The 56,519-nt window shown below is 50.7% G+C and carries 57 protein-coding genes (1 of these 57 running past the window's edge); 29 read left to right on the top strand and 28 right to left on the bottom strand.

The window, feature by feature from the left end:
• The 4 genes in view from wecB to PY990_RS03780 are tightly spaced (at most 14 nt apart) and all read left to right on the top strand, a layout consistent with a single transcriptional unit that may run on beyond the window.
• A protein-coding gene (wecB, locus tag PY990_RS03795) for a non-hydrolyzing UDP-N-acetylglucosamine 2-epimerase (protein WP_275270470.1) crosses the window boundary here: on the top strand, window positions 1–993 show its 3' portion. 132 nt of this gene lie to the left of the window's left edge; the window shows 993 of its 1,125 coding nt (coding positions 133–1,125); its start codon lies beyond the left edge, outside the window; its stop codon occupies window positions 991–993.
• The gene (locus PY990_RS03790) at window positions 990–1,943 is read left to right on the top strand and encodes a UDP-glucose 4-epimerase family protein (protein ID WP_275270469.1); all 954 of its coding nucleotides are present in this window, start codon (window positions 990–992) and stop codon (window positions 1,941–1,943) included. Before wecB ends, PY990_RS03790 begins: the two co-directional genes overlap by 4 nt.
• Window positions 1,943–2,503 (top strand): sugar transferase, encoded by a 561-nt coding sequence (locus tag PY990_RS03785; protein WP_275270499.1) that lies wholly within the window; start codon window positions 1,943–1,945, stop codon window positions 2,501–2,503. Before PY990_RS03790 ends, PY990_RS03785 begins: the two co-directional genes overlap by 1 nt.
• A 14-nt stretch (window positions 2,504–2,517) precedes the next feature.
• Window positions 2,518–4,437, top strand: a complete 1,920-nt coding sequence (locus tag PY990_RS03780) for a nucleoside-diphosphate sugar epimerase/dehydratase (RefSeq protein WP_343075064.1) — start codon at window positions 2,518–2,520, stop codon at window positions 4,435–4,437.
• An 18-nt stretch (window positions 4,438–4,455) separates the two neighbouring features.
• On the opposite strand, the gene PY990_RS03775 is transcribed toward PY990_RS03780, so the two are convergent.
• Both PY990_RS03775 and PY990_RS03770 read right to left on the bottom strand, forming a co-directional pair.
• Window positions 4,456–5,559, bottom strand: a complete 1,104-nt coding sequence (locus tag PY990_RS03775) for a glycosyltransferase (RefSeq protein ID WP_275270468.1) — start codon at window positions 5,557–5,559, stop codon at window positions 4,456–4,458.
• On the bottom strand, window positions 5,552–6,343 hold the full coding sequence (locus tag PY990_RS03770; protein ID WP_105027477.1) for a hypothetical protein: 792 nt from the start codon (window positions 6,341–6,343) through the stop codon (window positions 5,552–5,554). The genes PY990_RS03775 and PY990_RS03770 overlap by 8 nt, the downstream gene beginning before the upstream one ends.
• Window positions 6,344–6,450: 107 nt before the next feature.
• Here PY990_RS03770 and PY990_RS03765 point away from each other — a divergent pair, with 107 nt between their 5' ends.
• From PY990_RS03765 to rfbC (PY990_RS03750), 4 genes are all read left to right on the top strand, one after another.
• Window positions 6,451–7,938: a flippase gene (locus PY990_RS03765; protein WP_275270467.1), complete on the top strand. Its 1,488-nt coding sequence runs from the start codon at window positions 6,451–6,453 to the stop codon at window positions 7,936–7,938.
• Window positions 7,939–8,201: 263 nt separating this feature from the next.
• A complete protein-coding gene (locus PY990_RS03760) occupies window positions 8,202–9,047 on the top strand; it encodes a class I SAM-dependent methyltransferase (protein ID WP_275270466.1) in 846 nt (281 codons plus the stop codon).
• A gap of 86 nt (window positions 9,048–9,133) precedes the next feature.
• On the top strand, window positions 9,134–10,003 hold the full coding sequence (rfbA, locus tag PY990_RS03755; RefSeq protein ID WP_105029713.1) for a glucose-1-phosphate thymidylyltransferase RfbA: 870 nt from the start codon (window positions 9,134–9,136) through the stop codon (window positions 10,001–10,003).
• Between the two features lie 3 nt (window positions 10,004–10,006).
• The gene (gene rfbC / locus PY990_RS03750) at window positions 10,007–10,561 is read left to right on the top strand and encodes a dTDP-4-dehydrorhamnose 3,5-epimerase (RefSeq protein WP_105027474.1); all 555 of its coding nucleotides are present in this window, start codon (window positions 10,007–10,009) and stop codon (window positions 10,559–10,561) included.
• Between the two features lie 44 nt (window positions 10,562–10,605).
• Here rfbC (PY990_RS03750) and PY990_RS03745 read toward each other — a convergent pair whose 3' ends face one another.
• From PY990_RS03745 to PY990_RS03725, 5 genes are all read right to left on the bottom strand, one after another.
• Complete coding sequence (locus tag PY990_RS03745) at window positions 10,606–10,758, bottom strand: hypothetical protein (protein ID WP_168426824.1); 153 nt, start codon at window positions 10,756–10,758, stop codon at window positions 10,606–10,608.
• A 19-nt stretch (window positions 10,759–10,777) separates the two neighbouring features.
• Entirely contained in the window at window positions 10,778–11,188 is a 411-nt protein-coding gene (locus tag PY990_RS03740; RefSeq protein ID WP_105027473.1) for a type II toxin-antitoxin system VapC family toxin, read from the bottom strand.
• Window positions 11,185–11,454: an antitoxin gene (locus PY990_RS03735; protein ID WP_275270465.1), complete on the bottom strand. Its 270-nt coding sequence runs from the start codon at window positions 11,452–11,454 to the stop codon at window positions 11,185–11,187. Before PY990_RS03735 ends, PY990_RS03740 begins: the two co-directional genes overlap by 4 nt.
• Before the next feature lie 185 nt (window positions 11,455–11,639).
• The gene (locus tag PY990_RS03730; protein ID WP_275270464.1) at window positions 11,640–12,044 is read right to left on the bottom strand and encodes a type II toxin-antitoxin system VapC family toxin; all 405 of its coding nucleotides are present in this window, start codon (window positions 12,042–12,044) and stop codon (window positions 11,640–11,642) included.
• A 3-nt stretch (window positions 12,045–12,047) separates the two neighbouring features.
• The gene (locus tag PY990_RS03725) at window positions 12,048–12,308 is read right to left on the bottom strand and encodes a type II toxin-antitoxin system Phd/YefM family antitoxin (RefSeq protein ID WP_275270463.1); all 261 of its coding nucleotides are present in this window, start codon (window positions 12,306–12,308) and stop codon (window positions 12,048–12,050) included.
• A gap of 169 nt (window positions 12,309–12,477) precedes the next feature.
• On the opposite strand from PY990_RS03725, the gene PY990_RS03720 reads away from it, so the two are divergent.
• From PY990_RS03720 to PY990_RS03665, 12 genes are all read left to right on the top strand, one after another.
• Window positions 12,478–12,963 carry a DUF6795 domain-containing protein gene (locus tag PY990_RS03720; protein WP_275270462.1) on the top strand — a complete coding sequence of 162 codons (486 nt, stop codon included), beginning with the start codon at window positions 12,478–12,480 and terminating at the stop codon, window positions 12,961–12,963.
• Between the two features lie 178 nt (window positions 12,964–13,141).
• Window positions 13,142–14,140, top strand: a complete 999-nt coding sequence (locus tag PY990_RS03715; RefSeq protein ID WP_275270461.1) for a lipase family protein — start codon at window positions 13,142–13,144, stop codon at window positions 14,138–14,140.
• 5 nt (window positions 14,141–14,145) lie between these two features.
• Window positions 14,146–14,406, top strand: a complete 261-nt coding sequence (locus PY990_RS03710; protein ID WP_275270460.1) for a type II toxin-antitoxin system PemK/MazF family toxin — start codon at window positions 14,146–14,148, stop codon at window positions 14,404–14,406.
• 202 nt (window positions 14,407–14,608) lie between these two features.
• Window positions 14,609–14,902: a transcriptional regulator gene (locus PY990_RS03705; RefSeq protein WP_036401438.1), complete on the top strand. Its 294-nt coding sequence runs from the start codon at window positions 14,609–14,611 to the stop codon at window positions 14,900–14,902.
• Window positions 14,892–16,190: a type II toxin-antitoxin system HipA family toxin gene (locus PY990_RS03700; protein ID WP_275270459.1), complete on the top strand. Its 1,299-nt coding sequence runs from the start codon at window positions 14,892–14,894 to the stop codon at window positions 16,188–16,190. The genes PY990_RS03705 and PY990_RS03700 overlap by 11 nt, the downstream gene beginning before the upstream one ends.
• Before the next feature lie 251 nt (window positions 16,191–16,441).
• On the top strand, window positions 16,442–17,962 hold the full coding sequence (locus PY990_RS03695) for a hypothetical protein (protein ID WP_275270458.1): 1,521 nt from the start codon (window positions 16,442–16,444) through the stop codon (window positions 17,960–17,962).
• A gap of 287 nt (window positions 17,963–18,249) precedes the next feature.
• Window positions 18,250–19,383: an MraY family glycosyltransferase gene (locus PY990_RS03690; RefSeq protein ID WP_275270457.1), complete on the top strand. Its 1,134-nt coding sequence runs from the start codon at window positions 18,250–18,252 to the stop codon at window positions 19,381–19,383.
• Between the two features lie 59 nt (window positions 19,384–19,442).
• Window positions 19,443–21,806: an SLBB domain-containing protein gene (locus tag PY990_RS03685; RefSeq protein ID WP_275270456.1), complete on the top strand. Its 2,364-nt coding sequence runs from the start codon at window positions 19,443–19,445 to the stop codon at window positions 21,804–21,806.
• Window positions 21,807–21,823: 17 nt separating this feature from the next.
• On the top strand, window positions 21,824–23,035 hold the full coding sequence (locus PY990_RS03680) for a GumC family protein (protein ID WP_275270455.1): 1,212 nt from the start codon (window positions 21,824–21,826) through the stop codon (window positions 23,033–23,035).
• 146 nt (window positions 23,036–23,181) lie between these two features.
• Window positions 23,182–23,487: a hypothetical protein gene (locus PY990_RS03675; protein ID WP_275270454.1), complete on the top strand. Its 306-nt coding sequence runs from the start codon at window positions 23,182–23,184 to the stop codon at window positions 23,485–23,487.
• Window positions 23,488–23,550: 63 nt separating this feature from the next.
• Complete coding sequence (locus tag PY990_RS03670) at window positions 23,551–24,240, top strand: hypothetical protein (protein WP_275270453.1); 690 nt, start codon at window positions 23,551–23,553, stop codon at window positions 24,238–24,240.
• 98 nt (window positions 24,241–24,338) lie between these two features.
• Window positions 24,339–27,083, top strand: coding sequence for a YjbH domain-containing protein (locus PY990_RS03665; protein WP_275270451.1), 2,745 nt, complete (start codon window positions 24,339–24,341; stop codon window positions 27,081–27,083).
• 9 nt (window positions 27,084–27,092) lie between these two features.
• On the opposite strand, the gene rfbC (PY990_RS03660) is transcribed toward PY990_RS03665, so the two are convergent.
• From rfbC (PY990_RS03660) to PY990_RS03590, 15 genes are all read right to left on the bottom strand, one after another.
• On the bottom strand, window positions 27,093–27,644 hold the full coding sequence (gene rfbC, locus PY990_RS03660) for a dTDP-4-dehydrorhamnose 3,5-epimerase (protein WP_275270450.1): 552 nt from the start codon (window positions 27,642–27,644) through the stop codon (window positions 27,093–27,095).
• Between the two features lie 8 nt (window positions 27,645–27,652).
• A complete protein-coding gene (gene rfbA / locus PY990_RS03655) occupies window positions 27,653–28,528 on the bottom strand; it encodes a glucose-1-phosphate thymidylyltransferase RfbA (RefSeq protein WP_275270449.1) in 876 nt (291 codons plus the stop codon).
• Window positions 28,529–28,536: 8 nt separating this feature from the next.
• Entirely contained in the window at window positions 28,537–29,523 is a 987-nt protein-coding gene (locus PY990_RS03650; protein WP_275270448.1) for a glycosyltransferase family 4 protein, read from the bottom strand.
• Window positions 29,524–29,684: 161 nt separating this feature from the next.
• A complete protein-coding gene (locus PY990_RS03645; protein ID WP_275270447.1) occupies window positions 29,685–30,803 on the bottom strand; it encodes an EpsG family protein in 1,119 nt (372 codons plus the stop codon).
• A complete protein-coding gene (asnB, locus tag PY990_RS03640) occupies window positions 30,755–32,764 on the bottom strand; it encodes an asparagine synthase (glutamine-hydrolyzing) (protein WP_275270446.1) in 2,010 nt (669 codons plus the stop codon). Before asnB ends, PY990_RS03645 begins: the two co-directional genes overlap by 49 nt.
• A gap of 31 nt (window positions 32,765–32,795) precedes the next feature.
• Window positions 32,796–33,866, bottom strand: coding sequence for a glycosyltransferase family 4 protein (locus PY990_RS03635; protein WP_275270445.1), 1,071 nt, complete (start codon window positions 33,864–33,866; stop codon window positions 32,796–32,798).
• On the bottom strand, window positions 33,863–35,062 hold the full coding sequence (locus tag PY990_RS03630; protein ID WP_275270444.1) for a glycosyltransferase: 1,200 nt from the start codon (window positions 35,060–35,062) through the stop codon (window positions 33,863–33,865). Before PY990_RS03630 ends, PY990_RS03635 begins: the two co-directional genes overlap by 4 nt.
• Window positions 35,059–36,183 (bottom strand): glycosyltransferase, encoded by a 1,125-nt coding sequence (locus PY990_RS03625; RefSeq protein ID WP_275270443.1) that lies wholly within the window; start codon window positions 36,181–36,183, stop codon window positions 35,059–35,061. Before PY990_RS03625 ends, PY990_RS03630 begins: the two co-directional genes overlap by 4 nt.
• A gap of 73 nt (window positions 36,184–36,256) precedes the next feature.
• Entirely contained in the window at window positions 36,257–37,549 is a 1,293-nt protein-coding gene (locus PY990_RS03620) for a lipopolysaccharide biosynthesis protein (protein ID WP_275270442.1), read from the bottom strand.
• Entirely contained in the window at window positions 37,546–38,403 is an 858-nt protein-coding gene (locus tag PY990_RS03615) for an FkbM family methyltransferase (RefSeq protein ID WP_275270441.1), read from the bottom strand. The genes PY990_RS03620 and PY990_RS03615 overlap by 4 nt, the downstream gene beginning before the upstream one ends.
• Window positions 38,404–38,494: 91 nt before the next feature.
• Window positions 38,495–39,523, bottom strand: a complete 1,029-nt coding sequence (locus PY990_RS03610; RefSeq protein WP_275270440.1) for an NAD-dependent epimerase/dehydratase family protein — start codon at window positions 39,521–39,523, stop codon at window positions 38,495–38,497.
• Entirely contained in the window at window positions 39,523–40,797 is a 1,275-nt protein-coding gene (gene tviB, locus PY990_RS03605; protein WP_275270439.1) for a Vi polysaccharide biosynthesis UDP-N-acetylglucosamine C-6 dehydrogenase TviB, read from the bottom strand. Before tviB ends, PY990_RS03610 begins: the two co-directional genes overlap by 1 nt.
• Before the next feature lie 61 nt (window positions 40,798–40,858).
• Complete coding sequence (locus PY990_RS03600; protein ID WP_275270438.1) at window positions 40,859–41,203, bottom strand: MarR family EPS-associated transcriptional regulator; 345 nt, start codon at window positions 41,201–41,203, stop codon at window positions 40,859–40,861.
• A 222-nt stretch (window positions 41,204–41,425) separates the two neighbouring features.
• Window positions 41,426–42,292, bottom strand: coding sequence for a hypothetical protein (locus PY990_RS03595; RefSeq protein WP_275270437.1), 867 nt, complete (start codon window positions 42,290–42,292; stop codon window positions 41,426–41,428).
• On the bottom strand, window positions 42,289–42,588 hold the full coding sequence (locus tag PY990_RS03590; RefSeq protein ID WP_275270436.1) for a helix-turn-helix domain-containing protein: 300 nt from the start codon (window positions 42,586–42,588) through the stop codon (window positions 42,289–42,291). Before PY990_RS03590 ends, PY990_RS03595 begins: the two co-directional genes overlap by 4 nt.
• Window positions 42,589–42,711: 123 nt before the next feature.
• Here PY990_RS03590 and gmd point away from each other — a divergent pair, with 123 nt between their 5' ends.
• From gmd to PY990_RS03575, 3 genes are read left to right on the top strand one after another with little or no spacing between them, the layout of a single operon-like run.
• Window positions 42,712–43,830 carry a GDP-mannose 4,6-dehydratase gene (gene gmd / locus PY990_RS03585; protein WP_275270435.1) on the top strand — a complete coding sequence of 373 codons (1,119 nt, stop codon included), beginning with the start codon at window positions 42,712–42,714 and terminating at the stop codon, window positions 43,828–43,830.
• A 12-nt stretch (window positions 43,831–43,842) separates the two neighbouring features.
• On the top strand, window positions 43,843–44,817 hold the full coding sequence (gene fcl / locus PY990_RS03580) for a GDP-L-fucose synthase (RefSeq protein ID WP_275270434.1): 975 nt from the start codon (window positions 43,843–43,845) through the stop codon (window positions 44,815–44,817).
• On the top strand, window positions 44,814–46,292 hold the full coding sequence (locus tag PY990_RS03575; protein WP_275270433.1) for a mannose-1-phosphate guanylyltransferase/mannose-6-phosphate isomerase: 1,479 nt from the start codon (window positions 44,814–44,816) through the stop codon (window positions 46,290–46,292). The genes fcl and PY990_RS03575 overlap by 4 nt, the downstream gene beginning before the upstream one ends.
• 10 nt (window positions 46,293–46,302) lie before the next feature.
• Here the strand turns inward: PY990_RS03575 and PY990_RS03570 are convergent, their stop codons facing one another.
• A complete protein-coding gene (locus tag PY990_RS03570; protein ID WP_275270432.1) occupies window positions 46,303–48,048 on the bottom strand; it encodes an ATP-binding response regulator in 1,746 nt (581 codons plus the stop codon).
• A 107-nt stretch (window positions 48,049–48,155) separates the two neighbouring features.
• On the opposite strand from PY990_RS03570, the gene PY990_RS03565 reads away from it, so the two are divergent.
• The 3 genes from PY990_RS03565 to rfbA (PY990_RS03555) all read left to right on the top strand — a co-directional run bounded on the left by PY990_RS03565 (window position 48,156) and on the right by rfbA (PY990_RS03555) (window position 50,130).
• Window positions 48,156–48,872: a hypothetical protein gene (locus tag PY990_RS03565; RefSeq protein WP_275270431.1), complete on the top strand. Its 717-nt coding sequence runs from the start codon at window positions 48,156–48,158 to the stop codon at window positions 48,870–48,872.
• Window positions 48,844–49,182, top strand: coding sequence for a hypothetical protein (locus tag PY990_RS03560; RefSeq protein WP_275270430.1), 339 nt, complete (start codon window positions 48,844–48,846; stop codon window positions 49,180–49,182). Before PY990_RS03565 ends, PY990_RS03560 begins: the two co-directional genes overlap by 29 nt.
• A 69-nt stretch (window positions 49,183–49,251) precedes the next feature.
• Entirely contained in the window at window positions 49,252–50,130 is an 879-nt protein-coding gene (gene rfbA / locus PY990_RS03555) for a glucose-1-phosphate thymidylyltransferase RfbA (protein ID WP_275270429.1), read from the top strand.
• Here the strand turns inward: rfbA (PY990_RS03555) and PY990_RS03550 are convergent.
• Window positions 50,097–50,414 carry a nucleotidyltransferase family protein gene (locus PY990_RS03550; protein ID WP_275270428.1) on the bottom strand — a complete coding sequence of 106 codons (318 nt, stop codon included), beginning with the start codon at window positions 50,412–50,414 and terminating at the stop codon, window positions 50,097–50,099. The two genes, rfbA (PY990_RS03555) and PY990_RS03550, sit on opposite strands and share 34 nt — an antisense overlap.
• Entirely contained in the window at window positions 50,411–50,815 is a 405-nt protein-coding gene (locus PY990_RS03545) for a nucleotidyltransferase substrate binding protein (protein ID WP_275270427.1), read from the bottom strand. Before PY990_RS03545 ends, PY990_RS03550 begins: the two co-directional genes overlap by 4 nt.
• 26 nt (window positions 50,816–50,841) lie before the next feature.
• Here PY990_RS03545 and rfbC (PY990_RS03540) point away from each other — a divergent pair, with 26 nt between their 5' ends.
• Entirely contained in the window at window positions 50,842–51,393 is a 552-nt protein-coding gene (gene rfbC / locus PY990_RS03540) for a dTDP-4-dehydrorhamnose 3,5-epimerase (protein ID WP_275270426.1), read from the top strand.
• On the opposite strand, the gene PY990_RS03535 is transcribed toward rfbC (PY990_RS03540), so the two are convergent.
• Complete coding sequence (locus PY990_RS03535; protein ID WP_275270425.1) at window positions 51,394–53,529, bottom strand: TonB-dependent siderophore receptor; 2,136 nt, start codon at window positions 53,527–53,529, stop codon at window positions 51,394–51,396.
• 128 nt (window positions 53,530–53,657) lie between these two features.
• On the opposite strand from PY990_RS03535, the gene PY990_RS03530 reads away from it, so the two are divergent.
• Window positions 53,658–54,188, top strand: a complete 531-nt coding sequence (locus tag PY990_RS03530) for a transcriptional activator RfaH (RefSeq protein WP_275270424.1) — start codon at window positions 53,658–53,660, stop codon at window positions 54,186–54,188.
• On the opposite strand, the gene PY990_RS03525 is transcribed toward PY990_RS03530, so the two are convergent.
• Together PY990_RS03525 and PY990_RS03520 are read right to left on the bottom strand one after the other, a co-directional pair.
• Window positions 54,170–54,550, bottom strand: a complete 381-nt coding sequence (locus tag PY990_RS03525) for a response regulator transcription factor (RefSeq protein ID WP_275270423.1) — start codon at window positions 54,548–54,550, stop codon at window positions 54,170–54,172. The two genes, PY990_RS03530 and PY990_RS03525, sit on opposite strands and share 19 nt — an antisense overlap.
• Window positions 54,551–54,652: 102 nt before the next feature.
• Entirely contained in the window at window positions 54,653–55,051 is a 399-nt protein-coding gene (locus PY990_RS03520) for a hypothetical protein (protein ID WP_275270422.1), read from the bottom strand.
• Between the two features lie 138 nt (window positions 55,052–55,189).
• Here PY990_RS03520 and rfbB point away from each other — a divergent pair, with 138 nt between their 5' ends.
• The gene (gene rfbB / locus PY990_RS03515) at window positions 55,190–56,218 is read left to right on the top strand and encodes a dTDP-glucose 4,6-dehydratase (RefSeq protein WP_275270421.1); all 1,029 of its coding nucleotides are present in this window, start codon (window positions 55,190–55,192) and stop codon (window positions 56,216–56,218) included.
• Window positions 56,219–56,519 lie beyond the last annotated feature (301 nt).

The following is a 56,519-nucleotide window of genomic DNA, read 5'->3' as shown; positions in this document are numbered from 1 at the left end:
CAGGTTTTTTTTGATGATCTGGGTATTCGAAAACCTGATTTTTTTCTTGAAGCTGTGGGCGAAAATGCAGCACAAACGATTGCTCGCGTAATTGAAAAATCGGATGCGGTTCTTGAACAGATCAAGCCCGATGCGCTGATGCTGTACGGCGATACCAACTCGTGTTTGGCTGTAATTTCTGCCAAACGCCGCAAGGTGCCCGTGTTTCACATGGAGGCGGGCAATCGTTGTTTTGATCAGCGTGTACCCGAAGAATTGAACCGCAAAGTGCTGGACCACCTCAGCGACATCAATATGGTATTAACCGAGCACGCCCGTCGTTATTTGATCGCTGAAGGTATTCGCCCTGAAACAATCATCAAGACCGGCTCGCACATGCGTGAAGTGCTGAATTATTACATGCCGAAAATTCAGCAAAGCAAAGTGCTTCAAACCATGAAGCTGGAAGAGGGCAAGTTTTTCATCGTGAGCGCACACCGCGAGGAAAACGTAGACAGCCCAGAGAATGTGGCTGATTTGCTTGAAACCTTGAATGCCATGGCTGAGCAATACAAGTACCCCGTAATCGTTTCCACCCACCCGCGCACTCAAAAACGCTTGGCAGAACTTGACCTAAGCAGCATGAATCCGCTGATTCAGTTCCTGAAGCCATTTGGGTTCACCGATTATATTCGCTTGCAAATGGCCGCCTCCTGCGTGATTTCTGACAGCGGCACTATCACTGAAGAAACCTCATTGCTTGGATTGAAGGCTATTACCATTCGCAATGCACATGAGCGGCCCGAGGGTATGGACGAAGGCATTCTCATCATGTCAGGGCTGAAAAAAGCCCGTGTACTGGATGCTGTTCGAGTTGTGATTGAACAGAAAGCTGTGCAACCGAGTGTGGCTCCCGTGGTAAAAGACTACGAGAACCCCCATGTGGCCCGTCAGGTACTGCGAGTAGTGCTTAGTTACACCGACTACATCAATCGCACTGTGTGGTCCAAGTGAATGGTCAGCGTATCCTGGTAACCGGCGCTACTGGCTTTGTAGGCCAGCGGGTATGCCAACTGTTGGAAAACCTTGGGGCGGTGGTTGTTAAAACCAGCAGGGCGCCTTCCAGCCAGCCCAATACATTTCAGGTTGCACCATTGGGCCCAAACACCAATTGGCTTGAAGCGCTTCTTGGTTGCACAGCTGTTGTGCACCTTGCAGCCCGCGTGCATGTGATGAACGACCAGGCCGCCGACCCTTTGTTTGAATTCAGGCAGGCCAACACGCTCGGCACTTTGCAACTTGCCATGCAGGCGGTGCAATGTGGTGTGAAGCGATTGGTATTCATTAGCTCTATTAAAGTGAATGGCGAAGCGGGCGATTTCACTGCCAACGCCATACCGAACCCGATTGACCCCTATGGAATCTCAAAGTTTGAGGCTGAGCAACAGTTACTCGAACTGAGCCGTCAAAGTGGTTTGGAGGTGGTTATACTGCGTCCACCATTGGTGTATGGGCCCGGTGTAGGGGCCAACTTCCTGAAACTGCTTGGCGTTGTGGCTCGGGGAATACCATTGCCATTTGGGGCCGTGAACAACCAACGCAGCTTGGTGTATGTGGGTAATTTGGCCGATGCTATTGCTATCTGCCTGAATCATTCGAACGCGGTTGGAAAAACCTATTTGGTTTCTGACAATTCAGATGTTTCTACTCCACAGCTGGTTCGAGAAATGGCAATGGCCTTGGGGCGAAAAGCCAACCTTATTAATATCTCGCCTTGGCTAATTGAGTCCCTGGCCGCTTTGCTGGGTAAGCGTGCAGCTGCCCAGCGCCTATTGGGTAACCTTACGGTGAGCCCTCAGGCGCTGCATGAAGATTTGGATTGGGAGCCACCGTACAGCATGCAGATAGGCATGAAAGAAACGGCTGACTGGTACATGCAGCAAGGCCAATTGAAACTACGATGATGAAACGTTTGTTCGACTTGTTATTGGGTGTGGTTGTGTTGGCAATTCTTGCTTTGCCAATTCTCGTTGTTGCATTTGCGGTACGCGTAACTTCCAAAGGTCCGGTTTTGTACTGGAGTGATCGAGTTGGCATTCACAACCAAATTTTTAAAATGCCGAAGTTTCGCAGCATGCGCGTGGGCACGCCAGCGGTTGCGACACATCTGCTCAGTGATCCTCATTCGCATCTAACACCCATTGGCTCTTTTATTCGTAGAACCAGTCTGGATGAATTACCGCAATTGTGGAGCATTTTAAAAGGTGATATGAGTTTCGTGGGCCCGCGCCCAGCGTTGTTTAATCAGCACGACTTAATTGAATTGCGCACAGAAAAAGGTGTACACCATATTCCTCCTGGTTTGACGGGTTGGGCTCAAGTGAATGGTCGTGATGACATACCTATTCCCCGCAAAGTACAGTTGGATTATGAATACTTGCAAAAGCAAAGTTTGTTGTTCGACATTCAAATACTTTGGCTTACATTCCTGAAAGTGATTAAACGCGACGGTGTTTCGCACTAAGGCACACGTTCAACATGTTTCTTTCAAAATTCGCCAGTCCTGTTCTTAATTTGCCCCGCGTCGCCAAGCGACTAATCGTGTTGGCAGTGGATGCAAGCCTCTGTGTTCTCACGGTTTGGCTTGCCTATTATTTGCGTCTTGATTACTGGATCTCATTGACCAATCCTGATTTTGGCTGGAATCCAATGGCAGCTGTGGGGATGAGCCTTCTAATCGCGATTCCACTGTTCATCGTCAATGGTTTCTATCGGGCAATATTCAGGTATTCAGGTTTGTCTGCCATATTCACTGTCTCCAAAGTGATTGCGGTTTATGGCGTTATTTATGCGGCTATTTTCACCGCCATGGGTGTATCGGGTGTGCCGCGCACAGTGGGTATTATTCAGCCAATATTGCTTATGGTGTTTGTGGGCCTTACTCGCCTGTTTGCCCGGTTTTGGTTGGGTGGCTTGTACCGTAATCAATTGCAGTTGGCGAATTTGCCACGCGTACTTATCTACGGTGCCGGCGCCACAGGCAGGCAACTGGCAGGTGCTTTAGCCAACAGCCATGAAATGCGGGTTGTCGGTTTTATCGATGACAACAAAGCCCTGCACAAGCAAACCATCAACGATCTAAAAATTTTTAATCCTCAAGATTTACCAGGCCTTGTTGAAACACTGGGTGTGAATACTGTATTGCTCGCATTCAATGCTGCAAGTCGCAAACGTAGAAATGAAATTCTCGACAGTATTTCAAAAAGCAAAGTAGCGGTTCGAACTTTGCCGCGGGTTACTGAAATAGCAGCAGGAAAAATCAGTGTTTCTGATCTGCGCGAACTTGATATCGATGATCTTCTGGGGCGTGACCCGGTAAGCCCTGACCCCAAATTACTTTCAAAAAATATTCTCGGCAAAGTGGTTTTGGTGACTGGCGCAGGCGGCTCTATCGGCAGTGAACTGTGTCGGCAAATTTTGAAAGTAGGTCCAGCGCAGCTTTTACTCGTTGAGCAAAGTGAATTCGCTTTGTATCAAATTCACCAAGAACTTGAGCAGAAACCAGTAGCGAATAATCACGGGCAGGTTATCTTAATTCCCTTTCTGGCTTCAGTTCGGGATGAAGTCCGTATGGACAGTATTCTTGCCAAATTTAAACCGCAAACAATCTTCCATGCTGCTGCTTACAAGCATGTGCCGTTGGTTGAACACAACTTGAGTGAAGGCATTCATAACAACGTATTCGGCACTTTCACAATGGCCAAGCTGGCCTTGAAGCATAGTACGGAAAATTTCGTGTTGATTAGTACCGACAAAGCGGTTCGCCCGACCAATGTCATGGGTGCCACCAAGCGCCTTGCAGAAATGTCGTTGCAGGCTCTAGCTGAAACATCAAGCACAACCGTTTTTTCTATGGTGCGTTTTGGAAACGTACTTGGCTCATCGGGTTCTGTTGTTCCGCTGTTCCGTCAGCAAATCCGCGACGGTGGGCCAATCACCCTCACTCACCAGGACATTACCCGTTACTTCATGACGATACCCGAAGCAGCGCAGCTGGTGATTCAAGCCAGCGCTTTGGCAAAGGGCGGGGATGTGTTTTTGCTCGATATGGGGGAGCCAATCAAAATTTACGATCTCGCTGTTCGAATGATTGAGCTATCCGGCCTCACCTTGAAGGATGAATCGAATCCCGAGGGCGATATTGAAATTCAGATTACAGGGCTACGGCCAGGTGAAAAGTTGTATGAAGAGTTGTTGATTGGGAATGAACCAAAACAAACAGTTCATTCGAGGATCCTGATGGGAACAGAATCATATCTACCTATACGGGAATTTGAACTCGAACTTCTTGAATTGTCTCGTTTCTTGAATCAGGGAAAACTTCGAGAGGCATCCGAAACTCTATGTCGGTGTGTTGAGGGTTATTCAGCAGGCGGAGTGGTGGACTGGGTCTTCTGAAGAAATCAAATTATTTTTTTATTCTATGCGACTGATTGCTTGTTCAATTCTTTGCTGAATTGCATAGGGTGAAAATAACCTCAGGTAGTATTCTCTTGCTTTTGAATCGGTGTTTGAGTCGCAGTTCTGTATGGTGTTTAAAAAGGTCTCGTCATCGTCAGTCCTTATTAAGACACTATTGGGTACATCTTCATAGCCAACTGCTGCGAAATTTGACGCAAGCACCATTTTGTTGAACATTAGGGCCTCAGCAATTTTTACTTTCATCCCTCCTCCCGAAAATATCGGGGCTACAACGATTTGGGCTTGTGTGTAGAAGTCAGCGATATCGTCCACCCTTCCTCGAACATCAAGATTCTTGAATTGATGTGCATACTTATCAATCCCGTTGCCGATCGCAATAATTCTCTTATTGTTAAGCCTAGGGGCAATTTTGAAATTCAAGTATGCAAGTGCTTCAACATTTGGTGGAAAGTCAGATCCAACAAAGAGTGCATAAGGAATATCTACATGTCTAGGAGCTAGTTGCACTTGAATGTTTCTAAAGCCGTCCTTGATTGAGACGGGGATGCAACTGGTTAAGGCGGACGAGTTTCTTCTCTTCAATATTGCTTCATCTGTTTGCTGTATCGCAATTAGTAAATCGGACCCTTTGATTGAGAGGTATTCATTGGCTGCAGTTGCCAAATATGAAATCCAGTAAGAGGGTTGTCTCTTTGCGTAATATTTTATGATTGGTGTCTCAATATTGTGGAAATAGCAAATAATTTTGCTTCGCCGGCTTAGAAATCTTATTAGCGGGATCAGGATGCCGAACAAAGACGAATCGAGCCAAATTAGTTCTGGCTGTTCTTTTCTGATCCGGCTAATCAAAAAATAGGCCCCCTTAGGGCTTAATGTCGCGCAAAGTAGGCATAGGTTTGCCAATGCCGTACCAACTTTATTGTGGGTAGTTGGCACTTTCACGCAGTCTGAAGATGCGTTTCTATTTACAGATAAAGCTGTGGTCGAATAGCTTTGCAACACCCTAGACAATGCCTCAAGGTTTGATTTGGCCACCACGGAGCCGCCGTAGTTCTTGTCTTCAAGACTAGGGGAAATGTAAAAAAGACTTTTAGCCATTTTTCTTTGTGTGGAGTTTTTCTAAAAAATTGTCTAACCTGACAAAAAGTCGCGGTGCTTGATTCATGGCGCTGTGTATCTCAATTCCTTTGTTTAACAAACGTAGTGACAACATTTTTTCATTAACAATGGCGCGGGCTTTAAATTTCGCCACATCGCTGTAGTTTTCGACACATTGCTTACTTTTATACCATCCCCCGCCGAAAAGCCATTCCTCTAGACGCTTCTTTAAATTGTTGGACATTGACGATGGAAAAATCGAGTCATCAACTGTCTCCCCCCGTTGTTGGTGAACCAGCTCACTGTTCACTTTGAAATCAATCTTCTCGATGGCTTCATTGCCCAAGTAGAAACAGTACGTACTCATCCATCGATCCCCTGACAGTCCGTAAATCGAAAAAGTCTCTCTTTCGTGTAATTCGTCAGTAAAACCAACTGCGTGCTTGGTATTTTGCTTGATACAACTTTTTAAAAAATGAAATCGAATGCGAGTGAACTTCCTGTGCGAATTCACTGTATCGTTGACAAAAATGTATCCGTGCTTCGGTTTTTGCGAATGCTCTAGGCTCCAGTCGAGGCCCTCTTGCCATGCTGAAAATTCACCTGCGTGGTTTGAGCCCCGCAGCGCTGTCCAAGAATTATCAAAGTCAGAGAGCCGTACATCAGAGGAGTTGTAAACAACAATCTTCTTGCAGTTGAGGAATTGTTGGCAGAAGGCCTTGGTGCGTTCAGTATTTTTCGGGTAGTAACTAGCCAAAATCAAGGTGTAGTCGCCGCTTCGCATACAATATTATTTTCCTAGCCCAAGTGATTTATGAGAACTAGCACTGTACCTGTAAATCTCCTTAGATTACATCCGTCTGGATGCCCACTGCTTCACGCGGTACATGAATGAGCCGGCCCTCATATAAGCCTGCCTCCTCGCGATTATTGGCAAAAAACGCAGTCTGGAACTTCACTGGACTAATTGCGCCACTAATAGTTGCGTTGTACGCGATTCCGATTCTAATCGAAGGAATGGGTAGTGAGCGATTTGGTTTGTTGGCTGTTATTTGGGTAGGAGTTGGCTATTTTAGCCTGTTCGATTTTGGTCTTGGCCGAGCCCTAACAAAACTGGTCTCCGAGAGACTTGGAAGTGGCCAAATTTCCGACCTTGGCTCGCTAATCTGGACCGCTTTGGTGGTTTTATTTGCGGTCAGCTTAGTCGGATCGTTCTTGATTGCAACTTGCAATGCAATCCTGGTCGAGAGGTTGTTGGATGTGAATCATACGCTCAATGATGAAGCCAGGATTGCATTTTATTTGTTGGCCGTTGGAATACCCGTGGTGGTTTTAACCACTGGTTTTATTGGTGTTCTGGAAGCGCATCAACAGTTCAAAGTCATCGCCAAGATTCGCATGCCATTGGGGATTTTTACCTATCTAGGGCCACTGCTCACCCTGCAGCTCACGCCGGACGTTGCATGGGCCACTGGCATTCTGCTGTTCGGTCGTATGGTGGCCGCCATTTTTTACTATCGCGCTGCTTGTAAGGCCGAACATTCACTTGCAAAATTCATTCGACCCCAAAGGCTTTTTATTAAGCCACTTACAAGTTTTGGTGGATGGATTACAGTAACTAACATCATTGGACCACTGATGACCTACATGGATCGGTTTTTCATTGGTGCGATTACTGGCTTGTCGGCTGTGACGTATTACGTGACTCCCTACGAAATCTTAGTGCGCCTGCAAATGGTTTCACAGGCAATTGTTGGTGTTATTTTTCCTGCGGTATCCTCAGCATACGTTTCCAACATGGAGCGGTTTAATGCGCTTTACGTTCAAGGTAGTAAAGTCCTTTATTGGTTGATGTTGCCTCTATTATCGGGCGTAGTATTGTTTGGTCCTGAGGCTTTGGAATTTTGGCTTGGCGGTGAATTTCATGAAATTTCTGTCCCCATCCTCTACTGGTTGTCCATCGGATGGATGGTGAATATCATCGCGCAGCCGGCTTCTGTGATACTGCAGGCTGCGGGTAGGCCTGACTTAACCGCAAAGGCGCACATGGTCGAGTTCGTTTTCTATTCAATTGGCTTGGTGTTGTTGCTTAAAAATTTTGGCATAGTCGGTGCAGCTATGGCATGGGTTATTAGAGTCGTTATGGACACGTTGACGCTTAATTGCTTGGTAATGAGGGTCCTCCCGGTGGCAAAGGCGCATGCTATGCGGACGATATTTGTCACGATTTGTACCATAGTATTCATGGTCGCTCTTGTCTGGATTGAAAGCCATTATTTCAGGGCGTTGGTATTGGTTGCCGTAATTTGTAGTTCGCTAGCTTTTGCTGTACCTTTTGCTCGCACTTTTATCAGAAAGTCTCATGCTAATAGTATTTAACTTCAAGCACGAAGGATTAAGGTTTTAAGAAAATGCAAACATTCCCTGAATCGCATTCGGTGCAAGGCTCTAGCACTTGGCCTCAAGATGGTTTGGAGAGGGTTAAAATTTGCCCAGTTTGCTCCAGTGAGCGCCGTCATTTGCTGCACAAGGATTTGTCTGACAAAATTTTTAAGTGCGCCCCGGGCTCGTGGGACATGTTTCAATGTCAGGCCTGTCGCAGTGCATATCTTGATCCCAGGCCAACGGTCTCCACCATAGGAATGGCTTACACCACTTATTTTACGCACTCCCAGTCCGTGCAGAATGACTACCGAGATTTAGGCTTTTTGCGGCGTTTGAAACGAGCACTGGCCAATGGCTATCGCAATAAAAGATTCGGAACCAATCTGCATCCTTCGACTAAACTTGGTGTGGTGTTTGCTTATTTCTCACCTGGATTTCGAAATCTTTTGGATGCTGAGCGGCGTTGCATTCCGTTCGGAGGACGAGGGCACAGATTACTCGATGTCGGTTGCGGTAATGGCGACTTTTTGTTGCTTGCCTCTCAGGCCGGGTGGGAGGTGGTTGGTCTTGAGCCAGACCCAAAGGCAGCACAGGCTGCGCGCAATCATGGAATTGATGTGAGGCAAGATTCGATCGAATCGTTAGATCCAGCGATTGAGAGTTTTGACGGTATAACATTGAGCCATGTAATTGAACATATGCACGATCCGGCTGCCGCTCTGCGTCATTGTTATGCTTTGTTAAAACCAAACGGTTGGATTTGGATTGAAACCCCCAACGTTGATGCTCAGGGGCATGAAAGTTTTGGGCCTTCGTGGCGGGGCTTGGAGCCACCCCGGCATTTGGTTCTTTTCAATCGACCATCTTTGTTCGATTTGCTCGGGAAGATTGGATTTGCTGAGCTTGAAGATCTTCCTTATCGCCCATTGTGTGATTACCTTTTTAAAGAAAGTAATAAGATCGCGGGGGAACTAAATGATCAATCTAGCTGCGATACGCCGAGCAATTTGGCGCGAAAGATTGCAATAGCAGAGCGACGTGCCAAACGAAATGCAGGGTTGAGAGAATTTGTGACGGTTCGTGCAATTAAACCAGCCGATTAGGTTGTGGTTGAGGATCAAATATCGTCTACTCTCGAAACTGTAGTGAAAATAGTTGCTTAATTTAGAAAGGCGTAACCGTGATGAGCATTGATCGGAAAGGATTAGTTCTTGCCGGTGGGTCGGGTACTCGCTTGTATCCCATTACTCAGGCCATCAGCAAACAACTGATGCCAGTGTACGACAAACCCATGATTTATTACCCGCTGAGCACCTTGATGCTTGCAGGAATCCGTGATGTATTGGTTATCAGTACTCCGCAAGACACCCCCCGGTTTGCTGAATTGTTGGGGGATGGGGAACAGTGGGGTATGAATATTCAATACGCGGTTCAACCCTCACCAGATGGCCTGGCACAGGCTTTTGTTATTGGAAAATCTTTCATCGATAACAATCCAAGTGCGCTAGTTTTAGGAGACAACATCTTTTATGGTCACGACCTTGTTAAGCGACTTCGCAGTGCAAACTCGAAAGTCAATGGCGCGAGTGTATTTGCTTATCACGTAAATGATCCCCAGCGTTATGGAGTAGTGGAGTTTGATCTACAAAAGAGAGCGGTCAGTATCGAAGAAAAACCAGCCAAACCCAAAAGCAATTTTGCGGTAACCGGGCTTTATTTTTATGATCAGCAGGTATGCGATATTGCTGCTGAAATCAAACCCTCGGCTCGTGGTGAACTGGAGATTACCGACATCAATCAGCGATACCTTAAATCGGGCGAACTTGACGTTGAAATTATGGGCCGAGGATTTGCCTGGCTGGACACCGGTACACACGATAGCCTTCTAGAAGCTGCCAGTTTCATCGCGACACTTCAAAAGCGGCAGGGTTTGCAAGTCGCATGTCCTGAGGAGATTGCCTATCAACAAGGGTGGATCAACTCTGAAGCCCTACACAAACTTGCGCTTCCGCTAGCCAAAGGCGTTTACGGCCAATATTTATTGAATTTATTAAGATGAACTATGCCATACCTTGTTTCTAAAACCAGCTTGCCCGAAGTGTTGATGTTAGAGCCGAAAGTGTTCGGTGATGAACGCGGTTTCTTTTTTGAAAGCTTCAATCAACGTGATTTCATCGACGCGACAGGCTTTGATGTTGATTTCGTGCAAGATAACCATAGCCGCTCTGAAAAAGGTGTTTTACGGGGTCTTCATTATCAAATTAAGCACCCTCAGGGCAAGTTGGTACGGGTTGTTAGCGGTGCCGTATTCGACGTCGCTGTCGACATGCGTAAAACGTCAGCGAATTTCGGCAAATGGGCTGGTGTTGAATTGACAGCCGAGAATAAACGAATGCTCTGGATCCCTAAGGGGTTTGCACATGGTTTTTTGGTTTTGAGCGACTTTGCCGATTTTTTATATAAGACGACCGACTACTGGTATCCGGAGCACGAGCGAAGTATTTGCTGGAATGATCCCGATATTGGAATTCAGTGGCCTTTAGAAGATGTGCCGAAACTTTCTGTAAAAGATGCGGCTGCCGGAAGTTTTAATCTATGTGAGGTATTTCGAAATTAATGGTAGTCTGAAGCTTGAGGTTGGCAAAATCAACTACAGTGGCTTCAGATCAACCGCTTCCGTAACTTTGGAATGTGACCCAAATGCACCGCCGCATTGACCAGCAGTTGCTTTTTCCACTCAACGATTTGGGTGGGGTGTAGTTCAAACTGCTGGCAAAGCTCAGCCAGCGTTGTGTCTTCTCGCAATGCGGCCAAGTCCACTTCTATATCAAATCTATTCAGCCACCCAATCCTCAACCGCCAGCCCTTTCACTCTTAAAAATTCTTTGGTGTTGTGGGTTACCAGCGTTGCATTCTCGGCCAGTGCATGGCACGCAATCCACAAGTCATTTGCTCCTATGGGAGTTCCCGCATCTTTCAATTGCATAAATTGTTCTGCATAGTGCTTGCATATCGCCGGGCCGCCCGGGTACATCACATGGATCTGCTGGGCCAGTTGATCAAGCCTGCGCAAGGTTTCTGGCTTGCGGTTGCTGCGCTCTGCACCCTTCAACAGTTCAGCCCAGGTAATAAAACTCATGGCCAGTTTTGCATCTGTTGGTAGCGAATTTACTTTCTGCGCAATGGTCGGTGGTTGATTTTTGATCAGGTAAATCAGAATGTTGGTGTCAAGCAAGTAAATCACAGCGTCTCGCGATCTTGCATGGGTTGGCTGTTCTCCTGCTCGGCTTCCAGTGCAGCGATAAATTGCTCGTCAACTTCACCCAAAGCTTGCAGTGCCTGCAACAAAGCCTGCCCGCGCTCGGCAGGTATCGGGTGAATAACAAGGTCGCCGTGCTCATTGCGGCTAATTTGAACCTGGTCAGTATTCAAGCGAAACTCGGCGGGAATGCGCACCGCTTGGCTGTTGCCGTTGTTGAAAACCCGAGTAGTAGAGACAGGTGAAGCCATTGGCACCTCTGAGTGTGTACATATTAGTGTGTACATTATCAGGCTTTAGGGCGCACCGCAAGCATTTGGCTTTTTGTTGGTTTACACTTTCACGCGCATAAAAATGTAATCATCCGCACTAATTGGCGCATAAAAGTGTTGCCGCTTTACTTCGCTGCTCACAGTGTTGCATTCACGCTCAGCCTTTAACTCGAAAATGGGTTCAGCAGCGGCACATCAAACCGGGTAAAGTCTTTCGTGTTGCGGGTTACCACCGTTAACCGGTTAGCAAGGGCCGTGGCTGCAATCATTGCATCTTCAAGTGCTGTGTCTGTTTCCCGATGCATTAATTTTGCCCATACTCGAAAGCATTTGGCATCCATGGGTAGTACCTTAAACGTTGCTTCCAATTTGTTCAGCCACAGTTCTATTTCCTTGGCTTTGTTCTCATCTTGTTCTCGAGTCCTGTCGATTCCGCTTTGAATTTCAGCCAGCGTATATGCGCTAAGGTAAAGCAAATGCTCGGGAATGTTCTTGATCCACGCCAACACGGCTCCGTGGGGTTTTGCTTTTCGTAGTTCTGAAATAACGTTGGTGTCCAGAAGGTACATGGTTCAGCCTTCCTGTCCGGTGGCTTTTCGGCGCTTAAGCTGCCCTCTCGGGGGTACAAGGTATTCCGTACGGGCCTCCTTGGCCAGTAGCAAATCTTTCACGCCTGGCTGGTTTTTTTGGGTAAGCCGCAACCATTCCACCATGGGTACCAACACTGCTTGTTCCTGGCCGCGTCTGCTTACCGCTTGTGGGCCATCACGCAGGCAGGTGTCCAGTAGCTCGCTGAATCTGGCTTTTGCATCCTGTACGGGCCATGTTTGCATAAATTTATCCTAAATGACTAGTTATCTGACTAGTTTATCTAACTTGATATTTTCAAACAACAACCAGCAGCAATGCCCCCCGTCCTGATTACGTAGCCAGCCCTGTTTTTGCCTCCAGCCCAACCCGGTGCTAGCGTGCTCGTTTATTCAATACGTGCAGGCTTCAACCATGTACCGCATCTTGTTCGCCCTGGTCTTGCTGCTGCCCCTTACTCCCGTTTCCTCGGAGGCCTTTGTGTTCAGAAAAATTGTGTATTGCTCGCCTATCGAAGGTTTTATTCATTGGCAGGGAAAGCCGTTGGTCAACGTAGTTATAACGCGAGAACTCTACAGCGGCGGGTTTGAGGGGGGGAAATACAGCGACACGGCGACTACTGGCAGCGATGGACGGTTCAAATTTGAAGTTGTTCAAGAGCGCAGGTTTTTGAGGCCCGATTTGTTGTCGGCTAATCCGCATGTAAATCAGCTTCTAACCGTCAATTTCGATGGCAAAGATTACCTAATTTGGACACTCATGAAGCTCGATTTCCAGCTAGGTACTGAATCTGAAGGTGGGAATTTACGCCTCGACTGCGATCTTTCTAAATTTGAAGAAGGAGCATCAGCACGAATCGTTCGATGCCAAAACAATGGAGTTACCAGAAACTATGAATGAACTTAACCCATCAAAAATCTTCGGCCTATCTCAGTTTGCTTATTTGGCAAAGTCACTACCAATTGGCCTGTTACAGGATCAGTTAGGTCGCGAGTTACCGTTCGTCAATAAGAACAGCGTCAAAATCATCACCGCCACCTCTGGCCTTATCACTCCCGTCTCCAGTGGCTTTGGCTTCATGGCGCAGCTCAATGGTGGTCACTCCCGTGAAATCATCATTGCCACCCGTGGCACAGCCACTTGGGCTGATGCAGGCACCGACATCAACTCCATTCCAACTCCCGGCCCCACCGGGCACGCCATTCACAAAGGCTTTGGCACCACCTTCAAAAGCTATGTTCAGCAGCTTAATGAATTCATCCAGCAACAAAACCTGGGTTTCAAACCCACCGCAGTGCACTGCATGGGCCACAGTCTGGGCGGTGCGTTGGCCAATCTCAATGCAGCGGCTTGCGCTGAACTGGGCCTGAATTCATACCTGTACACGGTGGCCGCTCCTCGCGTGGGCATGGTGCCGTACGCCGAGCACCTCAGTAAAAAAATGAAAGCCGCCCATGTGTACCGCGTGGCCAATGAAGCAGACATTGTCACCATGGTGCCTTGCTACCCCTTCGTACACTCGCCCTATGTGCACGGCACTTACTTGCTCGAAGGCGGTATGCTGAAAATCAACCCCATGCAACACATGTTGGCCAACGGTTACGGCGGCATGGTCAATGCCAACTGGAAGCAAATGCAAAGCCTTACTCAGGGCAAACAACAGCAGCTGGAAAACTCCCTATACCCCGCCAACAACAAAGAAGCAGGGCAGTTTGAACAACTCGCCAAAATGCCCGGTGCCATGTTCAGTGGGCGCTTGCTCAAGATGATCAACAAAGCCATTCACGACATGCTGACCCGCTTGGGTGCTCAAAGCCTGCTCAGTGTGGGCCACTACCGCACGGGCGCATTCACGGTGCTCGATCAAATGGCCGAAATACTCGCCCGCTACGCCCAAGCCAGCCACAAACAAGCCAAAGAGGTAGGGGGCATGCTCAACGCAATCATGGCTTACCTGGGCCGCTCAACCCATGCATTGGCCGATGCCTCAGTGGCCACCATTCGCTGGGTATTTAACCTGTTGCACCTGTCGGTAAACACCATGGCCAAGCAGGCCATTCAACTGGTGGGAAGGTGACCGGCTTGTCTAGGTTGCAGGTGGTGTTCGCAACGCAGGGCGATTTTGGTAAGTCTCGCCCGGCGTTGGTTATTCAATCCGACCTGTTTCATGAGCGCTCTACACTCACCGTGTTACCGGTAACTGGCACTCTCGTTTCCGCGCCTTGGCGGTATTCTACGGTATTGCGAAATAAAACCCTCATTACTTTCGCCCTGCCAACCAATTCCCCACTCGCACAAACCTGGCTTGAAGCAGGTGCAATAATTACGAAATATTACCTGTAGCAATTTGCCGTTCCGGCCATGTTACTGGTATGTGGTTACCCCGTAATTGAAACACTGTTCAGCGTGTATAGCCGCATGTTGGTGCTGGGTATTTTCTTTCGCAGACGTGCCCACTAAAACGCACTTATACCAACCTAGAAAATAGATACAATAATATCCAGAAATGTTATAATTGGCATTAATGGATATTATTGTATCTAAAATGAATATCAGTTTGTCTACTGAAACCAACCTGCAAAATCAGCTGGCCCAGCACCTTCAGCGGCTGCGCAAGCAGCAAAAGCTGTCTCGTCAGGCATTGGAAAAAATCAGCACTGTGCCAGCGCCCACCATCAAAAAGTTTGAAACCACCGGTCAAATATCGCTACGCCAGTTTTTGCTGCTTTGGGAGTGCCTGGACAACATAGACCGCCTGACCATGTTGCTAAATCAGCGGCACAACAACACCTTAGCCCACCCAACAACCATCGAACAGGTGCTGGCCGATGAGTTTTAAACCCATCCAAAAACTGAATGTAAGCCGCACCCTGTCAACTGGCCAGCAAGTAGAAGTGGGCACGCTGGCGCAAAACAGGCAAGGCGTTTACTTTCAGTACCATGACCATTACCTGGGCCGTTTCGGCAATTTGTCGCCTTACGCGCTGAATAACACATTGGCCCTTCAGCAAGCCCCAGCAGGCCCCCACCAAGGCCTGCATGGTGTGTTTGCAGATAGCCTGCCCGATGGCTGGGGGCTGCTGCTTCAAGACCGCGTATTTCGCCAGCACGGCATACTGCCCAACCTGCTCACGCAAATGGACCGCCTGGCCTTTGTGGGGCAGGGTGCAGTGGGTGCCTTGGCGTACGCCCCCAATTCACAATATGCAGCTATAACGCAGGGCAATGTTGACCTTTGCGAATTGGGCCAACAAGCCCAAGCCGTGTTCGAGGGGCAAACCGGTGAGGTGCTGCAAGCCTTGGTGGTCAGCGGAAATTCGGGTGGTGCAAGGCCCAAGGCCTTGATATATGCGCAACCCGGCAACTGGGCCAACTGCAGCACGGCACCCAGGGCGGGCGATGAAGCCTGGTTGGTTAAATTTACTTCCGCAAGTTTGCCCTTGGGCCACGAGGAAGGTGTTTGCGAAGCGGTGTACTTGCAGCTTGCCGAGCAACTTCAGCTTGAACCGCCGCAACACACTTTGGTTCAACCTGGCCATGCCAATCGTGAGTACCCTTGGCTGGCTTTAAAGCGTTTTGACTATGTTGCCAACCCGGCAGGCCCCGCAGGTCGTATGCACATGCACAGCGCATGCGGCTTGCTCGGTGCAGACTTCCGCTTGCCCAGCCTGGATTATCAAGTGCTAATTGCGGCTACCCGGCGCTTGTGTAAATCGCCTGCCGCAGCTCAGCTTCAATTTCGGCGCGCTGTGTTCAATTTGCTGGCGAGCAATCAAGACGACCACAGCAAAAACTGGGCGTTTCTGCAAAATGACAAAGGCCACTGGCAGCCAGCACCTTTTTATGACGTCACCTTTAGCCCCCACCCCCACGGCGAGCACAGCACCGCATTTGCAGGTTTTGGCAAAGCGCCGCCGTTAAAGGCCGTGCAGGGCCTGGCAGCTGCAGCAGGTTTTGCGAATTGGGGCGAAGCCAGGCAAATAGTTGAGCACACTGTTCATGCCCTTGCTCAGTTTGAAAGCTTGGCCAAGGCGGTAGGTTTAAGCGAGCAAACAGGCGCTTTGATACAGAAAGAGCTTGAAGCCACACGCAAAGCGAACAAAGGGTTGTTGGGTGGAGCCCTTTAATTTTGGGCAGCGCTCGCCTGCTTGGTACCACCCCCACCAAAATGCGGGGTGTATTAATCATTATCGCTACAAGAAAAAATTTTAGAAAAAACTCATATCGTCGCCAACCAACACTTCCAACGTAACTCGCAAGTAACACGCAAAAGCTGATCTCAGCCCGGTAAGCAATTCCTCACTATCTGAATTTTGTTTCCTGCTCTACAACTCCATTGCGGTAAATCAACTTCTACATTCGAGTGGAGCGAGCTTAAATGAAATCAATTAAATTTTTTACTGTTGTACTGGCGCTTGCCGGGCTCTCCGCTTGCGGCGGTGGTGATGGTGGCTCCGCCGCACCCGCTTCCGGCGGCGGCACTACCACGCCAACCATGGCCACAGGTGTTCTTACCGACGACCCCATGGTCGGCGTACCTTACTCAACACCCAGCAATCCAAATGGCGTTACTGGTGCAGATGGATCGTTCCAATTTCAAACTGGCGAAATGGTTACCTTCAATGTTGCGGGTGTCGAAATTTCTGTTGAAGCTGCAAACCGCATCACCCCAGCGGTCATTGCTGAAAGCCTGTTTCCAAACGATGAAGCTTCTCGCACCAATGCAGTAGCCAACATCGCGGTTTTGTTCCAAACCGTGGATGCAGACGGCGACCCCAACAATGGTGTTATTACATTGCGGCAAAATGCGGCAATTGAAGGCGTAAGCACAGAAAACCTGATCACTGTGTGTGCCCAAGCGCCAGCTGATTTTCAGCAAGACCTGCAAACCGCCAACGCAGGAAACAATACTATTCGCGATGACAATACCCCACCCACAGTCGCCAATCCCGATGACGCGCTTGAGCGTTTTTATCGCAATGAATTGGCAGGAACCTGGTTGCTGGCCCGCTTTGAACCCACCAGTGGTCCGGTTGAACCCGCAAGTCTGGACTCCTTCACCAGTGTGCTTAGCTTTGATCGCGGTTGTACCTCCGATTGCACCACACCATCAGACGGTCGTACTTTGATCAACCGGTTCGTGGGTGGCGATTACGATTCAGTGGGCAACGTATCGGCTGATGCGAGAATTGGACGGGTGGTGTACGTTCGCTCAGATTCACCTGTGACCAGCGACCCCAATATTGGCAAGTTCCTGGTACGCAACCCCAATGACAATCGTTTGCTGCGTGCAAATGCCACGGGTTCCGCAGCAGGTTCTACCGATCCCAATGAGGATATCTACAACCGCCCCTTGTTACTCAATGGCGATGAACTTGTGGTTCAATTTGCAGACGGTAACCTGGTCTATACCCGCTTCAATAATCAGAAAAATACACTGGTCGGTACGTGGATCGAAGACCTTAGCTCTGAAAACTCGCTGGCCACCGGGGCCCCCAACCCCACCAACGGCAGGCACAGCTTTTTGCGTGCAACCCGCACCATTGCCTATCACTTTTTGAGCAGCAGCCGCTTGATGATTATCGTGACCGATCTTGATGCAAGCGCCAACAATGGTGATGAGCAAAATGGTGTTGTCTATGCAAATTACACTTTCAGTGGCAGTAGTCTGCAATTGGGTACTATTTTGGCCAACACCACAGCCGCAACTGCGGGCGGTGGAATTGTTGTCGAGGGTGAAAGCCTAAATGTGTCGGGCAGCGACTTGAACGATACTCGACGTATTCTAAGTGAAACAGACGCAAGTATCTCCATTTATCGCTTGTTGTCATTGACTGAATCGCTCGATGAAAGCAGCGCAGGTTTTAAGCAAGCCGAATCGGCAACTGCGGCACCGTAACTTGTTGGTCAATATATTCCCCCTCATTTGAAGGGGGTAATGTTTGCATCCAGTAACACAAAGCCCGAGTAGTAAAGGCTCTGAGGCGTTTTTACCAGTGTTCAGAAGCAAAGTTGAGGTGATATACTTTCAGCTCCGTGACAGTAATAAAACTGCCATGCTGCGGGGGCACAATGTGCCACCCAGCAGGTCACAACAAGTTCACGGGCTGCTGTGGTTATTTACTGTATTAATCATTTACTCGCACGCTCTTTCTAAAGCGGCACAGCAACACATTCGGGAGCATCATGCAAACCATCGAGGTGAACCCAATCTATTGGTTGGCTATCCTGTCCAGCCTTGCGGCGGCGTTTTCAACAGCCATCTTTCTGGTGTGTACCAAACAATGGCACGGTGCATTCAGTATGGACCAAGCCAAAGGCATTCAAAAATTTCACACCATGCCCACCCCTCGCGTCGGCGGCGTGGCTTTGCTGGCTGGTGCAGTAGCCTCTTGGTTTGCTCTTCCAGGCCACACCCTACAGGGCCAGGAAACGCATGAATTACTAGGCCTTGTTTTGTTGGGTGGTATGCCTGCCTTTGTTGCGGGCCTGCTGGAGGACATCACCAAAAAAGTATCAGTCAAGGCACGCCTGCTTGCCACAGCCCTAAGCGGCCTGGCCTTCGCCCTGCTCAGCGGTTATTGGATCAGCGGCGTAAACCTGCCCGGCGTTGATTATCTCTTGGCATGGGCACCAATTGGTTTGCTGTTCACCGCTTTCGCAATTTCCGGCATTGCCAACAGCGTCAATATCATTGACGGTTTCAATGGCTTGGCCAGTGGCGTGGTGGTGCTCATGTTGCTTACCCTGGCGGCCATCGCTTGGCGAGTTGACGATTTCGTGGTACTCAACATCGCATTGTGCGGCGTGGCCGTGGTGTTGGGCTTCATGTTGTTAAACTTCCCCAAAGGCCTCATTTTTCTTGGCGACGCAGGTGCCTACTGCCTGGGTTACCTGGTGGCAGCGCTGGCCGTGGCACTTACCGTTCGCAACCCCGGCGCTGTAAGCCCCTGGGCCATGTTGCTGGTGTGTGGCTATCCCATTATCGAAACCTTGTTTAGTGTGTACCGCAGGCTTAGCCGCAAGTGCAGGCGCAACCCCGGTACGCCCGATGCCTCTCATCTGCACAGCCTGGTGTACCGCCGCGTGGTGTCTCGCAAACTAATTCCCTATGCACCAGCATGGCAGCGCAACGCGCTTACATCGCCATTCATGTGGTTGTATGCAGCGGTGCCCATGCTGGGGGCCATTTTCTGGCCCCAAAGCTTGGGCATGGTGGTGGCCTGGCTGGCACTCAGTTTTTTTGTTTATCAGCGCGCCTACCGCCGCATGGTTCGCATGGGTGTATTCTTTAGAAAGCCCGTGCGTTTGGCTCCGTAGTTTTGCCACGCCATCACCCGTTTTTACATCTTGCTGTTTGTTCCTTGGAATTTTTTTGCATGAATCGTGCTTTTCTGGTTTTCGGTACCCTGTTGATTGCAGGCAGTGTGTTTGCGCAACAGCCCTCTGGTTTTGGTGGTAACGGCGGCTTTTCCGAAGGTGCAGCCCAACAGGCCCCAAGCGGTTTGAACAGCTTAGGTGCCAACAGCCTGCGCGGCTTGAATGGCACTCTAGGCACTGCAGCCAACCTTGAAGGTAAGCCTGATTCTGAAATTGCCGCCGAGAAACCGAAATCATTGCCCGATCGTGGTTTAAGCTCGTTTCAACGCTTTGTTTTTGAAAACACGGGCAGGCTGTTGTATCCCTTTGGTAGCAGTTCACTGCAAAAAGAATTCAGTGTGGGTGGCGAAACCAATATACCGGTCTCGGCCGACTATGAAATTAGCGCAGGCGATCAAATCCTGGTGCGGGTGTGGGGTGCAATCGATGTGAACCACAGCGCCACTGTTGATCGCGACGGCCAACTGACCATTCCCACCGTGGGCACCTTTCCCGTGGCAGGCGTGCGTGCCCGCAACCTCGACCAGTTTTTAATCGCTGAAATTGGCAAGTACTACAAAAACTTCAACCTCAGTGCCACGTTGGGCAAGCTAAGTGGCGTCAGTATTTATGTGGGTGGCCAGGCATTGGCCCCCGGGCTGCACACAGTAAGCAGCACCAGCACACTGGCCTCCGTAGTTTTTTCCGTAGCGCAGCCCGGTATTAACGGCAGCTTTCGCAATGTGCAGTTAAAGCGGGGTGGCGAAACCGTGGCCACCTTCGACCTCTACGATTTGTTGCGCAAAGGCGAACTCAATGGCGACCGCAAATTGCGCGCTGGCGATGTTGTTTTTGTAAGCCAGGTTGGCGCACGCGTGGCCTTGAATATTGACAGCCCGGCAGCCGCTATTTTTGAGCTGAAGCCGGGTGAAAATTTAAACGACATACTAGAAATTGCTGGAGTGGACCGTACCCTGCTTCGGCAAGACACGGTACTTATCGAAGGCTTCAACACAGCCAACCCCAAAGCTCCACGTGGCGTAGAGCAACTTAGCTACGCCCGCGCCTTAAACCAAGCCACCCTGCAAGACGGCGACATTGTAACCCTGTTCCAAACCCGCCGCGAATTTGCCAACGCTGTTACCTTGAAAGGCAATGTGGCCGCTGCGGCGCGCTATCCCTTCTTTGAGGGCATGCGCATTGCCGATTTGGTACCCAACACCGATGCGCTTATTCAAGACAGCTACTTTAAAAAGAAAGGCGCACTGGTTCAATTCAACAAGGGTGAAGCGCGCAAAGCGGTAACCGATCCCAAGCTGCAAAGCCAGTTGGGGCTAGACGATTCCAAATTGTTCAGCAAAGCAGACCAAGGCGAAAAAGGCGAGCAGCAAATTGAGGTGGTTGAAGACACCATTACCAACCTGCTTTCGCAAATTAATTGGGATTACGCTGTGGTTGAGCGGCTAGATCGCACCGAGCTTCAAACCCGCCTAATACCGTTTAACCTGCGCAAAGCCATGGCCGGCGACCCCAGCCAGAACCTTGCGTTGCAGCCTGGCGACGTGGTTACCATTTTCAGCGCGAACGATGCTGATATACCGCAATCCCGCACCACTGCGCTTATCAAGGTAACCGGCGAAGTGAAAGCCCCGGGCTACTACCAAATTGCACCCGGCGAAACCCTTCGGGACGTGATTGTGAAAGCAGGTGGTTTGGCTGAAGACGCCTACCTCTTTGGCACCAAACTTACCCGCCGCGCCATTGTGGCCGAGCAGGAAGTTCAAAAACAAAAAGCGCTGGAACAGGCCGAACGCATGCTGGTGTCGGCACAATCCAGCAAGGCTGCTTCTGCACTTACCGCTGCCGATGCTGCAAATTCCCAACAACAGGCTGAAGCACAGCGTGCTTACCTCGAGCGTCTGCGTGGTGTAAAACCCGACGGCCGGGTGGTGCTGGACATCAAGCCTGATGCCATGAGCATTGCTGAAATGCCGCCAATTGAATTGGTCGATGGGGACGTGGTTTCAATTCCCGCAGTGCCAGGGCAGATTGTGGTGTTCGGTTCTGTGTACAGCCAGGGGGCCTATGCGTTTGAACCTGGCAACACGGTGTTCGATTACCTGGGTATGGCTGGCGGTGCCGCGAAAAGCTCTGATAAGAGCTCAATTTTTGTAATTCGCGCCAACGGTAAAGTAGACAGTGCGCAGCAAGGTTGGGTGCCGTTCGTTAGCGGCCTTTACGGAAAGCGCGCCTTGCCGGGCGACGCCATTTACGTGCCTGAAGACTTCGAACGCGTGTCGCTCACCAAAACTTTGCTTGATTACTCTCAAATTCTTTTCCAGATTGGTCTGGGTGCAGCCTCTGTTAACGCTATTAAAGACTAAACCGGACCATTTACAGCATGAATCAAGATTTAAACCCCGCTGGTGCGCCAGTGTGTGACGATGAAGATGAAATCAGCCTGCTCGACCTGGCTACCACCCTGGGCGAAGAAAAAAAGCTGATTTTCGGTTTGCCTTTTGTGGCGGGCATTGTGGCCATTGTGGTCAGCCTGCTGCTTACCCCCATATTCACCGCTAAAACTACCTTGCTTCCGCCCCAAAGTGGAGGCGGCGGTGGCGCAGCCGCCGCACTTGCCCAGTTGGGTGGCCTGGCAGGCTTGGCCGGGATCAGTGCGGGAGGTACCACTGCGGATACGGTTGTGAGTATGCTCAAAAGCCGCAGCGCGAAAGACGAAATTATTGACCGCTTTCAACTAACTGAGCGTTATGAAGCCGAAATGCGGCAAGACGTTTACACGAAACTGGATGCTGTGGTTAGAGTAAGCAGTGACAAAAAATCGGGATTGATCACAATTGAGGTGGATGATGAAGACCCGGCTTTTGCAGCCAATATGGCCAACGCTTACTACGAGGTGCTTAAGGGTTTAATGACCCGTGTGGCAGTTACTGAAGCCCAACAGCGCCGGGTGTTTTTTGAAGAACAATTTGCCAAAGCCAAAGAAGATCTTGGCAATGCTGAAGTGGCCTTGAAGGAGACGCAGGAGCGCACCGGCCTTGTGGAATTAAAAAGCCAGGCTGAGGCCACCATTGGTGCAGTAGCTCGCTTGCGCGCCGAAATTGCCCAACGGGAAGTGCAACTAAGCGCCATGCGCACTTTTGCCACTGCCGAGAATTCAGACTACCGCCGCGTGTTGGCTGAATTGGGTGGTCTGCGCAATGAACTTAAAAAGCTGGACAAAGGCGGCAGTGGTGGCGACCTTGGCCTTGTTTCCGCCGGCAATTTACCCGAACAGGGGTTGGAGTATGTGCGCGCTTTTCGTGAAGTGAAGTACCAAGAGGCCATTTTTGAAATTATGGCCAAGCAATACGAACTTGCAAAAATCGATGAAGCGAAAGACGGGGGCGATGTTCAGCAGCTAGACGAAGCCATACCGCCCGAGCGCAAAAGCAAACCCAAACGGGCGCTTATTGTGCTTGCAAGTGTATTGGCAGCTGGCTTTATGGCAGTGCTTATAGCCTTACTTCGTGGGGCCTTGCGCAATTCAGGCAGCAACCCTGAAACCCAAGGCAAGTTGCAGGCCTTGAAAAGGGCTTGGGGTTTCAAAAAATAAGCGGGTTTGCTGTGCCCACCCCCACCAAAACAGGGTGAGGGGGTTGTTTTTGGCACGAAACAGAGTGGTTAAAGGTAGCGCTTTAACACAAAGTATTGTAATTTCTTGAAGCGCGCGTTTATAAATCCTAATTAGGGAGAATTGTTATGAAGAAATTTTTGGCCATGGTTTCCATGTTGGCTTTTAGTGGTGTGGCCATTGCACAATCGCCCACGGGCGTTGAGGCAAGTGGTGGTGCCGCAGGTGGCACAGCTTCCGGTGGCGCTGCTGGCGCTGGCGCCGGCGCGGCGGGTGGTGCAGGTGTAGGTGCCGGCGTGGCTGGCGGTGCCGCAGTGGGCGGTTTAAGCGCAGCGGCTATTGCTGGTATCGCAGTGGGTGTTGCGGCTGCCGTTGCTGTAAGCAACGACGACAACACAGCCACCGCCACTGCCACTGCAACATCGACCAACTAAGTGGTCGATTTTGCATTACAAAAAAGGGCCCTTCTTGGGCCCTTTTTTCTGCCAAGGAACATCATGATTTTTCGAATGCTGCTTTTAATTATTGCAGCGCCTTTTTTGCAGGCATGTTCAAACCTGGGCGGTGCTGTGGTAAGTGCCGCGCAGGCCTATTACGCCGGTAAAACCCCACCCAGCTACGCCAGCACACCATTAAGCCCCCAATACATTTACCTTGAAGTTCAAGCGCCCAACAGCAGTGCGCTTATGGTTTTGGCCAGCGAGCACACACCCGCGCAAGGGGGTGGCCTGGTTGAAACTTGGGTAAGTGCCAGCCGGGAATTGTTGCGCACTCGCGCAGGCTTTGTGGTGGGCAGCCAAGGTGTGCCAAATGTGTTTGAATCAGCCACCCTGCAATTTAACCCCAAGGGGCAAGTGCAAGGCATGGTGCTAAACCACTCCGGGCTAGGCATGCACCAAGTGCAGCTGAATTTGCTACCCATGGCGCTCGACTCCATACCGTTGAAAAACACCGCTTTGCTGGCCCGCGCACGGCAAGTGAATGGCCTTGTATTGCAGGCATGGCGTGGGCAACTTGCTGCCCAACACAGCAATTCAACTGCATCCCCGCGTTTACAAGCGCTTAACAACAGTTTGCATGTTGTGGGTACGCACCCCAACACTGGCGGCCTTGTGTATGGCTTGTACTGCCAGCAAGAAGGGCAGTGTATTGAATATTTGCGGCGCACCGCCGCGCAAAACCTATAGGTTTCATTTTGCGTATCCCCCATTCTAAAAAACCTTTGGCTTTGGCTGTGTTGTGCCTTTGTACTACCTTGGCGCCTGCTACTGCAGTTGCACAAGCCGTGCAAACACCCCCAGTGGCCGCCAGCGAGGTACAGGCCGGCGAAAGGTTGTCAGCTTACTTGCTGCGCAACGGGCTGCTGCCCAGCGTGGTCAACAGCGAAACGCACTACCTTCCCGGTTTGCAGTTAAGGCAGGCCAGCGCGCTGGCCCAACACAATTTGCAGCGCACGCAATTGCTTACCCGTTTGTTTGTGCAGTTGGGTGGGCACAACAACAGTTATTCCGAATTGGTGCAACAATTGCCAGCCACGGGCCGGCTGGTATTGCCCGGTACGGCCGATGCTGAATACCTTTCCTTGCGCCCTGAATTAGACCCCCGCCTTGCTCCGGGCGACGAAGTGGTGCTGGCCGGGCAGCCCAACAACCTGCTTGTGCTGGGCGATTTTGGCTACTGCCAGGTGCCTTACCACGCCGGGGTAGAGGCTCCAGCCTATTTGCAGGCCTGTAATGCCAGCCAAGTAGACGCTGCCTGGCTTGTACAACCCACTGGCACAGTACACCGCTTAAGTGTGGGCGTTTGGAATGCCGGGCCACAGGTGTTGCCCATGCCAGGTGCATGGTTGCTGGCACCGGGCCGTGGCAGTGCAGTAACTGCAAACACCGCTGATCAGTTTGCTGCTTTTTTGGCCACGCAAGGCGCTGCCCAGCTGCCAGGCAACTTTTCGGTGGGCAAATGGGTGGTACCAGCCAACCGTGCGGTGTTTCAGCAAGCGGCCAGCGCAACCCCCTTGCGCAGCTTGCCAATAAGCAGCAGCACATGGGGGTGGGTGGGCCTTATGCAAACGCCTACTGCGCGCATGCGCCCGGCAGGCAGTGCCAGTTTTACCGCCAGCCGTGTTGAACCCTATAGCCGCTACAGCATTATGCTGCAGCCCTTCGACTGGCTAGAAGGCGGTTTCAGGTACACCAAAATTACAAACCGCTTGTTCGGCTCTGCTGAATTCAGTGGCGATCAAAAATTTCTGGATAAGAACATTGATGCCAAATTACGCCTGTGGAAGGAGAGTGCCTACGTGCCTGAAATTTCAGTGGGTCTTAATGACGTAGGCGGCACAGCCTTGTTTGCCAGTGAATACCTGGTTGCCAGCAAACGCTTCGGTAATTTTGATACTTCACTGGGCCTGGCCTGGGGGTACTTGGGCGCGGCCGGCGATTACGGCAATCCTCTGGGGTTTATATCCGATAAATTCGACAACAGGCCAGCGGGTAATGTAGGGCAGGGCGGCGAGTTGGCTGCTGAAACCTACTTTCGTGGCCGTACCTCGCTGTTCGGTGGTGTGCAGTGGCACACGCCATGGGACAAATTGGTACTTAAGCTTGAATACGATGGCAATAACTATCAAAGCGAACCACTTGCCAACCCGCAAGAACAAAGCAGCCGCATTAACTACGGCATGGTGTACCGGGTTTCGCCTTCAGTGAATTTTCACTTGGGGGTAGAAAGGGGCAACACCCTAAGCGTGGGCATTAGCCTGTTCGAAAATTTCAGCACCTTTAATACCCCCAAGGTAAGCGACCCCAAGCCCTTGCCCGTAACTACAGGCCCAAGGCCACAGCAAGTAGACTGGAAGCAAACCCTGCAACGCCTGCAACAGCAAACCGATTGGCATGTAAACAAGGTTGAACAACGCGGAAGCGAAGTAAAGCTGAATGTGCGCAATGGCGACGCTGCCTATTACAGCGAAACCCTAGACCGCGCCGCCGAAGTGCTACACCAAGACCTGCCCGAAAACGTAAAATGGTTCACCATGAATTACGAGAACAACGGGGCCGATGTTGGCCAGCATGTAATAGACCGCGACAAGTTTGTGGTACGCCGCACCGAGTATGGGCTGCTGGACAACAATGAAAAAGCTGAACAAGAAGCCATTGAGGGTTACAACTTTCCTTACCGCACAGTACATGAAGAACCCACGGAGAAATTCACCAACAAATTTGCATTGGGCTTCCGGCAAGTGCTGGGCGGGGCAGACGGATTTTTGTACCAATTTGTATTGGCCAACGACACCCGCATTAACTTCACCGATAACACCTGGCTGGAAGGGCGGCTGGCCTACCGCTTAATCGACAACTTCGAGAAGTTTAACCAGCGTGGTGACAGCCGCTTGCCACAGGTGCGCACCAACTTGCGGGAATATGCGGTTACATCCGACTTCACCATTCCCAACTTTGCTTTAAAGCACATGGGCAAGTTCGCAGATGGGCATTACTACGGCCTGTACGGCGGCTTGCTTGAACAAATGTTTGCAGGCGCGGGGGGCGAGTATTTGTACCGCCCGCACAATGGTTGGTATGCCGTGGGTGTAGATATCAACAAAGTGCGCCAACGCGCCTTTGAGCAAGACTTTGATTTACAAAATTATGAAGTAAACACCGGCCACATTACTGCGTATGTAGACACGGGTGTTGAAGACATACTGGCCACAATCAGCGTGGGGCAGTATTTGGCGGGGGATAAGGGAATTACGGTAGATTTTTCAAGAGAATTCAACAACGGTGTGCGCATGGGTGCATTTGCAACCCGCACCAATGTAAGTGCAGAAGATTTCGGTGAAGGCAGCTTTGACAAAGGCATTTACATGACCGTGCCTTTCAGTGCCTTCTTCACCAAGAGTATTCCTGGCGACGCGAATTTCTTGTGGCGCCCCCTTACCAGGGATGGTGGGGCGAAGTTGAATAGAGGGTTCAGTTTGTATGGGCAGACGGAGGTAAGAAATCTTAAAACTTTGAACTATGCGCCTTGATTTTTCAAATCATAGAAATACTTCAACGTTGCTCAGCGCCTCGGCATTTGCGTCTTTCGACGCGAGCACAGGGGTGGCACTCAGCGGCCATTCAATTTTAAGGGTGGGGTCATTCCAGCGCAGGCTGCGCTCGTGTTCCGGGTACCAATAGTCGGTGGTTTTGTATAGAAATTCGGCGCTTTCGCTAGTGACCAAAAATCCATGTGCAAAACCGGCCGGAATCCACATTTGGCGTTTATTCTCTGCAGACAGTTCGTAGCCCACCCATTTTCCAAAGTTGGGCGAAGATCGACGTAGATCAACCGCCACATCAAAAACAGCTCCTTGAGAAACACGCACCAATTTTCCTTGCGGGTGCTTGATTTGATAGTGCAGCCCCCGTAATACCCCGTGGGATGATTTGCTGTGGTTGTCTTGTACGAAATGGGTACTAATACCAGCCTGTTTTTCAAAGTCCCTATGGTTAAAACTTTCAAAGAAAAACCCCCTCTCGTCGCCAAATACTTTGGGTTCCAAAATCAGCACTTCGGGCAAGTCGGTTTTAAATATGGTGTATGGCATCATTTATCTCATTTCAACAAATTGAGCAGGTATTGCCCGTAAGCGTTTTTCTTTAATGAGTTGGCAAGCGATTGCAGTTCATCAGCAGAGATCCATCCTTGGCGAAAGGCAATTTCCTCAGGGCAGGCCACTTGCAAACCCTGTCGCTTTTGTAGCGTTGCAATAAAGCTCGCGGCTTCCAGCAAGCTGTCATGCGTGCCTGTGTCTAACCAGGCATAACCCCTACCCATAATTTCAACGTGGAGTTGTCCCAATTCAAGATATCGTTTGTTGATGTCGGTGATTTCCAGTTCGCCGCGAGCAGACGGTTTGATGTCAGCCGCGATATCACAGACCTGTTGATCATAAAAATACAATCCGGTTACGGCATAGTTACTCTTTGGATGTTTCGGTTTTTCTTCAATGCTAATTGCACGTTGGTGTTCATCAAATTCCACAACACCATACCGCTCCGGGTCTTGTACATGATAGGCAAATACGCTTGCTCCGTCGGTTCTATTTCCGGCTGTGTGCAGCTGCCTTACCAAATCGTGACCATGAAAAATGTTATCGCCCAGTACCAAGGCACTTGGGTTTTTGCCAACAAAGTTTTTTCCAAGAATAAATGCTTGAGCCAAGCCGTCGGGACTTGGTTGCACGGCATATTCAATGTTCATGCCCCAGCGCGCGCCGTCGCCCAGCAATTCAGCGAAGCGGGGAGTGTCTTGGGGGGTACTAATAAGCAACACGTTGCGAATGCCACTTAACATGAGCGTACTGAGCGGGTAGTACACCATGGGTTTGTCATATACCGGCATCAATTGTTTGCTGATGGCCTGGGTAATTGGGTAGAGCCGCGTGCCGGATCCACCAGCCAAGACAATACCTTTGCGATCGGTGGTCATTCTCACTCTCAAATAATTGGTTGGGGTAGCAATTCCCGGTAAACATTCAGGGTATTTTGAATCACCAAACGTTCATCGAAACATTGCAAAGCTTTAACTCTGGCTGCATTGCCCAGCGTGGTGCGTAGCACTGGGTCATCATCCAGGCGTGCAATTGCAAATGCCAAAGCCATGTGGTCTTTTGGGGGTATCAACAAACCGTTGATTTCGTGGTCTACAACATTGCGGCAGCCCGGTGCATTAGTGGTCACAAGGGCTTTAGCTGAGGCTGCTGCTTCAATCAAGCCCTTGGGCAAGCCCTCCCGGTAGCTGGGTAACACCACTACATCAACAGCGTTGAACAATCGGGGCATGTCATCGACATGCCCAAGCCAGCGAATCCAGCCTTTGTTCACCCACTGCTGCACCTCATCTTCACTGGCAGAAGCCGGGTTGCCGGGGTCTGGATTCCCGGCCAATAAAAACTCGATTCTTCGCCCCTCTTGCAGAAGGAGTTGTGTGGCTTGAATGAATTCGGCCAAGCCTTTGTCCCACAATAATCGTGCGGGAAACAACACGCGCAATTGAACGGGTTCGTCTGCCATACTGGCTGATATGCACGGTTGCGGAATGAAACGATTGCAGTCTACGCCCGAACCGGGTATAAGCCTCACCTGATTTGAATCAACAAGACGGGCTTGACGAAACAAACCAACGTCATCTGGATTTTGCAGTATCAGCAGGGAATTTTTCCCGCCTAACGCCACACGAAGTAACAATCGAACCAATGGGCGAAGCAGCTTCGCCTTCAGGTTTTGGCTTGTAAACACATACCCCATGCCAGCCACAGCACTAACTCGCGCTTCCACCCCGGAAAGGCGAGCAGCAATAGAACCGTATACAACACACTTGATGGTGAAGCTATGCACCAGGTCAATGTTTTCATGTTTCATCAAGCGGTGTAACCAGATCAACAACTTAAATTCCTGCCACAGATTAAGACTGCTTCTTTCCATGGGCGCAGCTATTCACCGAAACCCCAGCTCACACAGTTTTTTTCCGTATGTACCGGCCGGGGAGACCAGCAAAAGCTCATGCCCTTCTTCCCGTAGTGATGTTGCCAGCGACCTGCGGAAATTGAAGAGATACCAATCAGTGTTCGCGAATAATAAAATTTTCATAGTAGTTGCAGAAAATAGTGTTTATAAGGCAACCATAGAAATGAATGGCCAGCGAAGAATAGCCACACCAACAACACCAAGGCGCTGTATGCAACAACCAAAATTACCCAGATGGGGTTACGGCGGCCTGGTAGCCCCAAGGCATCGGGAAGCCTACCCCACACAAATAGCTGTAGTGGAATCCAATACAATGCAACTCGATCCACTGCAGTAGACGAAGGGGATACTGCCAGAAGCACAACAAAAATCAGCGCCCCGACGGCCATCCACGTCCAGAAGCTTTCTTGATGTTCGGGCAGTTTGAAGCGCTTTCGAAAGCACAGAAAAACAACTGCAGGCAACACGTTCATTGCTATGCGTATGCCTGCTCCGCTTGATTGGTATTCATCTACGATATAGCCGCTCACAAGTCCATCTAAGGCCTCTTGCAGCAGTAGGGTGAATAACAAGGCACCAGTAATGCCGGCGCCCAGAATCACGAGCCACCGATGTTTTGCACCCGAGAAAATGGCCAATGGCATTAAAATAACCGCAGACTTATGGAACAAAGCCGCAAAAGTTATCCAGATTAAAAACCCACGAAATTTGCGCTCATTCAAAGCCACCATGGCTAACATGGCCAGTCCAATGGCCACCCCTTGGCGCGTATACCCCATGGCCACCACTGTGATTAGGTAGGGCACAGCTACCGCCAGTACCAGCCAGGGTCGCGGCTGGGCGCGACAAAAGGTAATCAGCCCCCAGGAAAAGAGTAAAGCGCAAACAAAATTAACGAAGTACACCCCACCAAAAACATTGGCACCCACCCAATTAAGGAGCACATAAGCAGGGTCCCCGTGCAGCCAAAACTGGTCGAGAGGTTCCCCTTGGATATATTCGATGTGCTCAAGATAGGTTTCCCAGTCGCCACCCACCTCGTGCCGCAGGCCGATCAGTAAAGCCAGTATCAGGAAAAGATTTACCCAAGCCACATTCCACGGCTCGTCCCGATAAGAATGAATTGCAAGATGGGGCCGCATGTGGCTTATTGCCATCCATGCAATCAACGCGAACAGTAACCAGTAGGTCAGCAAGGGTTGGCCTCCAGCCAAGCCTGCCACATCAATATTGCCCATAGTTGCGGTGTGCGGTCATACCCAGCTTGGTGTTCACGCCAAGCAATTGTTATGGGCTCGGCATTCAGAAATCCTTGGTCTTTCATTTTTTGGGGGTTTAGCAAATTCTCAGCCCAAGCACGTAGCGGGCCACGTAACCACTGACCAATCGGAATGGCGAAGCCAGCTTTGGGCCTTTCAATCAGTTCCCTTGGCACATGTTGATAAAGAATTTGCCGCAATGCCCACTTGCCTTCCGTGCCGCGAATTTTCATGTTGAGGGGCAACTGCCATGCAAGTTCCACCACCCGGTGATCCAGAAAGGGCACTCGTGTTTCCAAACTGGTTGCCATTGCCGCCCTGTCCACTTTGCACAAAATGTCGTCGGTTAAATAGGTCATGCTGTCACGGTACATCATCCGCAGTTGATCCGCGCTTGCGCCTGAAGAAGGCAAATTGTGTTGTTGTAGGTTTGTTGGTAAAAAGGGCGAGTTTTTTTCCAACCCAAGTACCAACGAATCGGCATTTTGCCATTCTGTAACAAGGCTTAAATAAAGATCGTCCATGTTGCGAACATTTTGAAGGCGTCGCCCCAATTTGTGAAATTTATCGCCTAACCGGTTTACTCCTGTTGTACTTCTTGCCAGCGGTGCAGTTATTCTGTCCCAGGTTGAAACAGGAATTGATTGCAATATTTTACCCAGTGACTGCCGAATCGGCATTGGCAGCCAAGACAAGCGGTTCCATATCTTGGGGCCCCAAAAATATCGGTTGTAACCACCGAATAGTTCATCCCCTGCATCGCCGCTTAATGCAACCGTGACATGTTGCTTTGCGGCTTTGCAGACCAAGTGTGTGGGCACTTGTGAGGAGTCGGCGAACGGTTCATCGTACATCCAAGGAATCATTGGAATTACATCTTGAACCATTTTGGCAGATACTCGCATTTCATGGTGTTCAGTACCCAAATGTTTGGCTACTGCCAAAGCATGTGGTGATTCATCAAAGTTTGCTTCATCAAAACCTATTGTAAAAGTTTTAACTGCTCTACTGGCTTGCGATTGCATCAGTGCAACGATAGTGGATGAATCAATTCCACCCGATAAAAAAGCGCCCAAAGGTACATCGGCCAGTGATTGAATTCGAACAGACTCACTTAACGATGAGCGCAGCTGAGTCAGTGCTTCTTCTTCATTTGTGATTGGGTTTTTGCTGGCCCGTTCCACTGTTTCAGCAAGAGACCACCAGCGGCGTAAATGCAAGCTTCCATGGGATTCACCGGGTTGCATCAACGCGCTAGGGGGGGAAGAGGGCGGGTCGTTTTTAATGGTTAATAAACACCCTGCCTCTAATTTGTAAATTCCTTGATAAATGCTGCGCGGTGCGGGCACATACATGAACCGAAGATAGGCATTCAGTGCTTCGCGACACACCTTTCCTGCAAACCCCGGGAAAGCTCGAATGGCTTTAAGTTCTGACCCGAAAACGAATGTCTTCTGGTTTCCAGAATTAACCCAACCGTAGTACAACGGTTTTTCGCCGAATCGATCCCGGGCAATTGTCAATTCATGTTTTGATTTGTCCCAAATCGCAATTGCAAACATGCCCACGCAACGTTGCAACGAAGGTTCGATACCCCAGAATTCAAAAGCGGCTAGCAATGTTTCTGTGTCAGAATGCCCGCGCCATATGGGCGCCGCACCAGCGGCGTTTAATTCACCACGAATATCCAAGTGATTATAAATTTCGCCATTAAAAACAATCACCAGATTGCCACTGTTAGAGACCATCGGTTGATGCCCCGCAGCGGACAGTTCAATAATCGACAACCTGCGATGTGCCATGGCAAAACCGTTGGCAAAGTCTTCGTACACCCCAGAGTCATCGGGCCCACGATGAGTTATAGCATTCGCCATTTCTGTGACATGAGCACCCAAGCCAAAGTTAGATTGAACATCCCAGGCACCAGCCAATCCGCACATTTTTTATTTATCCTTGTTTTATTCGTTTGAATTATTTGGCCGCTAGATAAAGCAACTTGGCAAGTCGAGGGGTGGTGATTTGCAGGCAAAATTGTTGTTCAACTTTTCGACGCCCTGCTTGTCCCATTTGTTGACGCAGAGCCTGGCTTGACGCAAGCTTCAACAATGCAGCTTCCCATTCTGCCTCGGTACTTGCGAGATAGCCATTCACGCCGTGCTCAACGATATCGGTGTTCACACCCACGGGCGAAGCAATTACCGGAATGCCACAGGCCATGTACTGGATAAGTTTGTATCCGCACTTGCCACGCTCGAAGGGGCCATCTTCCAGCGGCATGATACCTATGTCAAATTGAGCAATTGAATCGACTTCACTTTCTTCAGACCATTTGATTGCTTTCATTGGCAGGCCCAGTTCGCCAGGAATTATACCCACTGCGTGAAAGCTTGCATTTCCTCCCTTGGCAAGTTTTTTGATGACCGTCTCGATGGTTAACATAAAATGTGCAGTGGCACGTTGGCCAATCCAGCCAACGACAGGTGGTGTGGATGCCTTTGTAATATCCATTTTCGAAGGCGGTGCGCAGTAGCGAGCAAGATCAATCACCGTGGGTAATACTTCAACCCATTTGGCTCCTTGAGCTTTTGCATAGTTCGCAATATAGTTGTTGCCGGCTATGACCAAAGTTGCTTGTCGCATTAAGGCAGCATGTTTCTTACCCAACAGCCTTTGTACTACTTGGCTTTTGTGTTGATCGTAGGTATGAAAAACAGCGTCATCGTAATCTAGTACATATGCATGGCTACGACGTAATAAAAGCATTTCAAGCCAAGCCGGTAGCCATGGTAGCGCGTCCTTTTCTACCCAGAAGAAGCTGTCTGAAGGTAGTCGTAGAAGTAACGCAATACGCTTAAGGTAGGCCAACGCGACTGCCCATTTATTACGCTTACCAGCCTGAAGGCTTCGAACATAATCATCTGAGAACAGAGGGTGCATACATACCTCTACACCCATTTGATCAAGGGTTTGAAAGTACTGTATGAACCGCATTCGGCTGCTTGCACCAAGCCTGTCGTAACGAGTCAGCGCAATTACTTTCATGCCTGTTTGTCTAGTTGACTGTAGATCTGGGAATAGCGCTGAACACCTTCATCAAGCGAAAAGTGTTTGTGCGCTGCGCTTACACAAAGCGATTCTGTATGGGGATCAGCTGCCAATTGAATGAGTTTGGCGAGTGCGTTTTCAAGGGTGTCTTCCTGAAAGTTGCTTATTGAAATGCCAACACCTTCTGATTCGAGAACTTCTGCCATGTCTCCAACACCAGAGTTGCTCAAACAAGGTACGCCACAACCCAGAAACTCAGCCAACTTTGTGGGTGCAGATGCCTGTTTCGAATAGGCGGGCTTGATGAAAAATATCCCCGCGTCCATCTGATTGATCAGGAGGGGCACTTCAGTGTGATTGGCAGTAATGATCGAAAAATTTTCTGCAGGAATTCCAGCGTTAGCCAATTCATCACGAATGAATTCATGCTCGCCTTTGTTAACGAGCAAAAATTGCGATTGTGGATTGATTTTTAACAAGGCAACCATGGCTTGGCACACCTCGCCGAACAGATACCAAGTACCAGCACTACCCACATAGCCCAACGTGAATGGCCTTTCGCTTGCAGTGCTCAGGGCAGGGGTGAACTTGGCAAGGTCTGCACAAGTGGGTATGACTGAAAATGAGGTGGCGGTTTCTTTCAGGTAAGGAAATTGTTTCATAACCCTGACCGCCGCATGAGTCAGCGATACAACATGGTTTGCGTGCAGCAAAAACTGACGCTCAAACCATTTTGAAATTCGGTACATTTTGCTGTTTGCGGGCCAAATGCCACCGTCGACCCGTTCGTCGGCCCAGAAGCCGCGCATATCGAAAATAAACTTGGCACCCGTTAATCGTTTTACAGCCAGTGCCATTACCGAAGCCACATAAGAACGTGCATGCACAATTCTGCACCTGTAGCGCAAAGCCACCCAAACGCCTACCACGCACCCCTGCAAAATATCCCAAGCAGTGGCTATGCTGCTTGGGCGCTTGTGGTAGCGCAGCGGGTGCCAATGGATTCCTGCCTTGGCAATATCCTGTTGAATCTGCGATCGTTGCCTGAGGTTTTTCCAATCTTCAGCTTTTTCGAAGCTGATTAGATGAATGGGACGATGTTCCGCCAATCGCACTAGATATGCCAGCACTTGCGACTGTCCCAGCGGCTCTAGCATGCCGTCGTACGAGATATAAAGAACACTATGCTTCACGCTGTCAGCTTTCGGGTATCTGTAGGAAAAAGCAGCGCTTCATACTGATCCACCGCCCTGTCGATTGAAAAGTCTTGCGCCCGTACCTTGAGCGCTTCGTGATCATGATCACTCATCAGCGACTGCTCCATGGCTTCCGCTAGCGCGGCGGCATTGCCCACAGGTACCAGCTGACCGAAACGGCCATCAGCTAGAATCTCGCGCGGACCTGATGGGCAGTCGGTGCTGACAACTGGGGTACCTGCTGCTAGTGCCTCGACAATCACATTCCCGAAACCCTCCGAATTGGAGGAAAGCAGAAACAGATTGGCGTGTTGGTAATAGACCTCGAGATTTTTGACGAATCCGGGTAGTAAAACCTGGCCCTGCAAGCCAAGACGTTGAACCTGTGCCTCTAGGGAAGCACGTTCCTGCCCTTCTCCCAAAATTAGCAAACGTGCATCGATGCGCGTCCGTAACTGTGCAAAGGCGTCAAGTAAAGTTTCATAGTCCTTGATCTGCTTGAGGGCGCCTACAGCAAGTAAACGCTTGTGAGTACCATGCCACCAGGCGGATGGGACGTGTTCGTTCGTTGGCGCAGCCCCTAGATTTGGATCGATCACTGGGTTGTAAATGACCTTTATGGCCTTACGATTCAACCGAGCAAAGCTGGCTAGATCGTCCGCTGCGCCTCTCGAGACGGCAACGATACCATCGGCTCGTGGATAAAACAGTCGCATGGAAGTGCGCACCTGCCAGCTCACTGTGGACCACTCCATCAGCTCGGAGCGGGACCAGGTGCAGTGCTCGGCAACCACTATGCGAGTAGGTACACGCGCAATCGATTTCGCCAATAAAGCGTTTAGTGTAATAGGCCACATATTAGCCAGAAGTGCCTGAGGTCTGGCATCCCGCATATAACGCACCAAAGGATAGATGGCCGCACGAACTCTCGGCGTATTAAGATCGACCACACGAATGGACGGAGCTAGGTCGGCTAGAAAAACGCCTTTAGCCTGCATTAGCACCATTTCTACAATGTGGCCTCGCTTGTCTAGACCGTTGGCGAGATGAACGGCCACACGCTCGGCCCCCCCGCCGTCCAAATTTGGCATCAAGATTGCGATACGAGTTCGGTTCATACTGTTCACTCTTGTGGTCCGTCAGCTTGATCGGTGTTCAGGATTTCACTCTGATGCAAGGAAATTGTTGGTGTTAAATCGGCAACGTCGAAACAAGATAGTGTTTTCGTACTCTCAGCCGCAGAATCTGACACCAGACTAAGGTCGCTATGGCACTCGATATTGCGGCACCAGTTACTGAATGACTCGGAACGAGCCAGAGAGTTAACGCCAACTGTATTCCGATTGCGATTAGTACTGCCGCCAGCGCTTCACGATGGTGTCCGCCCATACTCATAACGATCCCTGCTAGGCCGGTAAGCGTATTTACGATTTGCGCTAAGCTTAGTATTGCTAACGGCAAGGAGGCCCCGCTATAAGATTCGCCAAAAGCAGCCTTAATCAGTTCTCTGCCAAAAATAAGAAAAATTAGAGCGACAGGACAGGCTGCAGCGATTGCAACCCGGGCTGCGTGTCTGAGTTTGGCACGTAACTCTGTCGTATTGCCTTGCGAAATGAGGCGAGCGATGTCGGCCGAATAATGTATGGCGATCGCACCAAGCGGCATCACAACCAACGAAGCGCCCAGTTCCGCCACCCGATAAACCCCCACCGCTTGGGGTTGGTCGAAAAAGGCGAGTGCAAGGGTGGCAATCGCTTGATTGGCTGCGAACGCCGCCGCCATGAGGCTGTAGCCAGGAATGTTCGCCAACCATCGCCGCCACTCGTAGGTGGGTTCCGCCGATTTAACATCCGCAGGAATAAGGCGAGCCATTAGCCACATCCCTATACCGAGGGCAATTGCAGCCGCTGCGGAATGAAGAGCTAACGCCAGATTTGGCGAGAACTTGACACCGGCACCATCTGTCCAGAGTTTGATTGCCATCGCCGCCATCAGTAGGAGAAAGAAGCCCGGTTTGAGTACTGCCCCCATCGCTTGACCCCACAAGGGATGGCCAAGTCCGCGCAGGATGCTGCCGCGCACAGCTGCCAGTCCAGCGATCGGTAAGAGAAACGCCGCCCAGAGGGCAGCAGCGGCGTAATGTGATGTTTCTGTATCAGCCAATATCAAGAAGATCGCGCAACTGCTCAGCCATACAGCCGAGAAGGCAAGAGATATAAACGTGGAAGCGCGAATTGCGCCTCGCATCCGCCCCCAGTCTTGCCCTGCGTGCAATGAAGCAATCTCTCGTACCATGACCATCGCTAGCCCCACCTCTAGAGGCATGCCAATCATACTAACTAAAGTGTAGACGATGGAATATACGCCGTAGCCGTCTGCGCTAAGTAGCCTGGCCAACACAAGGTTACAAAGCAGTCCAAGTGCCAAGGCACATATCTGTATCCCGATGGAAAGATGGGGTCCGAAGCGATTGGCGAGCGTCATCCTTTCGGTACGCGTGGAACTAGCAGCACGTTGCGGCTTGGATCACTTTCGCCCTCGTCAATGGGGCGCCAATCGTATTGCGTACCCCAAAGATCCTGTACAAGCTGGCGTATGCGATCTTCGTATTCGCCAAGCACTTCCACCAGTAACGTGGGGCGATCGCGTTTTACAATCTCGCGCATGCCTAATAGGGCAGACTCCTCAAAGCCTTCGACGTCGAGTTTGATTAGATCTATGTCAACAATACCCTGTGCCTGTGCCCACGAATCGATTGCTACTACCCGAACAGGCGTAGTGATAGTCGACCCGAGGTGATCGTCGGCGAAACGTTGCGACAGGCTGGCACTGGTCGGGGCATCGCCTCCGGGATCGCAAATTTCTGCCTCGCCGTCTGAAGCACCTACTGCACAAAGTAATGCATCGACATTGTTAAAACCGCTGAGGCGAATATTTTCATCTAGTCGTGCGTGAATTCGTTTGACTGGCTCGAAAGCATACACTCGGCGCGCACCTGCGGCAGATGCAGCTAGAGCGAAGATTCCTGAGTTTGAACCGATGTCCAATACTGTGCGGGCGTGTTTGCTTAGCGCGATCCACGCTGCCATGCTGCCTGGTTCGTGGCCCAAAAAACCACTCCAAAATAACCGGTTTTCGATCTGCCCGCCCCGTGCCTTCATTCGAAATACGCCACCCTCGGGTATGCTCACTTCAATGTTCCCTCGAAAGGGAACGTGCCTAAAAAGGCGCTCGCTTCGGAAGATGCCCCACTGTCGCAGACCCTTCAGTCCGAACACCAGCGCTGGCAGTACAAGGCGCGAGTCGCGCACAGATCTCAACTTTTCACGAATTTTCATGGTTTATTTCCTGTGGCCCGCTTACACGCTGTGTAAGCAGTTACTTTTTCTGGGCATTCGATAGCCGATAAGGATCCTTGACGGATTGTCTTCACTGTTTATGTTTTATATACCAAGTCATCGCTAGCTTCACCCCTTGCGCCAACCGGTGCGTGGGTTCGTAGCCCAGCAAGCTCTTTGCCTTGCTAACATCTGCCTGGCTATGCCGCACGTCGCCAACTCGGAAGTCGCGGTAATTCGGCTGGGTGTTGGGGGCTATACCATGCCGTAACAACTCACTCTTCAGTGTGCTAAACAGGACATTAAGGGTGGTTCTGTCACCGACCGCAACGTTGTACACCTGATTTCTGGCTTCTTCATTTTCCACGCACGCGGCAAGCAAATTGGCCTGCACTGCATTGGCAATAAAGCAAAAATCTCGACTGGTTTCCCCGTCACCATTGATGTAAACCGGCTCGCCTTTCAACATGCTGGCGGTCCATTTTGGAATTACCGCAGCATATGCACCATCTGGATTTTGACGTGGGCCAAATACGTTGAAATAACGCAGTCCAATTATTTTGAAGTTGTACGTGCGGGCAAATACATCGGCGTAAAGTTCATTCACCAGTTTGGTAACCGCATAGGGTGAAAGTGGCTTGCCAATTCGATCTTCAACCTTCGGTAGGGCAGGGTGATCACCATAGGTGCTGCTGCTGGCTGCGTATACAAAATTTTTGACATTCGCGTCTCTGGCTGCAACCAGCATGTTCAGGAAACCGTCGATATTGCTTTGGTTGGTGGTAATGGGGTCGTTGATGCTTCTAGGCACCGACCCCAGTGCCGCCTGGTGCAATACATAATCCACGCCTTTGCATGCTTCATGGCAGGTATTCAGGTTTCTTATATCCCCTTCGATGAAGCGAAAGTTAGACCACTGTTCGTTGCTGACCAAACTTTGTACTTCGTCCAGGTTGTGTTGAAAACCAGTGCTGAAGTTGTCTAGCCCAATCACCTTTTGGTTCAGTTTAAGTAAAGTTTCCAGCAAATTACTGCCGATAAATCCAGCAACCCCGGTTATTAGCCAGGTTTGTTGCGAGTGGGTCAGTTTATGTTTTAGTGATTCAAACGGTGTGTTCATTACAGTCTCAAATCTGATTCATTGGCCTCTAATAAATACTTAAGGTCGTAAAGTACGCATGTTGACTTACCCAGGTTCCGAATGTTTGTGGCACCCATGGATTTAAACTGTTCGTGAGCAACCGCAAGAATAATCCCGTCGTATGTATTGGTATTGGCGTGCTGTATTGGTGAAATACCATATTCGTGTTGTGCTTCGGTGTTGCTTACCCAAGGGTCGTATACATCAACCTCGCAGTTGTATTCTTTAAGTTCGCTCACTATGTCCACCACTCGGGTGTTACGCAAATCTGGGCAGTTTTCTTTAAAAGCCAAGCCCATAACCAGTATTTTTGCGCCGTCCACATGAATGCGCTTTTTGGTCATTGCTTTAACAAGTTGGGCCACTACGTAGCCGCCCATGCTGTCATTTAACCTGCGACCAGCCAGAATAATTTCAGGGTGGTATCCAATTGCCTGCGCTTTGTGGGTAAGGTAGTAGGGGTCTACTCCAATGCAATGCCCGCCCACAAGGCCGGGGCGGAACGGCAGAAAATTCCACTTGCTCCCCGCCGCTTTAAGCACGGCTTCGGTATCAATACCCATTTTGTTAAAGATCAGCGCAAGTTCATTGATCAGTGCAATATTCAGGTCGCGCTGGGTGTTTTCAATGACTTTGGCAGCCTCCGCAACTTTGATACTTTCGGCTTTGTGAGTACCCACTACAACTATTTCGTTGTAAAGCGTGTCTACGACGTCTGCAACTACTGGCGTAGATCCCGAAGTTACTTTGCGGATCGTTGTAACCCGATGTTCTTTGTCACCGGGATTAATCCTTTCAGGGCTGTAGCCACAATAAAAATCTTGATTAAACTTAAGACCCGAAAATTTTTCCAGTACAGGCACACAGTCTTCTTCAGTGCAGCCGGGGTAAACCGTGGATTCGTAAATAACGATATCGCCTTTTTTCAGAACTTTGCCTGCTGTCTCGCTTGCCTTGATTAACGGGGTAAGGTCGGGCCGCTTGTATTCGTCAATAGGGGTGGGAACTGTAATTATGAAACAGTTGCAATTTTTAAGATGTTCAGGATCTGTGGTGAATGAAAGTTCCCGGGCTGCGGCAAGTTCATGTGGCGAAGTTTCAAGTGTGGTGTCATTGCCAGAAACCAGTTCATCAATACGACGCTGGTTGATGTCGAATCCGACAACGGCTCGTTTTTTGCCAAATTCCACGGCAAGGGGTAGCCCTACATAACCAAGGCCGATGATCGCTAGTTTGATGTTTTCAATTTTCATTTGATTCAGTTTTTTCGGTTATGTAACCCGGAACCCATTTGGGGTGGTGGTGAGGATTTGTTTATTCTTGGCTTTCCGCGTTTTGTTTTAAGGATTCTATTTCAATTTTTAGCGCTTCATATTCTTCCAGTTTCCGCTTCAGAAATGCCCCTGTTAGCTTGGCTTTTTCCGCAATACCCCTGGGAGTCAACACATACACATACCCAAACTTGTTTTTAGAATGGGTGAAGTTTTGCATCTTCACCAAGCCTTTTTCCATCAACGCTTTCAGGCAGTAGTTCAGTCCGCCCACGCTCACGCCCAGCTTTTCAGCCAGTTCACGCTGGGTAAGGTCGGGGTTTTCCTGCAGCAGTCGCATTACACGAAAGTTGGTGTCTTCTTGAAGATCGTTTCTGCGGCTGGTCATGGCGGAATTTTGGCACGCTACCGCCGTGTTGTGCACCGATCAACAAGCGGGTAACGTTCAATTTTGAACGAAATGATGTTACAGCACAGTTGTGACAGAAAAAAGAATATTCTTCCGGCTGCAGCACCTTTTTTAGGTGACGTAATTTCTCTTGTGTTGGTAAAGTTCTTCTTGCGTACTGGTTTTTCCACATACTGAGCATGTTAATAAGGCCAAGTTGGCTTATTGCATTGCGCGAGGCAGGTATTCAAGCCCCAATACCGCTGGCTTGTATGTGTTGGCACGCGGCGGCGCTTGCTCGAACACAAGGTACGCTTCCAAAAGCTGATGGTGAATTAAGGGCAGCAAGAGTTGAAGCAGCTCAATTTCAGCTGAAAAGTTTTTGCAGTAAGTGCGCGCTACTTCATGCAGCACCTGCTCAAATTTGTTGTTGGTTTCTGCAAGTGCGTTGAATTGTTGAGGGTTCAAGTTGAGCACTGCATGCGCAGCTTCAAACCCGTATAGGTTTTGCTGATAAGGGGCCAGGTCGGGCCGAGGGTGTTGTACCCATTGGCCATTGAGTTGGGCTTGAAATGCCCAGCGCAAGCCGTGTAAGCGATTGCTGGGGTCGGCTTGTTTTTTCAGTTGTTGCAGTGTTTGAACAAGCGGCCAACAACTGGGGTGGTGCACCATGGTGTCGGCAAAAGGGCGGCGAACTGTGGAAGTGTTTGGGTTTGCGATGAGTGCGCGTTGCCCGGGTTCAAGCTGCGGTGGTGTGCGAAGTGGTGGAGTAACCACGGGGTTGTCTGGGTTGGCAAAACTAAGCGAGCCAAGTTGTTGGCCATTCAGTTGGTTTAGGTGGCTAAGTGCATTGGTTTGTGAACTGGCACATGAACTTGTTTGAAAGTCGAGGTGCTGCGCAAAGACTGGAAATAATTCGGTTTGCTGATAAAAGTTGGTGCTAGGTGGCATCAGCAAACTGACCCAGTGTTGCTGTGGCGTATTGCTGGCGTAGTGAAACCAAAAGCCCGTGGCTGTTTGCCCCAGCCAGCCGCAAGGCTTGCCGCCGTTGAACACCTGCAGTGTTTGAATTCGTTGATGCGTCGTCACAGGGTTTTGAAATGTTCTTGTGCGGTATTCAAGGTGGGCCATTCTGCTGGGGCAGCGCTGAGCCCCAAGCCAAACACCCGCAGCACAGCCATGGCGGTGGAAAATGAAACGTCTTCACCGCGTTCAATGCGAAAAATGGTGTCGCGGCTAACGCCCGCCATTTCCGCCAGCAGGTGGGCTGTCATTTTCCCGCCTTTGGTGCCTGCTTGCAGGCGCTGGGTGCGAACCAATGTGGCCAGGTCGAGTGGATTTTTAAGTAATGGATACTCATTTGGGTTGTTGGGTATTTCAGTCATTATTGCAAAATTTAATAAATCAACGCGATTATCATACTAAAAGTTGATCAAGCCTGCTTTCGGTTTTAACGAGAGCACTTTAAGCTTTCGTTTTGAATTCAATTACAGCAAGGCACCCCTGCAATGACTAAAGTGGCGTTGATCACCGGTGTAACCGGGCAAGATGGTTCGTATTTGGCTGAATTTTTGTTGAGCAAAGGCTATGAAGTGCATGGCATCAAGCGCCGTGCATCGCTGTTCAACACACAGCGCGTAGACCACATTTACGAGGACCCGCATGTTGAAAACGCCCGCTTTAAATTGCACTACGGCGACCTCACCGACAGCTCTAACCTGACCCGCATTATTCAGCAAGTGCAACCTGACGAGGTGTACAACCTGGGCGCACAAAGCCATGTGGCGGTGAGTTTCGAGAGCCCGGAATACACCGCCGATGTAGATGCCATGGGCACGCTGCGTTTGCTGGAAGCCATCCGCTTTTTGGGCCTGGAAAAGAAGACCCGTTTTTATCAAGCCAGTACTTCAGAACTGTATGGTTTGGTGCAGGAAATTCCGCAAAAGGAAACCACGCCCTTTTACCCACGCAGCCCGTATGCAGTGGCCAAAATGTACGCCTACTGGATTACGGTGAATTACCGCGAAAGCTATGGCATGTATGCATGCAACGGCATTTTGTTTAACCACGAAAGCCCGCGCCGTGGCGAAACTTTTGTAACCCGAAAAATTACACGTGGCATGAGCAACATTGCAGTGGGCCTGGAGCAATGCCTGTACATGGGCAATATGGACGCACTGCGCGATTGGGGTCATGCGAAAGACTACGTTGAAATGCAATGGCTAATGCTGCAACAGGACACACCCGACGATTTTGTAATTGCCACCGGTGTGCAATACAGCGTGCGCCAGTTTATTGAAATGACGGCTGCTGAATTGGGCGTAACCCTGCGCTGGGAAGGCAGTGGCGTGGATGAAAAAGGCATTGTGGTGAAAGTGCAAGGCGACAAGGCACCTGCCTTGAAAGAAGGCGATGTGGTGGTGCAGGTTGACCCGCGTTACTTCCGCCCTGCGGAAGTGGAAACCTTGTTGGGCGACCCCAGCAAGGCGAAAAATAAACTGGGTTGGACACCGAAAATTACTTTGCAGGAAATGGTGCAGGAAATGGTGCAGGTAGACCTGGATGCGGCACGCCAACACGCCCTGCTCAAGCAACATGGTTACAGCGTTGCAGTAAGCCGCGAGTAAAGGCTGCTATTCATGTTGAACTTCAATTCAAAAATATATGTGGCGGGCCACCGGGGCATGGTGGGCAGCGCGATTGTGCGTCGCCTGAATGCTTTGGGTTACAGCAATATTGTGGTGCGCACCCATGCCGAGCTTGACCTGTGCAACCAGGCTGCCGTGAATGAATTTTTCGCAGCTGAGAAGCCCGACGCCGTGGTGTTGGCCGCAGCCAAGGTAGGTGGCATACACGCCAACAACACCTACCCGGCCGAGTTTATTTTTCAGAACCTGATGATGGAATGCAATGTGGTGCATGCAGCCCATGCCAACGATTGCCAGCATTTGTTGTTTCTGGGTTCAAGCTGTATTTACCCCAAGTTGGCTGAGCAGCCGATGACAGAAACTGCGTTGCTGACAGGTACTTTGGAAAGCACCAACGAGCCCTACGCGGTGGCGAAAATTGCAGGCATTAAATTGTGCGAAAGTTACAACCGCCAGTATGGCCGCAACTATCGCAGTGTAATGCCCACCAATTTGTACGGTGAGAATGACAACTTTCACCCCGAGAACAGCCATGTGATACCAGCGATGATGCGCCGTTTTCATGAAGCCAAATTGCGTGGAGATTCTGAAGTGGTGGTGTGGGGCACAGGCACGCCCATGCGTGAATTTTTGTATGTAGATGACATGGCCGCAGCCAGTGTGCATGTGTTATTGCTGGATGAACAAACCTACAAAGCCAATACACAGCCCATGCTTAGCCACATCAATGTGGGCACAGGCGTAGATTGCACCATTCGTGAACTGGCAGAAACCATGCAGCGCGTGGTTGGCTTTGAAGGCAAGTTGGTGTTTGATACCACCAAGCCCGATGGCACCCCGCGCAAGTTGATGAATGTAGAGCGCTTGAAGAATTTGGGTTGGCAATACAGCATTGATTTGGAAACCGGTTTGAAGAAAACCTATGCCTGGTTTTTGAATAACATGGAAGGACTAAGACAAGCATGAACCGAGTAATCCCAGTCATTCTATGCGGCGGCGCAGGCACGCGCCTTTGGCCCTTGTCGCGCAAAAACTTTCCAAAGCCCTTTTTGAAAGTAGGCGCTGAAAGCCTGATTGCGCAAACCGTGCGGCGTGCTGCAGCAGTGGCCAAAGCCGCCGATTCAAGCGATGTGTTGTTGGTGAGCAATGAAAGCTACCAATTCTTGCTGCAAGACGAATGTATGCCGGTGTTGAAAGGCGAGGGCGGCAACATGGCCCTGCACCAGTTGCTGGAGCCGCAAGGCCGCAACACTGCACCAGCCATTGCCTTGGCTGCGCAGTGGGCGCAAGCCCGTTACCCGGGTGAAAACCCCGTGTTGTTGGTGCTGCCGGCCGACCATTTAATTAACCCCGTTGCCGAGTTTGTGCGTGTGGCGCAACAAGCCGTGGCGGCTGCACGCAAGGGCTGGCTCACTTGCTTTGGTATTACGCCCAGCACGCCTGAAACTGGTTTTGGGTACATTCAGCAAGGCGCGCCGGTCGACGAAATTAACGGTGCATTTGCAGTGCAGCGTTTTGTTGAAAAGCCCAAGCTTGAACTGGCCATGGAATATTTGGCGAGTGGCCAGTATGTGTGGAATGGCGGCATGTTTGCGCTGCGCGCAAGCGACCTGTTACAGGCGCTCGAAAACAACGAGCCCAGCGTGGCCAGCCAGGCGAGTGTTGTTTGGGCCAGTGCAAAAGAAAGCAAAAATGCCAAGGCAAGCGGCAGCGTGTTTACGTTCAACAAAGATGAATTTGCGAAGTTGCCCGACATCAGCATTGATTACGCCGTGATGGAAAAGGCCAGCAATGTGGCTGTGGTGGCTGCCAGTTTTCAGTGGAGCGACATTGGCAGTTGGGCTGCCTTGGCCGACCAATGCACGCCCGACACACAGGGCAATACAGTGCAGCAAGAAGGCGCAGGCCAACTGATTTCAATTGACAGCAACAACACTCACGTGCGTATGGGCAACCGGGCGGTAGCCACCTTGGGTGTTGAAAATTTGTTGATTGTGGACACCCCTGACGCTTTGCTGGTGGCCGACAGAAGCCGCCACCAGGATGTGAAAAAAGTGGTTGAAACCCTGAAGGCGCAAGGCAGTGAGCTGGTGAATTTTCACCCCACTGTGCACCGCCCTTGGGGTACTTACACGGTGCTTGAAGATTCTGCAGGTTACAAAATTAAACGCATTGAAGTAAAGCCGGGTGCATCGCTTAGTTTGCAAATGCACCACCACCGCAGCGAGCACTGGATTGTAGTCAGCGGTACTGCAGAGGTAACCAATGGCGAGAATGTGTTTTTGGTGCGCAAGAATGAATCAACCTACATTCCTGCCGGGAACAAGCACCGACTGGTAAACCCCGGCGTGATGAACCTCGTGATGATTGAAGTGCAAAGTGGCGACTACCTGGAAGAGGACGACATTGTGCGTTTTGACGATGTGTACGGGCGGGCCTGATTCAGGGTAATTAACTGCTCACCTTCACACTCATCAACTCACTCAATGTACTTCGCAATTGCACACCACTGAGCGGTTTGTGCAAGATCAGGAAACCGGAGTTTCTGGCTTCCTGAATTCGACTGGGGGCGGTGTCCCCAGTCAATATTACAGCAGGTACATTTCCAAGTTGTGCTTGTAATGATTGTATGGCCTGTACGCCTGTGCTTTTGTTGCGCAGCCGATAGTCGGCCACAATGGCGTCGGGCATGCGGCCCCGGGCCATTAAAATACGCAGGGCGGTTTCAGCGTCTTCAGCGGCAATGGTTGAACATTGCCAGCGGCTGAGCATCTCGGTCACGCTGGCGCGCACCAAATCGTCATCATCAATCAACAACACGGTTTTGCCGGTCAATGGGGTTTTACCAGCAGCATGCACGCGGCCGGGTTCATCCAACAAGTGGCTGGCGTCACCTGCTGGCACAGTCACATAAAACATTGAGCCCTTGCCCACGGTGGAATTCACACCAATGTCGTGGTTCAGCAATTTGCCCAAGCTGTGCGCAATGTACAAGCCCAACCCCAAGCCTTTGGCTTTGTCTCGCTCGGGGTTGTCCAATTGGTAGAACTCTTGAAACACGGTTTCCTGGGCGCTGGCGGGTATGCCGATGCCGGTGTCGTGTACTTCAATCCGGATTTGTCCACCCTGTTTGCGGCAGCCAATCAGCACGCGCCCTTCAGGTGTATACTTGATCGCGTTTTCTACGTAGTTGCGAATAATCAGCTCAAGCAGGGCGGGGTCGGTGTAAGCACACGCCTTGGTTTTTGCGACGCGAATATCTAGGCCCTTGTGTTGTGCCTGGGTAGCCAGTTCATTACAAATGCGTTTGAGCAAAGGGGCCAATTGAATGTGGCGTGGTTTTGCCGTAATGGCAGCTGCATTTATTTTTGCAGAATCCAACAAGGCATTGAGCAAGTTGCGCAAGCCGTAGCCTGCTTCCTGAATTCGGTCCAGCAAGCCTTTGCTGGGGTGGTTGGCCAGATCCTCGCCTAGTGCATCCACCAGCAATTCAATGGCCTGCACGGGTTGCCGCAGATCGTGGCTGGCCGAGGCCAGAAAACGGGTTTTGGCCACACTGGCTTGTTCGGCCACTCGTTTTTGCAAAGTCAGTTCGCTGATGAGTTCTGCATTTTGAAACCGCAAACGAATGGATTGAATGACCATGTTTTGAAGGTTGCGGCCGTAGTGAACGTTGATCAATACGTAAACAAACGCAACCGTGCCCAGCACCCAGAAAAAGGGCGTGTTTTCCCACAGGCAGCGTGCAATGAAAGGCAGTGAGGCGGGCAGTGCAAATGCAGCGTAAGCCGGTGTATGGCAGGCATGGGAGGACACCGCACCGGCTACCATGGCAGCCAGAAAAATGGCCAGTGTCATAAGCACCATGGGGTCGGTTGAGAAAAATACGACGCCTGCGAATCCCCACAAAATGCCCGATGCTGCCGTGAACTGAATGGCCACTTGTATCCAGTGTTCAGGGTCGAAATGTGCGCCCAGTTTGTTGAAGTGCCTTCGTACCCACCAGCGCAAACCGGTCAGCATATACACCGCCGACAACCACAGCAGCAGCGCTGTGCCTTGGCCTGTGTGCCAAAGCACGGCCACCAGGCCAGCCGATGAGGCCATGACACCGTACAAAACAAAGGGCAGGTGCTCGAACAGAAGCTTGGTTTGCTCACGCAAAATGGTGAGTTGATGCGGGTCTTCAGCTTTCATAAATAGAGCAATAAGATAGAGCAATAGGTAGTTTGCACTAAGCATAAGTGGTGATGAGGCGGGCAGGCAATGTCTAAATGGGTTACCCCTGGTTTTTGTAACCCAAATTGGTGGTTCTCACCCTTGAATTTACAGCTGGTTTGTTGCCCAACTTGCCTCGGGACAACACAACGCTGCTGGCGCAAACGCAAGCCATGCAGCAAAGGGCGGCCTTGTTGCAAACCACCAGCGATTACTTCGACACGCAGGCGCTTTACTTTGCCGAGCTAAGTGCGCTGGCCAAAGGCGACACCAGCACAGGCACCACGCGGGCCTTGCGAAAGCTTGTAGAAGCATTGAACAAGGCGCCTGATGTGGGCGGCATACCCCGGGTGAGCAAAGAAGCGGTGGCGGGTTTGGCCGGGCATGTGGCCAGTTGGAAACATGGTGCACAAGTGCGTGAAGAATTGATGCGCGGCGCCGAGCCCGTGGCGCACGCTTTGTTGTTGAACCAGCACATTTTGCAAGAGCAAATACAGTGGATTACGCAACGCGAGGCATTGGCCCGCCAGGTTGAATACCGCGAGAAAGTATTGAAGCCTTTTGTGGAGGACAAAAAGCTGGGCGAAACCTGGAAAAACGCCTGGATAAAACACATCAAGCAAGTGCCCACCATTGAACTGTTGGAGCAGGCCAAAGCAGCCAGTATTGACATGCAACAAGCTTGGGTGAATGTGCTGCGGGGCGAGGGTAGTTTCGAACACTTGCAGGGCGTTTTTGATCAACTCAATTCAAATATTCAGGCAGCCAATAGCCATGAGCACAGCACCGATGAACCCCAGTGATTTTGACGCCTTGCAAAACGATGTGCATGCCTTGTTTTCGGCCTTGTACTTGATTGATGTAGAACTGTTAAGTGCCGAGGAACGCAAACAACACCAGCAGGTTTTGGCGGCTGCGTACCTTGCCTTCGTGAACGCCGAGAATACCCGGTTTGCGGCTTTAAGTGCCCATGCAAAAAACGAGCTTGGCGAGTTGGCTGGGCATGTAAAAATGATGCGCGAGGGTGTGGCTGAACTGGAAGCCCCGAGCGAACAACTGGGTGTTTTGGGCAAAGGTCTGGATGCCTTGGCACGGTTAGCGAAGCTGTTGTAGGTGCCAAGCAGTTTTCCTTGCATACTTCACTTAAGATATAAAGCATGCAAGGTTAACCAAGGTGGAAACATGAACCGCAAAGGCATTGTGTTGGCAGGTGGACAAGCCACCCGACTGTACCCGGCCACTGCCGCTGTCAGCAAACAGCTGCTGCCAGTTTACGACAAGCCCATGATTTACTACCCCCTGAGCACCCTGATGTTGGCGGGTGTACGGGAGGTGCTGGTGATTTCAACCCCGCACGACACACCGCGATTTGAACAATTGCTGGGCGATGGCAGCCGCTGGGGCATGCGCATTGATTACGCTGTGCAGGCTACACCCGGTGGTGTTGCGCAATCGCTGATTGTGGCTGAACCTTTTTTGCAGGGTGCACCCTGTGCCTTGGTGTTGGGCGACAACCTGTTTTATGGTCAAAACCTGGTTCGACAAATGCAGTATGCCTACGGGCAAAAACAGGGTGCCACAGTGTTTGCGTATTCTGTGGCAAACCCGCAAGCCTATGGCGTACTTGAACTGAACGCTGAAGGTACTGTTATTGGTGTGGAAGAAAAACCTGCGCAGCCCAAAAGCAAGCAGGCAGTAACAGGCTTGTATTTTTTTGACGGGCAGGCCGCCACCATTGCCAAAGGCTTGACACCCTCAGCACGAGGCGAACTTGAAATTACCGATGTAATACGAACTTACCTGGCCATGGGGCAGCTTGAAGTGCAACAAATGGGCCGTGGGCAGGCTTGGCTTGATACGGGTACTGCAGACAGCTTGCTGGACGCGGCCAACTTCATTCAAACCATTGAGCGCAGGCAGGGCTTAAAGGTAAGCTGCCCTGAAGAAATTGCGTGGCGCAACCAGTGGATAAGCTCGGCACAGTTGGCTGCTCTGGCCAAACCGTTGCGTAACAGCGGTTATGGCGATTACTTGCTGGGCTTGCTTGAGGCGGGAGTTTGAACCACCTCAAAATTGGTTTCAATAATTTTCTGAAATTCTGGCGAAATGCTGTGCCAGTCAACCAGGTCTACTTTCCAGGGTAAATCGGATTCAGAAAAGGCTTCAGCCAAATTTGCACGAGTGCCCAAGGGAATTGCCTGACGATCAATCAAGGCAAGGTCGAGGTCTGAGAACGGCTTGGGATTTCCATTAACTCTTGACCCAAATGCCCACACTTCACATTGCGGCACGATTTCAGCGAGAATTTGTTGAATCAGTGCGAGCTCTTTGTCTTGTAGTTTCACTTGTTTCTCGCGTGAAGTTGCGCATTCAGAAACCTGGCCTCTTGCAAAAAAGCCGGAATTTCGGCTACCACTTGCAAGGCCACGGATTCGTCATAGGTGTGGCTGGTCCGCGATCGCATCTCCCTGTATTTTTTCCACTGTGCCCAGTCGCTTAAAAGCAGCCCTTGTTCGTTGCCAGTGCGGATAAGATCCTGGAAAGCCAGTTCGTCAATGTTGGCTGGGCTGGGCGATGTAAATTCCAGAAAACGCTTCAGCATTTTGTGGCTCAGTTCATATGTGAATTCGAAACGTTGAATTAATCCGTCCCGAATCTGGGTGTCGGTGATGTCTTTCTGATAGCGCAGAATGCCCTCATCGAGTCGAAGTATGGCATTGTCGAAGGAGCTGAGTTCTAGGATCATTCTGGAATAATTACTTGGTGATATGCATGAATTGTAACCTTACTCCTTTAAACGGCTTATTGCTTCTAACACCCACGGTATACACCGACGCACGCGGTCATTTTTTTGAAAGCTTCAATGCGAAAACTTTCAAGCAGGTGGCAGGCATTCAGCCTGAGTTTGTGCAAACCAATGAATCGCTTTCAAAGCGCGGGGTGTTGCGCGGCCTGCACTGGCAAACTGCTCCCAAGGCACAGGGCAAACTGGTGCGCGTGGTGCACGGTGCCGTGTTTGATGTGGCCGTAGACCTGCGCGAAAATTCGGAAACATTTGGCCAGTGGTATGGCTGTGAATTAAGCAGCACCAACCATATTCAGCTGTGGATACCGCCTGGTTTTGCGCACGGTTTTTTAACGCTGACCGACACCGCAATTACGAGTTACCAGGTGACCGAACACCACAGCCCCGAGCACGAGCATTGCCTTGCCTGGAATGACCCGGTGTTGAACATTGATTGGCCATTGAAGCAGGCTGGTGTTGCAAGGCCAACCCTGTCGCCCAAAGACGAACAGGGTCTGGCTTTTACAAGCTTGAGTTGATTACAAATCGACGCTGACAATCGCCTTGATGGTTCGGGGTGTGCCCACACCAATCAAGCCGTTGCCTGCGGTGCTGTAGTAGTTTTTGTCGGTGGGGTTGTCGACCACCAACTGGAACTGCGTGGGCGTGCTGCCAATTACAGTCGAGTAACGTGCGCCCAGCGAGGCCACGGTGTAGCCGCCAATAAACGCCTGGTTTTGATCGTTCACAGCGCGCTCGCCGGTGTAGTACAAACCACCACTGAAGCTCAAACCCGGTACGCTGAGCAAACGGTATTCTGCAAACAGGCTGGCCGTTTTTTCGGCTGTGTTTTCAGGCACACGCCCCACAGTGGCTGCGTTGCCTTCGTTTTGTAATTCCGCATCCATCAACAAGGCTGAGGCAGCAATTGAAAGTTGCTTGTTCAATTCGCCGGTCCACGCCATCTCGAACCCGCTGTAATTCGCCTTGCCGTTCAGGCCAAATACGCCGGGTGTTCCGGGGGGTGAGCCCGCTGGGGCGGGTTGTAAAAATGTAGATGCACGATCAATGTCGAAATAGGCAATTTGTGCCAGGCTCTTTTGACCAATGTTGAACTTGGCACCCACTTCACGTTGCTCCGATTCTGCAGGGTCGAGCAGCTGGAATGCATTGGCCGCATTGGCAGGTGCCTGCCCCGATTCCTCAAGGCCTTCCACATAACTGGCGTACAGCGACACATCCTGGCGTGGCTTGTACATTACCGCCAGAGACGGGGTTGTTTCTTGTGCGTTATAAAGACGAACAGTGCGTGTACCATCAGCCAGTACACTCAGGTTCTCGGTGCGGTAGTCGCCCCGACGAAGGCCTGCCAATACCTGCCACTGTTCACCCAACTGCATACGGTCAAATACATACAGACCTTGGTCATCTATGGTTACAGCGGAATACGCACCTGTGAAGCTTACGTTCTGAGGTGCAATTTCACGGGGGTTGTACAGGTTTTGGTTGAACAGGCTTTGTGTGCCAGTTACGCCCGGTGTATTGCTGGCGCGGGTGTTGGTGGTGTAGCCAAACGAGAGGTTGTGTGTAATAGGCCCAGTAACCACTTCGCCGTAAACTTCCCCGCGGTAGTTGGTGTTGTCGAATTGTTGGTCGCGGCTGTAGAAAATTCGCAGCTGGCCTTCCCCGGTGTTCAGGTCGTAGTTTTGAAATTGGGAAAAGGCGCGATCACGCGTGGTTTCGGCGTAACCGGCTTCAAACAACACCCCCCAGGAATTGCTCAATACATAGTCCACGCGGGCCAGGTAGTTTTGTGCGTTGGCATCGTATTGTTGCCATTCGCCAGCAAGGTTTGTTTTGTTGTCGGGCACTGGGGGCAGGGTTATGCGTCCGTTGACGGCGGGCAGCAACGCAATTGCGGCCTGCTCGCTCACTGATTTTTCATAATGCTCTACATCGAAGCGAAAGCTTAAGCGGTCGGTGATTTTCCAGTCGTAGGCAATGCTGGCCAATTCGCGTTCGCCGCTGTAGTTGTTCACGCCAATGTCTTCTGCGCCTTTGACCAAATTAACGCGCAGGCCCTGGTTGTTGTTCTCGCCAAACTTGCGGCCCCAGTCGAGGTGGGTGGTGGCACCGCCATGTTCGTTCACACTTTGGCTCAGGCTGAGCACAGGTTTGTCGCCCGCACGTTTGGTGACCAGGTTCACCACGCCCGACGGCGGAATAAAACCGTAGTACAGGGAGGATGCGCCCTTGAGCACTTCGACCTGTTGTTTGTTTTCAAGGGGCACATCGACCAGGTTGATAATCGGCAGAGAACCATTAAGGCGATAGTTGCCACGGTTTTCAACCAGAATGCCGCGAATGGCAATGTTGTCGTAGGTAGAGCCGTTCAGTTGTGAGCGCGTAACGCCAGCGGTATTGCGCAGCGCACCGAACAGGGTGGTGGCCGATTGCGCATCCAGTACTTCGCGGGTAACCGAGTTCACGGTGAGCGGTACATCAATGGGTGCTGTGTCGCGGAAGGTGCCCACTTGCACGGCATTGCTGGAGTAGCTGCCTTGCTCACGGGCTTGAACTTCGACTTCCTCAAGCTGATTGTTGGTGGTTTGGGCGATGGCCAAAGCTGGCAGGCCCAGGCCAAGCATGGCCAGTGCAACAGGTTTGAGTTTCATGGTGTTTGCTGTGGTGGATTTGGAGTTTTTATCAAAATAGGATACTAAACGATAATGACTCGTATTACGAATATCAATTATCAAAACTGTTGTTTATCCTGCGCTTTGAAGGGTTTAGAATGCGGCCTGTGCCTTATTTTGAAGAATGCAACACCATGGCCCAGTGGTATGTGATGTACACCAAACCCCGCCAGGAAATCGTGGCGCTGGAAAACCTGCAACGCCAGAACTACAGTGTGTTTTTTCCGCAAGCCCGTGTGCAAAAGCGCAAGGCAGGGCAGGGCACTGTGCAGGTGGTTGAACCCCTGTTTCCCCGCTATATGTTTATTCAGCTGGAGGTGGGGGTGAGCGATTTTTCCAAGCTGCGCTCTACCAAAGGCTGCGTGGATTTGGTGAAGTTTGGCGGCAAACCTTCAGTGGTGCCTGTTGAATTGATCGAGTTGATTCAACAACAGGTCGATACCGAGTCGGTGCTTGATTTGCTAAAGCTGACTGAGCTGGAAGTGGGCGTGAACGTGCGTGTGGCCGAGGGCCCGTTCGAGGGCATGATGGGCAAAATTGCGGCCCAAAAAAGTGATCAACGCGTGGTCGTGCTGCTCAATGTGCTGGGCGCTGAACGCAGCGTGGAGGTGGCTCGTAGTCAGCTGGACAAGGCCTGAGTTTCACCAAGTATCGACTTGAGTTTATTCAGGAAGTACTCGGGTTCGACGGGTTTCAGCATCCAGCCTTGAACACCTACAGTTTTTGCTTCAGCCACCATACCTTTGTCAGACAATGCGCTCATGACAATGATTGGCGTGTGCTTGGCCACATGCCGCACCCGTTTACAAAACTCCAGGCCGCTTATGCCTGGCATGTTGATGTCAGTCACGATGAGGTCGGGTGTGCCGTGGTCGACAATGTATTGCAACCCCTCTTCGGCGCTGGACGCAGTTTGGGCTTCAAACCCGGCTTGACGGATTACCTCTGCGTACACGCTACGAATGGACCGTGCATCATCTAGCAACAAGACTGTTTTCATACTGATTTCCTATTTCACCGAGGTAGTCATAATGAAATGTTAAATCAGCATGAAATGTTAAGGACAACTTTTAACCAAAGTTAACTATGGCTTACGCTGTGCTTACTTTGGGCGGTTCCAGTCGTTGATGCAACCCACTTGCACTGTGTTGCGTGCCACAGGGCCAGTTTGGGTCAGTGAGCGGTTTTCACCGGGCATGATGTACAGTTCGGTCAGCTGCGCGCCCACCAGCACGCGGCAACGCTTTGGGTGTTCTTTGTGTTGGTTTTCAACGTAAATTACGGTTTCTTCGCAAGATTGGGTCACCTTGGCTTTGGTGGTGCCGTCGGATAAATCTTGTTCCTGTTTGCCTTCAATATTGCACAGGGTGGCTGAAGTGCCACTGTTTTCGGCAGGCTGATTGTTGTTGGGGGTGGGTACTACGGCTACACACGCGACGGCCAGTAAAGAGGCCGCTGCAATCGGGCCTAGGCGTTTGAAGAGTTTCCAATTGATAGTCATGTTCTGTCCCTAGTAAATTAAATAGCTGGCTGATGCCTGTGATAATTGAAATACTGCCCTGGGGCGCACAATTGATATTGTGACTTGTTGTGTATTTTTTTAGTTCAGGTTTTATTCTAAGCAATTTACTGATCGATTATGACTTTACTTGTTACGGGTTCTGCTGGTTTTATTGGTTCGTGTTATGTGCGCCAACATTTTGAGCATAGCGTTGAGCCCGTTGTAAGCTTGGACGCCTTGACTTACGCCGGCCACCTGAGCACCTTGGGCCCGGTATTGAAGCGACCTGAGCACACCTTTGTGCATGCGTCCATTGGCGATGTGGATGCGGTTCGCGCTATTTTTGAAAAACACAAACCCCGCGCGGTGTTGAACTTTGCCGCAGAAAGCCATGTGGACCGGTCTATTCTTGGGCCGGGCGAATTTATTGAAACCAATGTGGTGGGCACCTACCGTTTGCTGGAATGCGCACGCGAATACTGGAATGATTTGCAAGGCGAGGCCAGGGCCGGTTTTCGGTTTTTGCATGTGAGCACCGACGAGGTGTATGGCACGCTGAAACCAAAAGACCCACCGTTTTCTGAAACTACGCGCTACGAACCCAACAGCCCTTACTCGGCCAGCAAAGCGGCCAGCGACCACCTTGTGCGCGCCTGGCACCACACCTATGGCTTGCCCGTGCTAACCACCAATTGTAGCAACAATTACGGGCCTTACCACTTTCCTGAAAAACTGATTCCGCTGTGCATCATGAATGCCTTGAACGGGAAGCAGTTGCCGGTTTACGGCGATGGTCAGCAAATTCGCGACTGGCTTTTTGTGGAAGACCACACACGCGGCATACGCACCGTGCTCGAGAACGGCGTGCTGGGCGAAACCTACAACATTGGTGGCTGGAATGAAAAAGCCAACCTCGAGGTGGTGAAGCTGATTTGCACCTTGCTGGATGAATTGCAACCGCGCGCAGATGGCATTTCTTATTCAACACAGATTGCTTTTGTGACCGATCGGCCCGGGCATGATCGCCGATACGCTATTGATGCCCGAAAAATTGAACGCGAGTTGGGGTGGAAGCCGGTTGAAACTTTCGAGACTGGCATTCGAAAAACCGTGCAGTGGTATTTGGCGAACCGGGCTTGGGTTGCAGAAGTGACCGCTGAACGGTGATTGGTGAGTTGAACTTGAAGGATTGTTGTTGCGGTTTCCTGCGGGGTTCTTGCCCACTCGGCGGCGGTGTTTCGATCGCCTCGCCTTCAAGAAAACCTGCCCTTGCGTGCCGAGCAGGGCCGGTGTTGCCCAGCATGGGCGACAGAGAACGAACCCGACCCGCAGTTTAGGAGGGTCGTTCTCAGGCATCGCAAGGCTCAGCAAGGGGAGTACAGGTTTTCTGGCGAGAGATCGGAACCCAAGCCGATTGGGCGATTAACGAGCGCCAAGAGATCGGAACCCAAGCCGAGTGGGCGGTTAA

This window comes from Limnobacter olei, from assembly GCF_029087225.1.
GTDB lineage: Bacteria > Pseudomonadota > Gammaproteobacteria > Burkholderiales > Burkholderiaceae_B > Limnobacter > Limnobacter olei.
Note: the sequence above shows the minus strand (reverse complement) of the source record. Positions and strands in the feature narration are given on the sequence as shown.

Bases quoted from the DNA above. Each gene is read 5' to 3' on its own strand.
- PY990_RS03785 (WP_275270499.1), top strand. From the start codon at position 1,943: ATGAAACGTTTGTTCGACTTGTTATTGGGTGTGGTTGTGTTGGCAATT.
- PY990_RS03780 (WP_343075064.1), top strand. From the start codon at position 2,518: ATGTTTCTTTCAAAATTCGCCAGTCCTGTTCTTAATTTGCCCCGCGTC.
- PY990_RS03775 (WP_275270468.1), bottom strand. From the start codon at position 5,559: ATGGCTAAAAGTCTTTTTTACATTTCCCCTAGTCTTGAAGACAAGAAC.
- PY990_RS03770 (WP_105027477.1), bottom strand. From the start codon at position 6,343: ATGCGAAGCGGCGACTACACCTTGATTTTGGCTAGTTACTACCCGAAA.
- PY990_RS03765 (WP_275270467.1), top strand. From the start codon at position 6,451: ATGAGCCGGCCCTCATATAAGCCTGCCTCCTCGCGATTATTGGCAAAA.
- PY990_RS03760 (WP_275270466.1), top strand. From the start codon at position 8,202: ATGGCTTACACCACTTATTTTACGCACTCCCAGTCCGTGCAGAATGAC.
- rfbC (WP_105027474.1), top strand. From the start codon at position 10,007: ATGCCATACCTTGTTTCTAAAACCAGCTTGCCCGAAGTGTTGATGTTA.
- PY990_RS03735 (WP_275270465.1), bottom strand. From the start codon at position 11,454: ATGGCTTCACCTGTCTCTACTACTCGGGTTTTCAACAACGGCAACAGC.
- PY990_RS03730 (WP_275270464.1), bottom strand. From the start codon at position 12,044: ATGTACCTTCTGGACACCAACGTTATTTCAGAACTACGAAAAGCAAAA.
- PY990_RS03725 (WP_275270463.1), bottom strand. From the start codon at position 12,308: ATGCAAACATGGCCCGTACAGGATGCAAAAGCCAGATTCAGCGAGCTA.
- PY990_RS03720 (WP_275270462.1), top strand. From the start codon at position 12,478: ATGTACCGCATCTTGTTCGCCCTGGTCTTGCTGCTGCCCCTTACTCCC.
- PY990_RS03715 (WP_275270461.1), top strand. From the start codon at position 13,142: ATGGCGCAGCTCAATGGTGGTCACTCCCGTGAAATCATCATTGCCACC.
- PY990_RS03705 (WP_036401438.1), top strand. From the start codon at position 14,609: ATGAATATCAGTTTGTCTACTGAAACCAACCTGCAAAATCAGCTGGCC.
- PY990_RS03700 (WP_275270459.1), top strand. From the start codon at position 14,892: ATGAGTTTTAAACCCATCCAAAAACTGAATGTAAGCCGCACCCTGTCA.
- PY990_RS03695 (WP_275270458.1), top strand. From the start codon at position 16,442: ATGAAATCAATTAAATTTTTTACTGTTGTACTGGCGCTTGCCGGGCTC.
- PY990_RS03690 (WP_275270457.1), top strand. From the start codon at position 18,250: ATGCAAACCATCGAGGTGAACCCAATCTATTGGTTGGCTATCCTGTCC.
- PY990_RS03685 (WP_275270456.1), top strand. From the start codon at position 19,443: ATGAATCGTGCTTTTCTGGTTTTCGGTACCCTGTTGATTGCAGGCAGT.
- PY990_RS03680 (WP_275270455.1), top strand. From the start codon at position 21,824: ATGAATCAAGATTTAAACCCCGCTGGTGCGCCAGTGTGTGACGATGAA.
- PY990_RS03675 (WP_275270454.1), top strand. From the start codon at position 23,182: ATGAAGAAATTTTTGGCCATGGTTTCCATGTTGGCTTTTAGTGGTGTG.
- PY990_RS03670 (WP_275270453.1), top strand. From the start codon at position 23,551: ATGATTTTTCGAATGCTGCTTTTAATTATTGCAGCGCCTTTTTTGCAG.
- rfbC (WP_275270450.1), bottom strand. From the start codon at position 27,644: ATGCCATACACCATATTTAAAACCGACTTGCCCGAAGTGCTGATTTTG.
- rfbA (WP_275270449.1), bottom strand. From the start codon at position 28,528: ATGACCACCGATCGCAAAGGTATTGTCTTGGCTGGTGGATCCGGCACG.
- PY990_RS03650 (WP_275270448.1), bottom strand. From the start codon at position 29,523: ATGGAAAGAAGCAGTCTTAATCTGTGGCAGGAATTTAAGTTGTTGATC.
- PY990_RS03645 (WP_275270447.1), bottom strand. From the start codon at position 30,803: ATGGGCAATATTGATGTGGCAGGCTTGGCTGGAGGCCAACCCTTGCTG.
- asnB (WP_275270446.1), bottom strand. From the start codon at position 32,764: ATGTGCGGATTGGCTGGTGCCTGGGATGTTCAATCTAACTTTGGCTTG.
- PY990_RS03635 (WP_275270445.1), bottom strand. From the start codon at position 33,866: ATGAAAGTAATTGCGCTGACTCGTTACGACAGGCTTGGTGCAAGCAGC.
- PY990_RS03625 (WP_275270443.1), bottom strand. From the start codon at position 36,183: ATGAACCGAACTCGTATCGCAATCTTGATGCCAAATTTGGACGGCGGG.
- PY990_RS03620 (WP_275270442.1), bottom strand. From the start codon at position 37,549: ATGACGCTCGCCAATCGCTTCGGACCCCATCTTTCCATCGGGATACAG.
- PY990_RS03615 (WP_275270441.1), bottom strand. From the start codon at position 38,403: ATGAAAATTCGTGAAAAGTTGAGATCTGTGCGCGACTCGCGCCTTGTA.
- PY990_RS03610 (WP_275270440.1), bottom strand. From the start codon at position 39,523: ATGAACACACCGTTTGAATCACTAAAACATAAACTGACCCACTCGCAA.
- tviB (WP_275270439.1), bottom strand. From the start codon at position 40,797: ATGAAAATTGAAAACATCAAACTAGCGATCATCGGCCTTGGTTATGTA.
- PY990_RS03600 (WP_275270438.1), bottom strand. From the start codon at position 41,203: ATGACCAGCCGCAGAAACGATCTTCAAGAAGACACCAACTTTCGTGTA.
- PY990_RS03590 (WP_275270436.1), bottom strand. From the start codon at position 42,588: ATGACTGAAATACCCAACAACCCAAATGAGTATCCATTACTTAAAAAT.
- gmd (WP_275270435.1), top strand. From the start codon at position 42,712: ATGACTAAAGTGGCGTTGATCACCGGTGTAACCGGGCAAGATGGTTCG.
- fcl (WP_275270434.1), top strand. From the start codon at position 43,843: ATGTTGAACTTCAATTCAAAAATATATGTGGCGGGCCACCGGGGCATG.
- PY990_RS03575 (WP_275270433.1), top strand. From the start codon at position 44,814: ATGAACCGAGTAATCCCAGTCATTCTATGCGGCGGCGCAGGCACGCGC.
- PY990_RS03570 (WP_275270432.1), bottom strand. From the start codon at position 48,048: ATGAAAGCTGAAGACCCGCATCAACTCACCATTTTGCGTGAGCAAACC.
- PY990_RS03560 (WP_275270430.1), top strand. From the start codon at position 48,844: ATGAGCACAGCACCGATGAACCCCAGTGATTTTGACGCCTTGCAAAAC.
- rfbA (WP_275270429.1), top strand. From the start codon at position 49,252: ATGAACCGCAAAGGCATTGTGTTGGCAGGTGGACAAGCCACCCGACTG.
- PY990_RS03545 (WP_275270427.1), bottom strand. From the start codon at position 50,815: ATGATCCTAGAACTCAGCTCCTTCGACAATGCCATACTTCGACTCGAT.
- rfbC (WP_275270426.1), top strand. From the start codon at position 50,842: ATGAATTGTAACCTTACTCCTTTAAACGGCTTATTGCTTCTAACACCC.
- PY990_RS03535 (WP_275270425.1), bottom strand. From the start codon at position 53,529: ATGAAACTCAAACCTGTTGCACTGGCCATGCTTGGCCTGGGCCTGCCA.
- PY990_RS03525 (WP_275270423.1), bottom strand. From the start codon at position 54,550: ATGAAAACAGTCTTGTTGCTAGATGATGCACGGTCCATTCGTAGCGTG.
- PY990_RS03520 (WP_275270422.1), bottom strand. From the start codon at position 55,051: ATGACTATCAATTGGAAACTCTTCAAACGCCTAGGCCCGATTGCAGCG.
- rfbB (WP_275270421.1), top strand. From the start codon at position 55,190: ATGACTTTACTTGTTACGGGTTCTGCTGGTTTTATTGGTTCGTGTTAT.